This is a genomic window from Bradyrhizobium sp. MI1.10, assembly GCF_055811035.1.
The window spans coordinates 1-54,794 of the sequence record NZ_JBVVPN010000003.1 but is presented as its reverse complement, the minus strand read 5'-3'; the positions used below and the strand labels follow the sequence as shown (position 1 = coordinate 54,794).

Annotated in this window: 55 protein-coding genes and 2 pseudogenes (1 of these 57 running past the window's edge); 25 read left to right on the top strand and 32 right to left on the bottom strand. The window is 64.4% G+C overall.

Annotation, left to right across the window (positions count from 1 at the left end; genetic code table 11):
* Positions 1-1,078 carry the 3' portion of a serine hydrolase domain-containing protein gene (locus AC0L3K_RS04445; protein ID WP_354128080.1) on the top strand. It extends 185 nt beyond the left edge of the window, so only the last 1,078 of its 1,263 coding nucleotides appear in the window; its start codon lies off the left edge, out of view; the stop codon is at positions 1,076-1,078.
* Positions 1,079-1,170: 92 nt separating this feature from the next.
* On the opposite strand, the gene AC0L3K_RS04440 is transcribed toward AC0L3K_RS04445, so the two are convergent.
* The 6 genes from AC0L3K_RS04440 to murI form a co-directional block, all read right to left on the bottom strand.
* The gene (locus AC0L3K_RS04440) at positions 1,171-2,247 is read right to left on the bottom strand and encodes a threonine aldolase family protein (protein ID WP_473365491.1); all 1,077 of its coding nucleotides are present in this window, start codon (positions 2,245-2,247) and stop codon (positions 1,171-1,173) included.
* Between the two features lie 353 nt (positions 2,248-2,600).
* Entirely contained in the window at positions 2,601-3,218 is a 618-nt protein-coding gene (gene rpsD, locus AC0L3K_RS04435) for a 30S ribosomal protein S4 (protein WP_007602315.1), read from the bottom strand.
* 197 nt (positions 3,219-3,415) lie between these two features.
* Positions 3,416-4,183 (bottom strand): acyltransferase, encoded by a 768-nt coding sequence (locus tag AC0L3K_RS04430; protein ID WP_354128082.1) that lies wholly within the window; start codon positions 4,181-4,183, stop codon positions 3,416-3,418.
* 105 nt (positions 4,184-4,288) lie between these two features.
* Positions 4,289-4,654: a cupin domain-containing protein gene (locus AC0L3K_RS04425; protein ID WP_473365490.1), complete on the bottom strand. Its 366-nt coding sequence runs from the start codon at positions 4,652-4,654 to the stop codon at positions 4,289-4,291.
* A gap of 73 nt (positions 4,655-4,727) precedes the next feature.
* Positions 4,728-5,501: an HpcH/HpaI aldolase family protein gene (locus tag AC0L3K_RS04420; RefSeq protein ID WP_219684977.1), complete on the bottom strand. Its 774-nt coding sequence runs from the start codon at positions 5,499-5,501 to the stop codon at positions 4,728-4,730.
* 57 nt (positions 5,502-5,558) lie between these two features.
* Positions 5,559-6,356, bottom strand: a complete 798-nt coding sequence (murI, locus tag AC0L3K_RS04415; RefSeq protein ID WP_219684976.1) for a glutamate racemase — start codon at positions 6,354-6,356, stop codon at positions 5,559-5,561.
* Positions 6,357-6,529: 173 nt separating this feature from the next.
* Here murI and AC0L3K_RS04410 point away from each other — a divergent pair, with 173 nt between their 5' ends.
* Together AC0L3K_RS04410 and AC0L3K_RS04405 are read left to right on the top strand one after the other, a co-directional pair.
* Positions 6,530-7,081, top strand: coding sequence for a cytochrome b (locus tag AC0L3K_RS04410; protein ID WP_219684975.1), 552 nt, complete (start codon positions 6,530-6,532; stop codon positions 7,079-7,081).
* 299 nt (positions 7,082-7,380) lie between these two features.
* Positions 7,381-8,022 carry a glutathione S-transferase family protein gene (locus AC0L3K_RS04405; protein WP_473255776.1) on the top strand — a complete coding sequence of 214 codons (642 nt, stop codon included), beginning with the start codon at positions 7,381-7,383 and terminating at the stop codon, positions 8,020-8,022.
* Between the two features lie 16 nt (positions 8,023-8,038).
* On the opposite strand, the gene AC0L3K_RS04400 is transcribed toward AC0L3K_RS04405, so the two are convergent.
* Positions 8,039-8,845, bottom strand: coding sequence for a Crp/Fnr family transcriptional regulator (locus AC0L3K_RS04400; RefSeq protein WP_219684973.1), 807 nt, complete (start codon positions 8,843-8,845; stop codon positions 8,039-8,041).
* A 274-nt stretch (positions 8,846-9,119) separates the two neighbouring features.
* Complete coding sequence (locus tag AC0L3K_RS04395; protein ID WP_354128084.1) at positions 9,120-10,214, bottom strand: SecDF P1 head subdomain-containing protein; 1,095 nt, start codon at positions 10,212-10,214, stop codon at positions 9,120-9,122.
* A gap of 271 nt (positions 10,215-10,485) precedes the next feature.
* On the opposite strand from AC0L3K_RS04395, the gene AC0L3K_RS04390 reads away from it, so the two are divergent.
* The 3 genes from AC0L3K_RS04390 to AC0L3K_RS04380 all read left to right on the top strand — a co-directional run bounded on the left by AC0L3K_RS04390 (position 10,486) and on the right by AC0L3K_RS04380 (position 16,268).
* Entirely contained in the window at positions 10,486-12,390 is a 1,905-nt protein-coding gene (locus AC0L3K_RS04390; RefSeq protein ID WP_219684971.1) for an acyl-CoA synthetase, read from the top strand.
* A 193-nt stretch (positions 12,391-12,583) separates the two neighbouring features.
* Positions 12,584-14,407, top strand: a complete 1,824-nt coding sequence (locus AC0L3K_RS04385) for a caspase family protein (RefSeq protein WP_376707535.1) — start codon at positions 12,584-12,586, stop codon at positions 14,405-14,407.
* A gap of 25 nt (positions 14,408-14,432) precedes the next feature.
* On the top strand, positions 14,433-16,268 hold the full coding sequence (locus tag AC0L3K_RS04380) for a caspase family protein (protein ID WP_246649439.1): 1,836 nt from the start codon (positions 14,433-14,435) through the stop codon (positions 16,266-16,268).
* 154 nt (positions 16,269-16,422) lie between these two features.
* Here the strand turns inward: AC0L3K_RS04380 and AC0L3K_RS04375 are convergent, their stop codons facing one another.
* Together AC0L3K_RS04375 and purB are read right to left on the bottom strand one after the other, a co-directional pair.
* Entirely contained in the window at positions 16,423-17,595 is a 1,173-nt protein-coding gene (locus AC0L3K_RS04375; protein ID WP_354128086.1) for a M20 aminoacylase family protein, read from the bottom strand.
* Positions 17,596-17,702: 107 nt separating this feature from the next.
* Positions 17,703-19,010: an adenylosuccinate lyase gene (gene purB / locus AC0L3K_RS04370; protein WP_007602341.1), complete on the bottom strand. Its 1,308-nt coding sequence runs from the start codon at positions 19,008-19,010 to the stop codon at positions 17,703-17,705.
* Positions 19,011-19,588: 578 nt separating this feature from the next.
* Between purB and AC0L3K_RS04365 the strand changes: the two genes are divergently transcribed.
* The gene (locus tag AC0L3K_RS04365; RefSeq protein ID WP_007602348.1) at positions 19,589-20,176 is read left to right on the top strand and encodes a TetR/AcrR family transcriptional regulator; all 588 of its coding nucleotides are present in this window, start codon (positions 19,589-19,591) and stop codon (positions 20,174-20,176) included.
* A gap of 132 nt (positions 20,177-20,308) precedes the next feature.
* Here the strand turns inward: AC0L3K_RS04365 and AC0L3K_RS04360 are convergent, their stop codons facing one another.
* From AC0L3K_RS04360 to AC0L3K_RS04335, 6 genes and pseudogenes are all read right to left on the bottom strand, one after another.
* Positions 20,309-21,505 carry a calcium-binding protein gene (locus AC0L3K_RS04360; protein ID WP_219684968.1) on the bottom strand — a complete coding sequence of 399 codons (1,197 nt, stop codon included), beginning with the start codon at positions 21,503-21,505 and terminating at the stop codon, positions 20,309-20,311.
* A gap of 182 nt (positions 21,506-21,687) precedes the next feature.
* Positions 21,688-21,804 (bottom strand): annotated as a pseudogene (locus AC0L3K_RS04355) (DNA-binding response regulator); the annotation flags it as partial.
* A gap of 86 nt (positions 21,805-21,890) precedes the next feature.
* Complete coding sequence (locus tag AC0L3K_RS04350) at positions 21,891-22,187, bottom strand: hypothetical protein (RefSeq protein ID WP_007602351.1); 297 nt, start codon at positions 22,185-22,187, stop codon at positions 21,891-21,893.
* Between the two features lie 102 nt (positions 22,188-22,289).
* Positions 22,290-23,327 carry an MBL fold metallo-hydrolase gene (locus AC0L3K_RS04345; RefSeq protein ID WP_007602353.1) on the bottom strand — a complete coding sequence of 346 codons (1,038 nt, stop codon included), beginning with the start codon at positions 23,325-23,327 and terminating at the stop codon, positions 22,290-22,292.
* 239 nt (positions 23,328-23,566) lie between these two features.
* A complete protein-coding gene (locus tag AC0L3K_RS04340; RefSeq protein ID WP_007602355.1) occupies positions 23,567-24,217 on the bottom strand; it encodes a response regulator in 651 nt (216 codons plus the stop codon).
* Positions 24,218-24,224: 7 nt separating this feature from the next.
* Positions 24,225-25,595, bottom strand: coding sequence for a sensor histidine kinase (locus AC0L3K_RS04335; protein ID WP_354128087.1), 1,371 nt, complete (start codon positions 25,593-25,595; stop codon positions 24,225-24,227).
* A 179-nt stretch (positions 25,596-25,774) separates the two neighbouring features.
* On the opposite strand from AC0L3K_RS04335, the gene AC0L3K_RS04330 reads away from it, so the two are divergent.
* The 5 genes from AC0L3K_RS04330 to AC0L3K_RS04310 all read left to right on the top strand — a co-directional run bounded on the left by AC0L3K_RS04330 (position 25,775) and on the right by AC0L3K_RS04310 (position 30,132).
* Positions 25,775-26,563 (top strand): MotA/TolQ/ExbB proton channel family protein, encoded by a 789-nt coding sequence (locus AC0L3K_RS04330; protein WP_473255764.1) that lies wholly within the window; start codon positions 25,775-25,777, stop codon positions 26,561-26,563.
* The gene (locus AC0L3K_RS04325; RefSeq protein ID WP_354128088.1) at positions 26,560-27,246 is read left to right on the top strand and encodes a hypothetical protein; all 687 of its coding nucleotides are present in this window, start codon (positions 26,560-26,562) and stop codon (positions 27,244-27,246) included. The genes AC0L3K_RS04330 and AC0L3K_RS04325 overlap by 4 nt, the downstream gene beginning before the upstream one ends.
* Positions 27,239-27,844 carry a hypothetical protein gene (locus AC0L3K_RS04320; RefSeq protein ID WP_354128089.1) on the top strand — a complete coding sequence of 202 codons (606 nt, stop codon included), beginning with the start codon at positions 27,239-27,241 and terminating at the stop codon, positions 27,842-27,844. Before AC0L3K_RS04325 ends, AC0L3K_RS04320 begins: the two co-directional genes overlap by 8 nt.
* Before the next feature lie 116 nt (positions 27,845-27,960).
* Complete coding sequence (locus tag AC0L3K_RS04315) at positions 27,961-28,701, top strand: metallophosphoesterase family protein (protein WP_354128090.1); 741 nt, start codon at positions 27,961-27,963, stop codon at positions 28,699-28,701.
* Between the two features lie 6 nt (positions 28,702-28,707).
* Complete coding sequence (locus AC0L3K_RS04310; protein WP_219684963.1) at positions 28,708-30,132, top strand: bifunctional serine/threonine-protein kinase/universal stress protein; 1,425 nt, start codon at positions 28,708-28,710, stop codon at positions 30,130-30,132.
* 24 nt (positions 30,133-30,156) lie between these two features.
* Here the strand turns inward: AC0L3K_RS04310 and AC0L3K_RS04305 are convergent, their stop codons facing one another.
* From AC0L3K_RS04305 to rpe, 4 genes are all read right to left on the bottom strand, one after another.
* On the bottom strand, positions 30,157-30,348 hold the full coding sequence (locus AC0L3K_RS04305) for a hypothetical protein (RefSeq protein ID WP_007602380.1): 192 nt from the start codon (positions 30,346-30,348) through the stop codon (positions 30,157-30,159).
* A 21-nt stretch (positions 30,349-30,369) separates the two neighbouring features.
* Complete coding sequence (locus tag AC0L3K_RS04300; protein WP_219684962.1) at positions 30,370-30,546, bottom strand: hypothetical protein; 177 nt, start codon at positions 30,544-30,546, stop codon at positions 30,370-30,372.
* Positions 30,547-30,550: 4 nt separating this feature from the next.
* Positions 30,551-30,691: a hypothetical protein gene (locus AC0L3K_RS04295; RefSeq protein WP_354128091.1), complete on the bottom strand. Its 141-nt coding sequence runs from the start codon at positions 30,689-30,691 to the stop codon at positions 30,551-30,553.
* Positions 30,692-30,841: 150 nt separating this feature from the next.
* Positions 30,842-31,543, bottom strand: a complete 702-nt coding sequence (rpe, locus tag AC0L3K_RS04290; RefSeq protein ID WP_354128092.1) for a ribulose-phosphate 3-epimerase — start codon at positions 31,541-31,543, stop codon at positions 30,842-30,844.
* Positions 31,544-31,793: 250 nt separating this feature from the next.
* Here rpe and AC0L3K_RS04285 point away from each other — a divergent pair, with 250 nt between their 5' ends.
* Entirely contained in the window at positions 31,794-32,588 is a 795-nt protein-coding gene (locus AC0L3K_RS04285) for an EF-hand domain-containing protein (RefSeq protein ID WP_354128093.1), read from the top strand.
* A 12-nt stretch (positions 32,589-32,600) separates the two neighbouring features.
* On the opposite strand, the gene AC0L3K_RS04280 is transcribed toward AC0L3K_RS04285, so the two are convergent.
* From AC0L3K_RS04280 to AC0L3K_RS04270, 3 genes are read right to left on the bottom strand one after another with little or no spacing between them, the layout of a single operon-like run.
* A complete protein-coding gene (locus AC0L3K_RS04280) occupies positions 32,601-32,813 on the bottom strand; it encodes a KTSC domain-containing protein (protein ID WP_354128094.1) in 213 nt (70 codons plus the stop codon).
* Between the two features lie 49 nt (positions 32,814-32,862).
* Positions 32,863-33,858: a P1 family peptidase gene (locus AC0L3K_RS04275; RefSeq protein ID WP_354128095.1), complete on the bottom strand. Its 996-nt coding sequence runs from the start codon at positions 33,856-33,858 to the stop codon at positions 32,863-32,865.
* A gap of 58 nt (positions 33,859-33,916) precedes the next feature.
* On the bottom strand, positions 33,917-36,727 hold the full coding sequence (locus tag AC0L3K_RS04270; protein ID WP_007602391.1) for a PAS domain S-box protein: 2,811 nt from the start codon (positions 36,725-36,727) through the stop codon (positions 33,917-33,919).
* A 239-nt stretch (positions 36,728-36,966) separates the two neighbouring features.
* On the opposite strand from AC0L3K_RS04270, the gene AC0L3K_RS04265 reads away from it, so the two are divergent.
* Entirely contained in the window at positions 36,967-37,359 is a 393-nt protein-coding gene (locus tag AC0L3K_RS04265) for a response regulator (RefSeq protein ID WP_219684959.1), read from the top strand.
* Between the two features lie 76 nt (positions 37,360-37,435).
* Here the strand turns inward: AC0L3K_RS04265 and AC0L3K_RS04260 are convergent, their stop codons facing one another.
* The 5 genes from AC0L3K_RS04260 to AC0L3K_RS04240 all read right to left on the bottom strand — a co-directional run bounded on the left by AC0L3K_RS04260 (position 37,436) and on the right by AC0L3K_RS04240 (position 42,529).
* Positions 37,436-38,554, bottom strand: a complete 1,119-nt coding sequence (locus tag AC0L3K_RS04260; RefSeq protein WP_007602405.1) for a branched-chain amino acid ABC transporter substrate-binding protein — start codon at positions 38,552-38,554, stop codon at positions 37,436-37,438.
* Between the two features lie 159 nt (positions 38,555-38,713).
* The gene (locus tag AC0L3K_RS04255) at positions 38,714-39,454 is read right to left on the bottom strand and encodes an ABC transporter ATP-binding protein (RefSeq protein ID WP_007602407.1); all 741 of its coding nucleotides are present in this window, start codon (positions 39,452-39,454) and stop codon (positions 38,714-38,716) included.
* Complete coding sequence (locus AC0L3K_RS04250; protein WP_007602409.1) at positions 39,451-40,284, bottom strand: ABC transporter ATP-binding protein; 834 nt, start codon at positions 40,282-40,284, stop codon at positions 39,451-39,453. The genes AC0L3K_RS04255 and AC0L3K_RS04250 overlap by 4 nt, the downstream gene beginning before the upstream one ends.
* Positions 40,281-41,600: a high-affinity branched-chain amino acid ABC transporter permease LivM gene (gene livM / locus AC0L3K_RS04245; protein WP_219684958.1), complete on the bottom strand. Its 1,320-nt coding sequence runs from the start codon at positions 41,598-41,600 to the stop codon at positions 40,281-40,283. The genes AC0L3K_RS04250 and livM overlap by 4 nt, the downstream gene beginning before the upstream one ends.
* An 11-nt stretch (positions 41,601-41,611) precedes the next feature.
* On the bottom strand, positions 41,612-42,529 hold the full coding sequence (locus tag AC0L3K_RS04240) for an ABC transporter permease subunit (RefSeq protein WP_007602412.1): 918 nt from the start codon (positions 42,527-42,529) through the stop codon (positions 41,612-41,614).
* Between the two features lie 344 nt (positions 42,530-42,873).
* Between AC0L3K_RS04240 and AC0L3K_RS04235 the strand changes: the two genes are divergently transcribed.
* Entirely contained in the window at positions 42,874-43,410 is a 537-nt protein-coding gene (locus AC0L3K_RS04235) for a hypothetical protein (protein ID WP_007602413.1), read from the top strand.
* On the opposite strand, the gene AC0L3K_RS04230 is transcribed toward AC0L3K_RS04235, so the two are convergent.
* From AC0L3K_RS04230 to AC0L3K_RS04220, 3 genes and pseudogenes are all read right to left on the bottom strand, one after another.
* Complete coding sequence (locus tag AC0L3K_RS04230) at positions 43,372-43,764, bottom strand: carboxymuconolactone decarboxylase family protein (protein WP_007602414.1); 393 nt, start codon at positions 43,762-43,764, stop codon at positions 43,372-43,374. The two genes, AC0L3K_RS04235 and AC0L3K_RS04230, sit on opposite strands and share 39 nt — an antisense overlap.
* A 103-nt stretch (positions 43,765-43,867) precedes the next feature.
* Positions 43,868-44,649 (bottom strand): annotated as a pseudogene (pcaD, locus tag AC0L3K_RS04225) (3-oxoadipate enol-lactonase).
* A gap of 35 nt (positions 44,650-44,684) precedes the next feature.
* Complete coding sequence (locus AC0L3K_RS04220; RefSeq protein ID WP_007602416.1) at positions 44,685-46,040, bottom strand: 3-carboxy-cis,cis-muconate cycloisomerase; 1,356 nt, start codon at positions 46,038-46,040, stop codon at positions 44,685-44,687.
* A gap of 179 nt (positions 46,041-46,219) precedes the next feature.
* Here AC0L3K_RS04220 and AC0L3K_RS04215 point away from each other — a divergent pair, with 179 nt between their 5' ends.
* The 8 genes from AC0L3K_RS04215 to AC0L3K_RS04180 all read left to right on the top strand — a co-directional run bounded on the left by AC0L3K_RS04215 (position 46,220) and on the right by AC0L3K_RS04180 (position 53,101).
* On the top strand, positions 46,220-46,666 hold the full coding sequence (locus tag AC0L3K_RS04215; protein ID WP_007602417.1) for an SRPBCC family protein: 447 nt from the start codon (positions 46,220-46,222) through the stop codon (positions 46,664-46,666).
* 164 nt (positions 46,667-46,830) lie between these two features.
* Positions 46,831-47,316 (top strand): (2Fe-2S)-binding protein, encoded by a 486-nt coding sequence (locus tag AC0L3K_RS04210; protein ID WP_007602418.1) that lies wholly within the window; start codon positions 46,831-46,833, stop codon positions 47,314-47,316.
* Between the two features lie 33 nt (positions 47,317-47,349).
* Positions 47,350-48,156, top strand: a complete 807-nt coding sequence (locus AC0L3K_RS04205; protein ID WP_007602419.1) for an FAD binding domain-containing protein — start codon at positions 47,350-47,352, stop codon at positions 48,154-48,156.
* A gap of 61 nt (positions 48,157-48,217) precedes the next feature.
* Positions 48,218-49,138, top strand: a complete 921-nt coding sequence (locus tag AC0L3K_RS04200) for an AAA family ATPase (protein ID WP_219684944.1) — start codon at positions 48,218-48,220, stop codon at positions 49,136-49,138.
* A 122-nt stretch (positions 49,139-49,260) separates the two neighbouring features.
* Complete coding sequence (locus AC0L3K_RS04195; RefSeq protein ID WP_007602421.1) at positions 49,261-50,463, top strand: vWA domain-containing protein; 1,203 nt, start codon at positions 49,261-49,263, stop codon at positions 50,461-50,463.
* Between the two features lie 9 nt (positions 50,464-50,472).
* Positions 50,473-50,796, top strand: coding sequence for an XdhC family protein (locus AC0L3K_RS04190; protein ID WP_007602422.1), 324 nt, complete (start codon positions 50,473-50,475; stop codon positions 50,794-50,796).
* Between the two features lie 2 nt (positions 50,797-50,798).
* Entirely contained in the window at positions 50,799-51,500 is a 702-nt protein-coding gene (locus AC0L3K_RS04185) for an XdhC family protein (RefSeq protein WP_219684945.1), read from the top strand.
* Positions 51,497-53,101: an NTP transferase domain-containing protein gene (locus AC0L3K_RS04180; RefSeq protein ID WP_219684946.1), complete on the top strand. Its 1,605-nt coding sequence runs from the start codon at positions 51,497-51,499 to the stop codon at positions 53,099-53,101. The genes AC0L3K_RS04185 and AC0L3K_RS04180 overlap by 4 nt, the downstream gene beginning before the upstream one ends.
* A gap of 51 nt (positions 53,102-53,152) precedes the next feature.
* Here the strand turns inward: AC0L3K_RS04180 and AC0L3K_RS04175 are convergent, their stop codons facing one another.
* On the bottom strand, positions 53,153-53,644 hold the full coding sequence (locus tag AC0L3K_RS04175; RefSeq protein WP_007602433.1) for an avidin/streptavidin family protein: 492 nt from the start codon (positions 53,642-53,644) through the stop codon (positions 53,153-53,155).
* A gap of 177 nt (positions 53,645-53,821) precedes the next feature.
* On the opposite strand from AC0L3K_RS04175, the gene AC0L3K_RS04170 reads away from it, so the two are divergent.
* Both AC0L3K_RS04170 and AC0L3K_RS04165 read left to right on the top strand, forming a co-directional pair.
* A complete protein-coding gene (locus AC0L3K_RS04170; protein ID WP_007602435.1) occupies positions 53,822-54,211 on the top strand; it encodes a DUF4189 domain-containing protein in 390 nt (129 codons plus the stop codon).
* A 63-nt stretch (positions 54,212-54,274) separates the two neighbouring features.
* Positions 54,275-54,685 carry a DUF2000 family protein gene (locus AC0L3K_RS04165; RefSeq protein ID WP_007602437.1) on the top strand — a complete coding sequence of 137 codons (411 nt, stop codon included), beginning with the start codon at positions 54,275-54,277 and terminating at the stop codon, positions 54,683-54,685.
* Positions 54,686-54,794 lie beyond the last annotated feature (109 nt).

Genomic DNA, 54,794 nt, shown 5'->3' with positions numbered 1-54,794 from the left:
GCACGGCAAGCCGGTGTATTACCAGAATTTCGGCGTCCGCGACTTCGCGACCGAACTCTCGATGAGCGCGGACACGATCTTCCGCCTCTACTCGATGTCGAAGCCGGTCACCTCAGTCATGGCGATGATGCTGGTTGAGGAGGGCAAGCTGTCGCTCGACGATCCCGTCTCGAAATACATTCCGGCCTTCGCCGGCATGAAGGTCGGTATCGAGAAGAAGGCCGAGGACGGCAAAGTCGCCCTGGCGATGGAGCCGCTGGAGCGACCCATCACAATCACGGATCTGCTGCGCCACACCTCAGGGCTGCCTTACGGCTATTACGGCGGCGGTATGGTGCGCGAGCTCTACGCGGACGCCAATCTCTTCAACAGCAATCTGACCAACGCCGAATTCGCCGCCAAGGTCGCCACGCTGCCGCTGGTCGAGCAGCCCGGCACGGTGTGGGATTATGGCTATTCCACCGACGTGCTCGGCCGCGTCGTCGAAATCATTGCCGGAAAGTCGCTGCTGCAGTTCGAGAAGGAGCGGCTGCTCGATCCGCTCGGCATGACCGAGACGGCTTTCTTCGTCGCCGATCCCGCCAAATTCCCGCGCATCGCCGAGCCGATGCCGGAGGATCGCAATATCAATCCGACGACGCAGGTCCGCGACATCAGGCGCCCCGCGACCTGGGAATCGGGCGGCGGCGGCATGGTCGGCACGGTAGGCGACTACGCCCGCTTCGCACAGATGCTGCTGAATGGCGGAATTTATGAGGGCCGACGCTATCTCAAGCCGGAGACCATCGCGCTGATGGCCTCGGATCATATCGGGCCGGAGACGAAGATCGCGCGCGACCAGAACTATTATCCAGGTGGATCTTCCGGCTTTGGTCTCGGCTTCGCCGTGCGCACCTCGGTGCCCCCTGGGACGGCGTGGCCGCTCGGCGAATATCGCTGGGACGGCGTCGGCGGCACGTTCTTCTTCATCGATCCCGAGGACGATCTGTTCGGGATCTTCATGGTGCAGACCCCGACGCAGCGTGGCCGGATTCAACTGGCGCTGAAGACGTTGATCTACCAGGCGATGGGGCGGTAGAGTCTTTTTGCGGTTTGCGTAGCCCGGATGAGCGCGCAGCGACATCCGGGACCCTGCGAGTGAAGTCCCGGGTATCGCTGCGCTCACCCGGGCTACGGGGCCCACGCTCCGCGCACGATCTCTCGGACGTAGCCGATCGTTTCCTCGACCTGGGCCGCATTGACGTCGAGATGGGTGCAGGCGCGGATGCGGCCGTCCATCATCGCAAGCGTGACGCCGCGCTGGCGCAGCGCCGCGACCATCTTGTCGCCGGGAATGCCGGCACCATCGGGCTTGAAGAACACCAGGTTGGTCTCGGGCTCCTGCACCTCGACGCCTGCGATCTGCGACAATCCGCGGGCGAGCGCGCGCGCATTGGCGTGATCGTCGGCAAGCCGCTCGACGTGATGGTCGAGCGCGTAGATGCAAGCCGCCGCGCAGATTCCGGCCTGTCGCATCGAGCCGCCGAGCCGCTGCTTCCATTGCCAGACCGCATCAATGAAAGCGCGCGAGCCCGCCAGCACGCCGCCGATCGGCGCGCCCAAGCCCTTCGAGAAGTCGATCCAGGCCGAATCCCAGCCCGCGGTCATGTCGCGCGGCGAGATGCCGCTCGCGACAGTGGCGTTGAGCAGGCGCGCGCCGTCCATGTGGGTGACGAGGCCATGTTGTTTCGCGATCGCGACGATCTCGTCGAGCGCGGCCTTCTTCCAGATCGTGCCGCCGCCGATATTGGCGGTCTGCTCGACGCTGACCACGGTCTGCGGCGGTTGGTAGCGGGTGCGCGGATGCAGCGCTTTGCGGAACGTCTCCGGCGTGAACTGGCCGTCGGGTCCCTTCAATTGCGTGACCTGGAAGCCGCCGATCGCGGCATGGGCCCCGCCTTCGCGCGCGATGATGTGCGCGCTTTCATGCGCGAGGATCTCGTCGCCGGGGCGGCAATGCACCAGCGTCGCGGTGACGTTGCACATCGTGCCTGACGGCATGTACACCGCGGCTTCCTTGCCGAGCAGCTCGGCGACGCGCGCGCACAGGGCGTTCACGGTCGGATCGTCGCCGACCTGCTCGTCGCCGACCTCCGCCCGCGCCATCGCCTCGCGCATCGCAGGTGTCGGCTTTGTCTGCGTGTCCGAGAGCAGATTGATGCGCACCGGCGGCGCCTTGGGATCGATCGGGGAAGGGGTGTAGAGCATGGCTGGTCTCGTCATTTCACCTAGTCGAATCGTTGCGACGTATTGCGTGCGTTTCTCAAGGACCTGAACTAGCCACGAGAACGTTGAGTGACGCGCTGCCGCGCGGCGAGAAGGATTTCGTCTGGCGTGTCGGCCGTAAAGATATTGCAATCAGGCAGAGCGAGCAGCCCCTGATATCGGCAGATCTGCTCGTCGCGGGAGAGGGCCTCCCATGCTCGAAGCGCCGCTTTAGTCGGCGCTGCCGAAGGCAGAGTGTTGGCGAACTGGTCGGCCGTGCGAGACATCGAAGGCATGCTATCAAACAAAAAGGCCCCGGAGAACCAGGGCCTTTGAGCGATTGATTTGCCGAACTATCAGCGCGAATAGAATTCGACGACCAGATGCGGCTCCATCTGCACCGGGAACGGCACGTCCGAGAGGTGCGGGATGCGAATGTATTTCGCGGTCATCTTGCCGTGGTCGACTTCGAGATAGTCGGGGGTGTCACGCTCGGAGAGCTGGCTGGCTTCGAGAACGTGAGCGAGCTGCTTGGAGGATTCCTTGACCTCGATCACATCGCCGAGCTTGACCAGATAGCTCGAGATGTTGACCTTGCGGCCGTTCACCTTGACGTGGCCGTGATTGATGAACTGGCGCGCGGCGAAGATCGTCGAGACGAACTTGGCGCGGTACACGACCGCGTCGAGACGGCGCTCGAGCAGGCCGATCAGGTTCTCGCCGGTATCACCCTTGAGGCGGCTGGCTTCGACATAGATGCTGTGGAACTGACGCTCGGAGATGTTGGCGTAGTAACCCTTCAGCTTCTGCTTGGCGCGCAGCTGCACGCCGAAGTCGGAGAGCTTGCCCTTGCGCCGCTGGCCGTGCTGGCCGGGGCCGTATTCGCGGCGGTTCACGGGGCTCTTCGGGCGGCCCCAGATGTTCTGGCCCATACGGCGATCGAGTTTGTACTTCGCCTCACTGCGCTTAGTCATCGCGTCCTCTTCAGGTACTTGGTTTGAGGAAACGCGCCCTCCTGTGTGACGGGCTAGCCCGGCACTGACAGGTCCGATCCCCAAAGCTTAAGGGACAGGACCACGGGTCGCGAAACGCTTCGCGGGCCGAAATCGGCCCGCGAGCAAGCGGCTTTTAGGGGGATTTGGGGCTCGCTGTCAATGCGAATGGCCTGGAATCACGTTCCGACCGCCCGGATCGGCTTCGACCCGGCCGCCCGCAATTCGGCAGCGATTTCAGTGTTCAGCACCTGTTCCAGCCGCGTCAGGACCCGGGCGATGGGGGCGGCGTCGGTGACCCGGTGATCCCAACGAATCACGACATGGATGGTCTGGTCAGGCCCGACCACCCCATAGCTGACGATGAAGGGTCCGGGCGTGATGGGGTGAAGCTCGCCACCGCCATAGGCGGCCACCGAGCTCACCGCGAAGCTGCCGAACCAGTTGCCGCGCTGCCGGCCGAAATTCAGTCCTATCGCCCAGGACAGCCGCCGCAGCGGCAGCGGCAGGCGGGTCGCCCGCATGATCTTGCGGAACATGGGAATTTCGTCGATCGGGGCGGTCTTGGCGTGCCGGATCTCGGCATCGACCGCAGCCAGCGTCATGGCCTCGGGAGCGACGATTCGCTGCGGGATCACGCATTCCTCGCCGCCCTCGACCCGGGCAATGGCCACCGACGCCACGCTCTTCGGCAGTTCGTAAAGCGACGGCCAGGGCCATTTGGCATAGACGGTACGCAGGACCGGCTCGTCCCTGGCGACCAGGGCAAAAGCCTTGACGAACATAGCGGCCCAGCCGGCTAGCGCCATCGCGCCCGTGCGGGCCTCCAGCAGAGGGCCGATATCGAGCGAACGGGACAGGGACACGAAGGGCACGCCCATCGAGGCGTGCATGAGGTCGACAATCAGGCGACGCGGCAGCGAAATGGTCTTGGGCGTCCCGCGCATCGCTCTTTGGTTTCCCCTGATTAAAGTTTGTGCAGCGAGCGGGGTTCCCGCTCGCCGCCTGCTCTAGCACGAACCAACCCGCGTGGGGCCGGTCGGTTCGCCGCATCAGGGTGCCGGCGAGGCCAGCGGCTTGGTCTTATCGACGATGTAAACCCCAAGCACTTTCATAGCCTTATCGCCGTGGGCTTTGGCGTCATGCACGACGCCTGCCGGGATCTGGTAGGAATCGCCAGCTTTCACGTCGATAAGGAGATTGAGTTCGCCTTCGAGCACGTAACCGGTCTCGATGCCCGGATGGGTATGGCGACCGGCCGCGCCGCCCGCCGGGACCTCCGCGATGGCCGTGATGGTGTTGTAGCCATCCGGAAATTCGACCTTCTGGAGCGGGGTGCGTTTGATGCCGGGCTGCTGGGCGAAGGCCGCAACAGCGAGGCCGGTGAAGGCGAGAGCGAGCAAAGTCTTTTTGAACATGGTTTTTTCCTCCCTGGAACGACTGAGCCTAGCAGCGCAGCAGTTCCCGGCAAGGTGGCAATCGGCTTTGCCGTCAGCGCTTGATCCCCTCGAACGCCGCAATGATGCCGCGCTGGAATAGCGACCAGTCGAAGCCGAGCGCGATCGCGCGGTAGCCGCGGTCGACCAAGGCGTTGGCCTGGTCTGCGGTCCGCGCCACGCCGCCGATCGGCACGCCGCTTCTGAGGATGCCGGCCTCGGCCCGCGCCACCAGCTCCAGCAATTCCGGATCGTCCATCTGGCCGCGCTTGTTGATGGAGGTGGCGAGATCGCCGGGGCCGATTACGGCGACGTCGATGCCGGGCGTGGCCATGATCTCGTCGATGCGGTTGACGGCGTCGACGTGCTCGATCGTGATCATGCAGATCATCTCGTCGTCGGCGCTGGCCATGTAGTCCGGCATCGACTGGCCCCAGCGGAATGGCGCATGGAACGGACCCCAGAGCCGATCGCCGCGTGGCGGATAGCGCACGCTGCGCACCGCTTTCTCGGCTTCAGTGCGATTGGTAATCATCGGGAAATTGATGCCGAAGGCGCCGATGTCCATCGGTGCCTTCGCAAGCCATGGCTCGTTCGCCGCGATCCGCACCAGCGGTGTGCACGGTGTGCCGGTGGTGGCCGCGATCATCGCATGTGCTTCGGTCAATCCAATCGGCCCATGCTCGAGATCGACGATGATCCAGTCGAGTGAGCGCGCCATGATCTGCACGGTCTGCACGCTCGGGATCGTCGCGATCGCGCCGAAGGCGGGACGACCCTCGCGCCAGAGCTGGCGGAGACGGTTGAGCGGAGTTGCGGGGACCGACATGTTATGCCTGCGAAGGGATGACGACGGAGCCTAGCAGCGCGTCGCCGAGGCGCAAGGTCAGGCCGGAATGCGGCCGCCGAAGAACGGCGTCAGCACGGCCGAAAGGCCATGCACGCGATTCGAGGTGAAGATCATCTCGGCGCCGGATTGCGCGATGCCGCCGGTGTGCGGGCCGAGCAGATCCGAGACGCGGCGGGCGATCGCGGGCGCCGGATCGATCCAGTCGACCGGCCAGGGCGCGAGCTGTTTCAGCCGGTCGAGCAGCAGCGGGTAATGCGTGCAGGCGAGCACCACGGTGTCAGTGCGTGCGCCTGCGTCCCCGGCATCGCCGACGAAACACGGGGCGAGCTCGGCGAGGATGGCGTCGTCGCTGACGGGAGAGCCGCTGAGCTCGGCTTCAGCCAGCGCGGCCAGCTCGGGCGAGCCGACCAGCGTCACCTCGCAGCCTTGCGCGAAATCGCGGATCAGCGCCTTGGTGTATTCGCGCTTCACCGTGCCTTTGGTGCCGAGCACCGACACGCGCCGGCTCCTCGACTGCGCGCAGGCCGGCTTGATCGCCGGCACCGTGCCGACGAAGGGCAAGGAATAAGCGGCGCGTAAGTGCGATAGGACCAGGGTAGACGCCGTGTTGCAGGCGATGACGACGAGGTCAGGATCGTGCGTGCCGATCAGTTCCCCCATCAACGGCACCACGCGGGCGATGATCGCGTCCTCGCTGTGGTGGCCATAGGGGAAGAAGGCGTCGTCCGCGACGTAGACGTAATGCGCGTCGGAGCGCGCGGCCACGACCTCACGCAGGACCGTGAGCCCGCCAAGGCCGGAATCGAACACCAGAATCGTCGGAGAATTGGTCACGTGATCACTCTAGCCGGACATGGTTACCATTCGGTTTTTGGGGCGGTTTTGCGGCAGGGGCGCTGAGGGCCAATTTGGATGGATTCAATTTCGCGATTGCCGCATGGTCCCGGTATCAGCTGCCGTACTGCGGTGCGGATAGGGACAGGCCCGCAAAACTCCGGAGAGCCGACATGATCAGAAATACCAGCAACGGCTGGGGCAGCATTTCCCGATGGCTGCACTGGAGTCTGGCGCTGACCATCATCGGCATGATTGGCTTCGGGTGGTGGATGAACCACATGCCGGCGCGTCCCGACCGCTTCTTCTACCGTTCGATCCACGCCGATATCGGCTATGTGATCCTGCTGCTCACCGTGCTGCGCCTGGTCTGGCGCCTCATCAACCCGACGCCCGCCATGCCGGCCGAGACCTCGCGCTGGCAGAAGATCGCGGCCCATGTCAGTCACGGCGCGCTCTACCTCGCCGTCATCGTCGTCACCATACTCGGTTGGGCGCATTCCGGTGCGCACGCACCTGATTATTCGGACTTCTTCGGCCTGTTTCACGTGCCGCAATTCACCGCTCCCGACCGCGCGGCAGCGGGCGTCTATGAAGACCGCCACATCCTCTTTGCCTATGTGCTGCTCGCCTTGATCGCGTTTCACGTGATCGCCGCCCTGTGGCACCATTTCATCCGCCGCGACCGCGTCGTGGCGCGGATGGTGACGGACGAGGCGGGGTAGGGCGGTCTCTCCACATCGTCATTGCGAGCGCAGCGACGTGTCCGCCACCCGCCCCCGCGCGCGAGTTTTTGGTTTTTTGGGGGGGGGGGGCCCGTCGGGGGGGGGGGGGTTGGGCGCGCGCGGGGGGGGGGTGGGGGGGCCCCCCCACCGCGTCTTGCCCCGCCCCGCAACCAAATCCAGAGTCCCGCCGCGGAAAGATCCTGGATTGCTTCGCTGCGCTCGCAATGACGGAGTATGATGCAGCATCACGACAAGCACATGCCGGCGCAATCGCCGAAATCATCTGTCCAGGAGGCCTCATGCTCACCGTCCATCATCTCGGCAAGTCGCAGTCCGAGCGAATCGTCTGGCTGTGCGAGGAGCTGGGGATTCCCTACGAGTTGAAGCGCTATGCGCGCGATCCCGTCACCATGCTGGCTCCGGCCGAGTACAAGGCACTGCATCCCGCTGGCACGGCGCCTGTGATCACCGACGGCGAGCTGGTGCTCGCGGAATCCGGCGCCGTCGTCGACTACATCGTTGCAAAATATGGCAATGGCCGACTCGTGCTCGGTCCCACTGATCCCGCCTTCGCGCAGTTTCTGTATTGGCTTCATTTCGCTAACGGCACCCTGCAACCCGGCATGGGGCGGATGATGATCCTGAGCCGGCTGGATCTCGCCAAGGACAATCCGACCCTGCTCGCGATGAAGGGGCGTCTCGATCGGGCCTACGATCTTCTCGACGCAAGGCTTCGCGAGGCCGAGTACCTTGCGGGCAGCGCCTTCACGACCGCCGACATCATGACAGTTTTCTCGCTCACCACGATGCGCTACTTCCAGCCCTATGACCTCCAGCGCTGTCCGAACGTGGTCGAATATCTCGGCCGCATCAGTGCGCGGGCGGGCTATCGGCGTGCGATGGAGAAGGGCGATCCGGGCATGGCGTTGCTCTTGAACTGAGCGGCCGCCCAATCGATCACGCGATCCTGTTCGTGGTGGCCGCCCGCTCCGTCGCCAGCTGATTCTGCAACCGATCGATGTTTTGCAGCAGGCGCTGGCTGGTCAGTACCAGGAAGTAATAGCCGAACTGTGGATCCTGGAAGTAGATCTCGAGCAACCGGTCATAGGTAATCGTCAGCACCTGCCCGTCTTCAATGCACTCGATCGTTCCGGTGCGCCGGTTGCCCGGCGTGAGGAAGCCGAGCTCGCCCATCAGCGCGCCCGGCATGATCTCGATATTGATCTCCTTGACCAGGAACTTGCCGGTGACTGTGAGGAGCATCTCCTTGGCTGGATCGCCGAGTTTGAACAGCGTGTCGCCGCGGCGATATTTGCGTTCGGTCATGAACGGCTTGAGCCATTCGATCGACATGTCGCCTTCGGCCGCATGGCGCGCCTTCTTGACGAGCTTGAGCATCTGCCGCAGGCGCAAGGCATTGATCGGTAGCAGCAGGAGATAGAGCAGGAAGGTCGAGACGTTGGCGGAGAGCGCGCCGAACACGGCGAAGAGCGCGCAGCCGACCATGTTGGCGACGCGCAGCGGCACCATCGTTCGCATCAGGAGGGTGGCGACGAAGAAGCCGGCGCCGACCGCGGCGAACATATTGGCCAGCGTGATGTTCTGGACGAAGATCTCCAGCATCCGATTGAAGATCGAGTCATAGGTCACGTTGTTCGGATCGAGGCCCATCTGGACCAGGATCTTCGCGATCCTGAGATTATCCGTTGCCGCCTCGAGAATGCGATCGAGGATCGACGAAATGTCTGCGCTGCCGGACGGCATGGTACTATCCCCGTGTAAGGCCTTCAGTCACGGTCGTATTCTCGACACCTATAGCCGAAATCGAACGACGACCGCTTGAATGAAGCTTTCGGCCGCCGTGCCGCAAGAGGCAAATTTTAGCCTGATCGGGCGTTTCGGCAATTGCCTGTTTGGCGGTGCGCATGGCCGTGGCGCGCCGCGATTCGGGTACCACCGGGTCCGAGCCTCGGCGTGGTGGACCTCGGCGTCCGACAGGCGGGGCGGGACCAGGCGTGGGCGTGGGGCGATCCCCGCCTTAGGGCTTGGCGGGCGGCACGACCTGCTGCTCGACCAGGCTGAGGTGCCCGGGCAGCGAACCAGCGCGCAGCAGCATTGCGACGCTGTTTGCTTCCTCCAGGGTGAAATTGCCGGAGATCTGGCCTGAGCCGCCGGTGATGGGCTCGCGGATCACGGGGGCGGAGATCACCTTGCCATCGAGCACGATGGCGAAGGGCTTTGCGATATTCTCCTCGGTGATGTGGGCAAAGCGCCGCGTGCCGCGGCCGTTGAAGCGGAACGAGGCGATCGGCTCTTTCGTGGCGCTCGCAAACCCCGGGCCCGCATAGCTGATGTCGTCGCCGTCGAGCACGTTGTCCTTGGCGACCAGATAAAGGGTCTTGTCCTTGAAGCCGGGCAGGACTTCCGTGCCTGTCGGCGGCGTGCCGGATTGCGCCTGCTCCGCCGGCATCGAGAGGTCGATCAGGCGGAAGCCGACCTTGACCCTTCGGGCGAAGACCGCGGTGACGCGCTCGGGCTCCATCACACCGGGCAGGAAGATTCGGATGCGGTCGGTGCCATCGGGCTGGACGCTGGCGAGCTGGACGCCGGCCTCCTTCAGGCGCTGCTCGATCATGGCGATGGCATCTTCGACGAGTTCGTGCAACCGCGCGGCGGATGCCGCATTGGTCGGCGCGAGCCTGACCAGTCCGTCGCCGGCGTCGGTCACGGCGAGTGCATGCGACGGCAATCCTTCCGCTGCCGACGCGAGCTTGCGTGCGAGTTGCTCGCGGCCCTTGACGTCGGCAATCTTCAACTCGACGCCGCCGTCGCGAATCGCGAGACTGGAGAAGGCGATCTTGCCCTCGCGCAGGGTCTTGTAGACGTCGTCGCGCAAATCCGTGACGACGCTCTCGCGCAGGCCATCGGTGTCCACCTTGTAGACGATGCGAGACCCGCCGAGCTTCTCCATCTTGTCGCCGATGAAGGCCGAGATCTTGGCTCGCATCTTGTCGAGCTGGCCGTCCTCGGCGAGTGCCGCGCGGGGCAGGGCGATCACCGAAGTCAATATCCCCGTTGTGACGGCGAACGCGATGAACAGCCGGGTGGCGCAATCCCGCGGGGGCGTAGTCATGATAACCTCGAGTCTTGCGGCAGGGCGCTGGCAAGGGCGCTGGCAAGGATGCTGCAATGTGAGTCCGATGCCAGTTCTTGGTCCCCGGATCGGGCGCGCAGGTTCAAAGGCCTGTGCCAGAGCCCATTGTCGCGGACGTCAGATCATGGACGAACGCCAAATCATCCATCATTCTGCCCATGCTCGGCCGGCCAATCGGTCGAGGCCCCGCCAGCCCCAAAAGTCAAAAGACAGGGCGCGGGGACATGCATCTGAGGGAGGACGGAATTCCATGGCGGGCATCCACGCGCTCGATCGGCTCATCGGCAGCGACTATCCGGACCTGGCGACGGACGCCGAAGTTCGGGCCTTCGAGCAGGTCCCTTACGCCGATCGCGTCGCGGCCGAGAGCACTTACGACGCCATCAGGCTCGGGGCGGCCCGTAATCCCGACGGGCCGGCGATCCAGTTCCTGCAAAATGCCGATCCCGCCGACACGCCGGTCGTGGTCACGTACCGCGACTTCATCGCGCGCGTCACGCAGGCCGCCAACATGTTTCACGCGCTGGGCGTGGAGAAGGGCGACGTCGTCAGCTTCATGCTGCCGCTGCTGCCGGACGCCTTCGTAACTCTGTTCGGCGCGGAGGCCGCCGGCATCGCCAATCCCGTCAACCCCCTGCTGGAGCCGCACCAGATCGCGGAGATTCTGGAAGCGGCGAACACAAAAGTCCTGGTGGCGCTCGGGCCGATGCCGGGCACAGACATCTGGCAGAAAGTCGAGCAGATCAGGCCGCAACTCAATCTCAAGGCGATCGTACAGGTGTTCGGTGGCGGTGACCCGGGGAAGGGAGTCTTTGCCTTCAGCGACCTGATCAAGCAGCAGCCTTCGGACCGCCTTGTCAGCGGACGCAAGATTTTAGGCAGCGACATCGCCGCCTATTTCCACACCGGCGGCACCACCGGCACGCCAAAGCTGGTGCGGCACACGCATGTCAACCAAGTCTATCAGGCCTGGGCGCTCAATCTGCTGCTGAAGTCGAAGCCGGGCGCCAACATGCTGTTCGGCATGCCGCTGTTTCACGTCGGGGGCTCGTTGACGCAGGTGCTGACGACGCTGTCGGCCGGCGGCTCGCTGGTCGTGCTGTCGCCGAGCGGATGGCGCAATCCGAATGCGGTCAAGAACATCTGGCAACTGGTCGAGCGCTTCAAGCCGGAGGCGCTGTCGAGCGTCCCGACGGTGCTCGCCGCAACGCTCGCGGTGCCGCCTGGCAATACCGACATCTCCAGCCTGAAATATGCAGCTGGTGGCGGCTCGGCGATCCCGGTCGCGGTGGGGTCTGCGATCCAGGACAAGCTCAAGCTGCCGGTCGTCGAGGTCTACGGCATGACCGAGACCTCGAGCGTGCACACGCTGGCCTATCGGTCGCGGCCGATCCGGCTCGGTTCGGTCGGCCTTCCCATGCCTTACGCGCGGGTCCGCATCGTCCAGCTCGATGCCGAGGGCAAGCTGATCCGCGACTGCGCGCCGGACGAGATCGGCGTCGTCATCATGGCCGGTCCAGGCGTGTTCGGCGGCTATCTCAACAACGAGCACAACAAGGGTGCCTTCGTCGATGAGGTCTGGGTCAATTCCGGCGATCTTGGCCGGCTCGATGCCGACGGCTATCTCTGGATCACCGGCCGCGCCAAGGATCTCGTGATCCGCGGCGGCCACAACATCGATCCGGCGCCGATCGAGGAGATCATGTTCCGCCATCCTGCCGTCGGCTTTGCCGCGGTGGTCGGCCAGCCCGACGCCTATGCCGGCGAACTGCCGGTGGGGTATGTGCAGCTGAAGCCGGGCGCGACCGTCGAACCGGGCGAGCTGGAGACATGGGTGCGCGAGCGCACGCCGGAGCGTGCCGCCGTGCCGGTGCAGGTCATAGCGATCGATCCGATGCCGGTGACGGGCGTCGGCAAAGTGTTCAAGCCGCAGCTGCGCTGGGACGCAGCCCAGCGCGTGTTCACGAAGGTGCTGACACCGCTCACTGAGCGCGGCATCGACTGCAAGGTCAGGGTCGGCGCTCACGGCAGCCACGGTTCGATCGCCACCGTGACGCTGGCGGGGCTGCCGGCGGATCAGCGCGAGGCGGTTGCGAGCGAGGTGCACGCACTGCTTGCACCGTTCGTGATGCGCCACGAGGTGGTGCAAATGTGACGGATTCAACAGACGGCTTTGACGTCAGCTCGAAAGCAGGGCGACGCTTCGCCGCATTATCCATACCCCCGACAGAGCCCCCTATGTGACAGATATCACATAGGAAGAATTGGCAATTGAGCGATGCTCCGAATAGTCTCGTGGAATTGCATCCGGGGGGACGCAAGTGATTCCGTTTCGGATTTTTGCTTTGCTGATTTTGGCCATTGGCCTCGCCTGCGGACCGGCCCATGCGGACCGGCGGGTGGCGCTTGTCATCGGCAATTCCGCCTACAAGAGCGCGCCCAAGCTCGGCAACCCCGTCAACGATGCCACTCTGGTCGGCGGCATGTTCAAGAAGGCGGGATTTGATTCCGTCGACGTCAGGCTGGATCTCAGTGCGAGCGAGATGCGGCGCATGTTGCGTGAGTTCGCCGGCAGGACCCGCGATGCCGATATGGCGGTGATCTATTACGCCGGCCATGGCATCGAGCTGGAAGGCACCAACTATCTCATACCGATCGACGCGACGCTGGAGACCGATGGCGACGTGCTCGACGAAACCATCCCGGTCGAGCGCGCGCTGTTCGCGGTTGAGCCGGCCAAGCAGCTGCGCCTGATCATCCTGGATGCCTGCCGCGACAATCCGTTTTCCAAGACCATGAAGCGGACGCTTGCCTCGCGCGCGATCGGACGCGGACTTGCCAAGGTCGAGCCGACCAGCCCGAACACAATGATCGCCTTCGCCGCGAAGGCAGGTTCGACCGCGTCCGATGGTGACTCCAGGAACAGCCCGTTCGCCCTCGCTTTGGTCGAGCACCTTCCGAAGCCGGGGCTCGATTTGCGCAAGGCGTTCGGCTTCGTGCGCGACGACGTGCTCAAGAATACCGGCTACAAGCAGGAGCCCTATGTTTACGGCTCGCTCGGCGGCGACGATGTGCCGCTGGTCGCGACCAAGCCGGCCGCGACCGGGCCGCAGGCCAACCCGCAGGATTCTATTCGCAGGGATTACGAGCTCGCGCTGCAGCTTGCCACGCGCGACGGTTGGGAAGCCTTCCTGGCGCAATATCCCGAAGGTTTCTATGCCAATCTGGCCAAGGGCCAGATGAACAAGATCGCCGCTGAAGAGACGCGCGCGTCGGCCGAGCAAAAAGCGAATGCGGCCGAGCAGCAGAAGGCAAGGCTTATTGCCGAACGCGCCCAGAAGGCCGAGCAGGACAAGGCGGCTGCGGCGGCCAAGGCGGCCGAAGAGGCAAGGATCGTGGCGGAGAGGCAGAAACAGATCGAGCAGGCAAGGGCGGACGCGGCGGAGCAGCAGCGCAAGGCGGCCGAGGCGGCAGCAGCAAAGGCGCAGGCCGAGAAACAGGCGGCGGAGAAGGCCAAAGCCGAGCTTGCCGCCAGGCACGCGGCCGAGAAGGCGGAGCAGGCAGCAAAGCCGGCTGCCGATCGGCAGACGTCTGAGGTCGAGCAAAAAGTTGCAGCCCTTGCGCCGGCGCCGGCACCCACATTGTCGGCGGCTGATCTGGCAAAATCACTGCAGAGCGAATTGCGCCGTGTCGGCTGCCTGTCCGCCACGGCCGACGGCGACTGGAGCGCCGCATCGCAGCGTTCGCTGACACTGTTCAACAAATATGCCGGCACCCAATTCGACGCCAAGCTTGCAAGCGTCGACGCGCTCGATGCGCTGAAGGCGAAGCCGGGACGGGTCTGCCCCCTGGTTTGCAATTTCGGCTTCAAGGCCGACAGCGATCAATGCGTCAAGATCACCTGCCGCGCCGCCTACCGCGTCGGTGACGACAACGAATGCGAGAAGGTGCCCGAGAAGAAGCCGGTCGCGACGCGAGACGATTCGAGGAAGCGGGACGCGGACCGGAAGGCCTCGGAATCGGCGCCCTCGAAGCCCGAAGCCAGTGGGCAGATTTTTTGCAGTTCATCCGGCTGTCGTCCGGTGCAGAAAGGATGCAGACTCGTGGCCGGGGCTACGCCCTCAAGATATAACGCCACCGTAGGAAGTGGCAATTATGAGGTCTGCAACTGATCGCGCAGTCGATCCAAAACCGCGGATGAATCGCGTGAACATCGCCCGATATCTCTTCCTGTTCATATTTGCGGCTCTTTGCACTTGCGAGCCGGCTCAGGCCGACAAGCGCGTCGCGCTCGTGATCGGCAATTCCGCTTACAAGAACGCGCCGCGGCTCGCGAACCCGGTGAACGACGCCGGACTCGTCGGCGGCATGCTCAGGAATGCGGGTTTCGATACGGTCGAGATCAAGCTGGACCTCAATGCCAGCGAAATGCGGCGATCGCTACGCGAGTTCGCGGCCAGGACGCGCGATGCCGACATGGCGGTGATCTATTATGCGGGCCACGGCATCGAGCTGGACGGCAGCAACTATCTCGTTCCGACCGATGCCATGCTGGAAACTGACGGCGACGTCCTCGACGAGACGATCGCACTCGATCGCGCGCTGTACGCGGTCGAGCCGGCCAAACAACTCCGTCTCGTCATCCTCGATGCCTGCCGCGACAATCCTTTCGCCAAGACGATGAAGCGCACTTTGGCCTCGCGCGCGATTGGTGGCGGGCTTGCCAAGGTCGAGCCGACCAGTCCGAACACGATGATCGCGTTTGCGGCCAAGGCAGGGTCGACCGCGTCTGATGGCGACTCCCGCAACAGCCCGTTCGCGGTCGCGCTGACCGATCATCTGCCGAAGCCCGGGCTCGACCTGCGCAAGGCGTTCGGGTTTGTCCGAGACGATGTCTTGAGGAAGACCGGCAACAAGCAGGAGCCGTATGTCTATGGCTCCCTGGGCGGCAGCGATGTGCCGCTGGTGCCGGCAAGGCCGGCCGCCGCAGCCGGTCCGCAGGCAAATCCGCAGGACAGTGTGCGCAAGGACTACGAGCTCGCCCTTCAGGCCGGCCTGCGTGAAGCCTGGGAAGCATTCCTCCAGACCTATCCGGACGGCTTTTACGCCAACCTCGCCCGCGTGCAGTTGAAGAAGATTGCCGCCGAGGAGGATCGCACGGCCGCGACCGAGAAGGCGCGTCTGGCCGAACAGGAGAAGGCGAGGCTCGCGACCGAACGCTCCCAGAAGGCCGAGCTGGAGAAAGCCGCCGCTGCTGCCAAAGCCGCGGAGGAGGCGAGGATCGCGGCCGAGAAGGCCAAGCAGATCGAGCAGGCCAAGGCGGAAGCGGCCGAACGAGATCGCAAGGCAGCGGAAGCTGCCGCGGCCAAGTCGCTGGCTGAGAAGCGGGCGCTCGACAAGGCGGCGGCCGAGGCCGCCGCGAAGCAGGCCGCGGACAAGCAGGCGGCTGATGCCGAAAGCAAGAAGGTCGCCGCGCTGTCGCCGCCGCCAAGCTCCCCGCCGCCCGGCGATCTCGCGAAATCGGTTCAGAGTGAACTGCGCCGCGTCGGCTGTCTTTCGGCCGCCCCGGACGGCGACTGGAACGCCGCAACGCAGCGCTCGCTGACGCTGTTCAACAAATATGCCGGCACTCAATTCGACGCGAAGTTCGCGAGCGTCGACGCGCTCGATGCGCTGAAGGCGAAGCCGGGACGCGTCTGCCCGCTGGTATGCAATTTCGGCTTCAAGGCCGATGGCGATCAATGCGCGAAGATCACCTGCCGCGCCGGCTATCACGTCGGTGACGAGAACGAGTGCGAGAAGGTGCCGGAGAAGAAGCCCGTCGCGACGCGCGAGGATTCCCGGAAGCAGGATGCCGAGCGCAAGCAGACCGAGGCTGCGCCATCAAAACCGCAGGCGTCGGGACAGATCATCTGCAACTCTGCCGGTTGTCGGCCGGTGCGGCCCGGATGCAAACTTGCGAGCGGGGTTACTTTTGGAAGGGGCAACGGCTCCCCAAATGGCGGCGGCGGCAACTACGAGACGTGCAATTGATTCCTGCCAAGTTAATCGGAGGGTAGCAAAGACGGGAAGCGCCGTGCCCACCATTTCCGGAGCGGGTCGCGGGTGGTGGGCACGCTTTCGCCTTCGCTCTTCGAGCTACGGCGGACAAGTCGCTTTGCCTACCCTACGGATCGCGAATGCGGCGCTAACCCGCCGGCATCCTTGTTTCGATCAGGCGCACCCAGAACGAGGCGCCGTGGCCGAGGATGTTGTCGTTGAAGACATAGGACGGGTGGTGGCATTCGTTGCCGTCGCCCATGCCGACCAGGACCATCGCGCCGGGACGCGCCTCCAGCATGAAGGAGAAATCCTCGGCGCCCATCATGGGAATGAACTTGTCGTTGACGCGCTCGGCACCGACGATGTCGCGGGCGACGTCGGCGGCAAGGCCGGCCTCGCGCGCATGGTTCATCGTCACCGGATACATGCGCGTGTACTTCGTCTCGGCCGAGCCGCCATAGGCGCGGGCGACGCTGTCGGCGACTTCGCCGATGCGGCGCTCGACCAGATCGCGCACCTCAGGGTCGAGCGTGCGCACGGTGCCGCCGAGCTCGGCGATCTCCGGAATAATGTTGAAGGCCGTGCCGGAGTGAAATTGCGTGATCGAGATGACGGCGGATTTCAGCGGATCGACATTGCGCGCGACGATCGATTGCAGCGCGTTGACGATCTGCGCGCCGATCAGCACGCTGTCGATCGACTTGTGCGGACCCGCGCCGGCGTGGCCGCCCTTGCCGTGGACCGTGATCTGGATGTTGTCGGAGGAGGCGAGCATCGCGCCGGGCGTGGTGGCGAAATGGCCTTCGGGCAGGCCCGGCATGTTGTGCATGCCATAGACCTCCTGGATGTTCCAGCGCGTCATCAGCCCGTCCTCGACCATCGCCTTGCCACCGCCGCCGCCTTCTTCCGCGGGCTGGAAGATCACCACGGCCGTGCCGTCGAAGTTGCGCGTCTCGGCGAGATATTTGGCGGCGCCGAGCAGCATGGCGGTGTGGCCGTCATGACCGCAGGCGTGCATCTTGCCGGGGACCTTGGAGGCATAGGCGACGCCCGACGTCTCCATGATCGGCAGCGCGTCCATGTCGGCGCGCAGGCCAATGGTCTTGCCGGAGGCGGATTTGCGGCCGCGGATCACACCGACGACGCCGGTGCGCCCGATGCCCGTCACCACCTCGTCGCAACCGAACTCGCGCAAGCGATCGGCGACGATGCCGGCAGTGCGGTGGACGTCGTATTGCAGTTCCGGGTTCTCGTGGAAGTCATGGCGCCAGGCGGCCATTTCGTCGGAGAGGGCGGCAACGCGGTTGACGATGGGCATGAGGAAGGTCCGCCTTGATTTGTAGCCCGGATGAGCGAAGCGAAATCCGGGATCTTTGTGGGAGAAGTCCCGGGTGTCGCTGCGCTCACCCGGGCCACCAATGACGCTCAGCTCTCGCCGAACACGCGCTTGAAGATCGTGTCGACGTGCTTGAAGTGATAGCCGAGGTCGAACTGCTCCTCGATCTCGGCGTCGGTGAGATACTTCTTCACGTCAGCGTCCTTCTTCAGGAGCTGGAGGAAGTCGCCTTCGCCGCGCCAGACCGGCATGGCGTTGCGCTGCACGAGCTTGTAGGCGTCCTCGCGGCTTGCGCCCTTCTGCGTCAGCGCCAGCAGAACGCGCTGCGAATGCACGAGGCCGCCGAGGCGGTCGAGGTTCTTCTGCATGTTGGCGGGGTACACCAGCAGCTTGTCGATCAGGCCGGCGAGGCGCACCAGCGCGAAGTCGAGCGTCACGGTCGCGTCGGGGCCCATCATGCGCTCGGCAGAGGAGTGAGAGATGTCGCGCTCGTGCCAGAGCACGACGTTCTCCAGCGCCGGCGTCACATAGGCGCGCACCATGCGCGACAGCCCGGTGAGGTTTTCCGAGAGCACCGGATTGCGCTTGTGCGGCATCGCGGACGAACCCTTCTGCCCTTCGGAGAAGAACTCCTCGGCTTCGAGCACTTCGGTGCGTTGCATGTGGCGGATCTCCACCGCGAAACGCTCGACCGAGGACGCGATCACGCCGAGCGTCGAGAAATACATCGCGTGGCGGTCGCGGGGGATCACCTGCGTCGAGATCGGCTCGGGTACGAGGCCCATGGCCTTGGCAACATGCTGTTCGACCCGCGGGTCGATCTGGGCAAAAGTGCCGACCGCGCCGGAGATGGCGCAGGTCGCGACTTCCTTCCGCGCCGCGATCAGGCGCTCCCTGGCGCGCGAGAATTCCGCATAGGCATAGGCGAGCTTGAGGCCGAAGGTCACGGGTTCGGCGTGGATGCCGTGGCTGCGGCCGATGGTTGGCGTCATCTTGTGCTCGAGGGCGCGCTTCTTCAGCGCCGCCAGCACCTTGTCGAGGTCGGCGAGCAGCAGGTCGGCGGCGCGGGTGAGCTGGACGTTGAGGCAGGTGTCGAGCACGTCGGAAGAGGTCATGCCCTGATGCACGAAGCGCGCTTCGGGGCCGACGATCTCGGCGAGGTGGGTGAGGAAGGCGATGACGTCGTGCTTGGTCTCGCGCTCGATCTCGTCGATGCGGGCGACGTCGAAAGTGGCGTCCTTGGCCTTGGCCCAGACCGTCTTGGCGGCCTCCTTGGGAATCGTGCCGAGCTCGGCAAGGGCGTCCGCCGCATGCGCCTCGATCTCGAACCAGATCTTGAACCGGGTCTGCGGCTCCCAGATCGAGGCCATTTCCGGGCGGGTATAGCGGGGGATCATTGGACTGCTCCAGGAAGGTGGGCGGGCGACCCAAAGGGCGACACCGGCCAGAATGTTTTTTACGCCGTGATCTAGCAGAGCGGGGAGGGCGAAACAAACGGCGCCGGCAAGGTAGCGGGGGATGATTGGGCTGGGCGAGGTTCATCGCCCCGGACGTGGCGGGCGACGGGCCAGCCCGGCGCCCCGGAGCTGCAGAAATTAACTGTCAATCACGAACCATTGACTGACAGATATTGAAATCTGTCAGCGAGACGTGTATATCCGTTCTCGGACGCTCCAATTGGGCGTCTGGCGGCATCCCGGGAGCCCGACGTCCCAAGCAAATGGGGGATTGAGGGCCGCAATTGAACAACGGGGACCGCCAATTGATTGGAGACTTACGACAATGACGACCGAAATCATCAATTTGACCGGGACGATTGGGCACTGGCTCAATTTACTGGTGGCGCGCCAAATCGCGGCGCAGGCTGCAAAACTGCCTCATTAGGGCGAGAGCTTTCCGAAACGACCGGCACGGGCGCTTCGGAAGCAGCTCCGTCGCCGGGTAACTGAGCCCTCAACGGGAACATGGTGCTGGCATGAACGAAGCCGTTATCTTGACGCCGGAGCGGATCCTCGAAGTCACCGAGGACGTGCTGCGGCGTTACGGACTCGCCAAGGCCACCGTGGTCGACGTCGCCCGCGCGCTTGATGTGAGCCACGGCAGCGTCTACCGCCATTTCCCGAGCAAGGCCTCGCTGCGCGAGGCTGTCGCCAAACGCTGGCTGGACCGCATCGACGCGCCCTTACGCCAACTCGCCGAAGAGCAGGGCCCGGCGCCGGCGCGGCTCGACCGCTGGCTGCGCACCCTGTTCGCCGCCAAGCGTTCGCGCGTGCTCGACGACCCCGAGATGTTCGAGACCTATCTGACTCTGGCGCGCGAGGCCTGTGCAGCCGTCAAGTGTCACAAGGACACCATGATCGACCAGATCGCGGCGATCCTGACCGACGGCGTGAAGCAGGGCGTGTTCGAGGTGGGCGACGTCAAGGCCACCGCACGCGCCATCTTCGATGCGACCGTCCGCTTCCACCATCCGGCCCACGCCGACGAGTGGAAGGACGCCGATCTTTCGGCGCGTGTCGATGCGACGCTGGCGCTGGTATTGCGCGGGCTGAAGGCGGCGTGAGGTTGCGGAGCCAACGCGTATCGCAGCTTGGCGCTTGATCCGCTCCTGCTCATGCCTTTGGCAGGATGACGGGCTTGGCCTCGACGATTCTCTCGTGACCACCATCCCATCATCCTGCTTGGCTGTGAGCCGTCAGATGACGAAGTCCGTTGGATGCAGGGCCGCCGTGTGCACGCCGTCCAACGTGATCGTATCGTTGGCGGTGAGGTGGATCACGGCATCGCCGGCGCTATTGTCGCCGATGAGGCTGGAGACGGCTGCCCAGTCTGCGAAGCCGTAGTCATGCAGGTTGATCAGGTCATGTTCGGTGGTGGTGCTGCCGACAGCCTGGTTGCCTTGATTGAAGTCGTTGATGATGTCCTGGCCGGAGCCCGTGTTGAAGACGAACGTGTCGTTGTTGGGCCCGCCCCACAGGAGATCATTGCCGGCGCCACCGTTGAGGGTATCCGTGCCTCCGGTGATCGAGCCGGGTGAGGAAGGAGCGTAGCTCATCGCATCGCCCGCCAGGCGATCGGGGCTCGATCCGCCGGTGAGGATGTCGTTCCCGCCGTGAGCATTGCCCGACATCGTGGGAGCGTCACCGTACAATGTCGTGCTGAAAGCAGCTCGCTCGCCATCGACGACGGCGGTGAGGATATCGTTCCCGCCCTGGGCATTGTCGGACATGGACGTTCCCGAATCCCCCGACAGGCTTCCTCCCCCGAGCTGGGCATCGCTGCTCGCCGCAAAGGTCAGGATGTCGTTTCCGCCAACCGCATTGTCGGTCATGGCGCCAATGGCATCGCCGCTGAGTGCGTCGCCGCCGCCATTTATCCCATAATCCGTCGCGCTCAGCGTATCATTTCCGCCGTGCGCATTGCCGCTCATGGCACCACCAGCGTCCCCGCTGAGCGACCCGAACGATCTCCAACCGGTCGACGCCGTCAGTGTGTCATTTCCGCCTCCCGCGTTGCCCGACATGTCGCCTTGGACATCGCCATAGAGATAAACATTGGTGTAGAGCGAGTTGTGGGCATCGACATTGAGGGTGTCGTTACCGCCCTGGCTGTTGTCCGCCATGGATTGGGCATCGCCAACGGCAACGGCACTATCCCAGCCGCCATCCACGCTCACCAGGAGACTGTCGTTTCCTCCGTGAGAATTGCCATGCATGGCCACCAGGTCTTCCCCAACGAGCGTCACGTTCGAGTTGAGACTCGATATGGCTGCCGTCAGCGCATCGTTTCCGCCCCAGTCATCGGTTGCCAACCCGGGATCTCCGAGCACGGTCATGGACTGCCCGAAGTCCGGCAGTGTGACTGCGATTGTGTCGTTTGGCAGTTGGTGCATGTCGCTTCACTCCGATTTCATTTCAGTCGCGGGGCCTGAAAGCAGCGGAGGTTCTTTGCGAGACGCGCTGTGGCCGCGCTTGACGTTGAATCTGCTCGGAGTTGATGGCGGAGATTTGCTTTGGGTTGGATTTCATTGCGACCGGAGGAACCTCGGCGCGGGGGTACGGAACTCGACCGACGTTAGAAATTCGTCAGCCCGCAAGCCGCTGCGAGCCGCACGAGCTGCGCATCCGTACGCGCGCCGGTCTTCGTCTTGATCAGATAGTGATAGTTCTGCACCGTCTTGACGCTCACGCTGGTATTGCGCGGGCTGAAGGCGTAGGCCAACTTCCTTCACGCGTTCCGAAGCCGTCACACCTGACGTGACCTGTCGCGGTTCTATCTCAGACCTTATGGGCAACGCCATTGCCGAGCGAGCGCGGATGATGAGTCTTTTTTCGCGCGCGTAGGGCGGCGTTGGCCGATGGCACGACCGACGGGCTTTCCGGATAGGTATTGACTTCGATTTCGACCACGTCCTTTGACCGCTTTCGAAGGCGGTAGAACGCAAGTTCCTGTTCGAGAATGGGGCAGTGGAATTGGATCGTCGCTGTGTCTGGCAGACGGCAGAGTTCATCGATGAGCTCGCCGACAGTGATGATCGGGGGATGATGGATGGCTTCGCGGATAGCCTTACTCATGGCGCAACTCCCTCACTCCGCTACTAACCACGGCGCGACGGCGTCAGTTCCAATTCTATCCGGCCACACGTGATCTAAAGGTGCGAGCCGCGCGCCAGCGCCCTAAAGCGCGGGTGCCAACCGCGAGCTGCGCAACCGCAATATGCCGAACGGGTCTTCACGCCCCGCGAGTTTGCGATAGGTCGCAAGGTCGTCAAGCGTCGGACCTTCCCCGCGTCTGACATTCACGCCCGCAACCGTTGCAACCGGAATCGACGTGCCGAGGCCTGCGTAGAGATAGTTGTCGCCGAACGCCGTCTTGAGCGCGGCAAAAGTCGGCTCACCGGTGCAATGTCCCGGGGCTACGCTGTCGACCTTGAATCTGTCCTTCAGGGCGGTAACGACTTTCGCGATAGCTTCGTCAGGTGCGACGACCAGATGAAATCCTCCCGCGATGAGATGAATCCTGGGATTGATACCCGTCGCCGCTTCGACGATGCGCTCGATCCCGGGGTGCGAGCAACCGACCAGAAGGACCAAGCCGTCGGTCGTGTTGACGGCCAAGGACAGCTCCTTGAGTTCTCTCGTCCCCGGTGCGTCGGAAATCAGCGAGATAAGTGTGATACCGGGAGCGATCTCGGTGGTCTGATCGATCAGTTCGAAGTTCGCGTGGGCCCATGCCGTGCCGAACTTCATCGTCGCGGGAGGTTTGCCGGCATAGTACCGCATCTCTGGCGGCAAGGCCTCGTCTTTGCGGTAGAAGCTGGACGGCAAGGACGAGCCGTAGATGCCAAATCCCTCCTTTGGCGCGTAGATCTTGACGGTTGGATTGATGCTCAGGAGGTAGGACAAGCCCGCCATGTGATCGGAGTGGCGGTGCGAAAGAACGACAAAGTCGAGGTCCGAGAGATCAACTCCCTTGGCCTTCACGTTCGCCGCGAATATTTCGGGATCGTTACCCGTATCGAACAGGATGCGTTTTCCCGCGATTTCGACAAGGGCGGAGAAACCCCAGTCCTTTGTCATCGCGTCATTGGTGCCGAAGGCGTCATAGAGAATGGTGATCTGGTCTTTCGCCTCAGCTGCCGCGCTTTCCGTAAGCCCGGTCGCGAAAACGCTGGAGGCGATCAGTGCTGCAAGAAGACTGTCCCTGATGTTCATGAAAGCGTCTCCTGTTGTCGTGCAAGACATACAACGGGAACGAGGGCGGCTTCGAGAGCCGTCCAAATTGGCTCCAGTCGAAAGATCGGAGCCGGACACACATCCACTGGCCGCTTGATGCTGGATGCCGTGCCTGTGGTGGAGCGTAGCACAATCTAAGAGAGACTTGGAGACCTTCGTTGGGGGTGGCCAGTCGGGACCAGATATTCTGGTCGCAGCGAACGGCACGCCGTCACCCTCTAGATCTTCGTCAGTCCGCAATTCGCCGCCAATCGTACGAGCTGCGCATCCGTGCGCGCGCCGGTCTTGGTCTTGATCAGATAGTGATAGTTCTGCACCGTCTTGACGCTGAGATTGAGATGCGTTGCGATCTGTTCGGTCGTGGCGCCGCCGGCGAATTGGCGCAGAATCTCGATCTCGCGTTCTCCCAGTTGATCCAGCGCAGAGCCCGCCGACAGGCTGTCCTCGGCCAGGATGTGCGCGATGTCGTCGCTCATGGCGCGTTCGCCGCGCGCCACGCTGCGGATCGCGGACACGACCGCGGACGGCTCGCTACTTTTGGTGACGAAGCCGCTGGCGCCGGCACTGAAGGCTGCCTTCACCAGCACGGCCTCGTTGTGCATGGTGAAAACGAGGATCCGCGCCCGCGGGCTGCGCGCGCGGATGTTGCGGATGGCTTCCAGCCCGCTCGCGCCGGGCATGGAGATATCCAGCAAGACCACATCGGGATCGCGCGCCTTGAAGGCGCTGTAGGCATCCGCGGCGTTGTCGGCTTCCGCCACGACATGCAGATCGCCCTGGCTCTCCAGCACGCGCCGATAGCCCTGCCGCACGATCGGATGGTCGTCGACCAACAGCACGGAGATGCCTGTTGCCATAATCTCGTTCATCCCGGCCTCACGCGGCGAGCGGGATGGTGGCGGCGATGCTGAGTCCGCCTCGGGCGGGCAGGATCGAGAATGATCCGCCGGCTCCTGCGACGCGCTCGCGGATGCCGGTGAGGCCGAAGCCCACCGACTGCGCAACGCGTGCCGCGTCGCCGCCGCCATCGTCATCGACACGGATCAGCAATGCATCGTCGTCGCCCGTGCGCCGCTCGACGTGCAGAGAAATCTCGCGTGCCGTGCCGTGGCGCAGCGCGTTGGTCAGGCATTCCTGCGCGACGCGATAGGCGGTGGTCGCGGCCGGGCCGCTGATGTCGGTGAGGTCGCCCCTGAGATCGAGCTGAATCGTCGGCCGCACCGAGCTCTGCGAGCGCCAGCTATCCACCAAATTCACGAGGCTCGCCTCCAGTCCAAGCTCGGCGGGCAGGGGATTGCGCAGGCGCTTCAGCGCGTCGCGCAGCGAGGCCATCAGATGATGCGTGGCCTGCGAGATCATCCGCGCGTCCTGCACGATGTCGTTGCGCTTGTCTGCCTTCGTGCTCGCCGTCTCGATGGTGTTGGCGAAGGCGAGGATGGCCGAGAGGTTTTGTCCGAACTCGTCGTGCAACTCGCGGGCGAGCGCGCGGCGTTCGTCGTCGCGGATCTCGATCAGGCGCCGCGTCAGCGCCGCGCGCTGTTCGGTCGCTTCCTCCAACCGGCCGCCGAGCTCGTCGACGGCGCTGCCGATCATCGCCAGCTCCATCGAGCGGAAGCGCGGCAGTTTCGTCCGATACTGACCGCGGGCCATGCGCTGCAAGGCGGTCACGATCGTGCGCGCCGGCGCCAGCGCATGCGCAATCGCGAGCGAAGCCAGGAGCGCGATCGCCGCCGCCATCAAAAGCGCCACGTCGATCACGTTGAGGATGTACTCCCAGGCGAGCGAGATGGCGGCCGCTTCATCCGGCGTCGCGACCACCGTTCCGGCGGTCGCCGCGCGGGGACTGACCGGCCGTATCACTTCGGCATGGCTGCCAAGGAAGGTCGGCACAATCGACGCGAACCAGCGCGGCGGCGCCTTGCCGAGCCCCTCACTCTGGCCGCAGAGCGGCTTTTCGAATGCGATGGCAGGTTGGAATTCGACGCAGACGCCAGGGGAGATCAGCTTCATCGTCTCCAGCGTGCGCCACTCCGGAACCGGCAGAAGCTGCTCGCGTGTTCTGCTGCTACGCAACAAGAATTCGTGCCAATACAGGGCCTGAAGCGCCTGGGCGACCCGCTGCGCCGAGGCCGCGGTGGCCCGGTCGACGCTGCGATAGGCGTCGAACGTGGCCCAGATGGTCGCCGCACCAAGGCAGAGCACGACGATGAGAAACAGACGGGCGACAAGCTGAAGCACAAGGCGCATGCGATCACCCCAAAGTTTGCTAAGGTCAGCCTAACAACGCCGCCGCGCCTTGCCAATTGCGGGGATCGGCAGGATGGCAGCTCGGGCAAATTTCCCAAGCCGGATTGGGCATGGCTCTTTGGACCGGGCGCGGCGGCTTTGATCTAATGGGCGGTATTCACGGCCAGGAGCGGTGCAGCATGAGTTCGATGACGATTGGGCCGATCGCGGGGCCTGCTGCCGACCCATCCGAGCGCAGTGCGCTCCTGTTCTGGATGATCTTCACCGGGCTTTCGATCTTCGCCGTCGTGCTGCTGTGGCGGTTCGGCCTGATCCGCCTGATGCTGACCTCGGACCGGACCTACATTTCCAGCTTGATCGCGCTGCTCTATGTCGTCACTTGCGGTCACTGCTTCCTGCGTACGCGGGCCATTGCCCGTGAGGGCGCGGCAGCCCGGCGCTGCCGCGCGGTGCTCGCGGCGCTCGAGGGCGGCAGGGCGCTCGAGGCCGGCGGCGCAGCCGCGCTGCCACGCGGGCTGGTGCGGGACCACATCGAGAGTCTCGTGACCAAGGCGGCGGCGCAGGACTACCGCCCCCTCGACCAGACGCTATTGCTGCGCACGCTCGCCGACCGGCTGCGCGGCTCCAACGGCTTCGGCGCCTTTGTCTCGGACACGCTGATGAAGCTCGGCCTGCTCGGCACCATCGTCGGCTTCATCATCATGCTGGCGCCGATCGCGGGGCTGGATGCCGCTGACAAGGTCGCGATGCGATCCTCGATGGGGTTGATGAGCGACGGCATGGCGGTCGCGATGTACACGACGCTGGCGGGTCTCGTCGGCTCGATTCTGGTCCGCATCCAGTATTACATGCTGGATGCCGCGACCCAGAAGGTGTTCTCGGATGCAGTGGTGCTGACCGAGACCTATGTGACGCCGGTGCTGGAGCGCAAGGGTTCTGGAATCAAGGGTGCTGGAATCGCGACATGATGGATGATTTCGGTCTCTATCCGCGCGAGGAGCCGTTCGATCCCTTGGGCGTGATGCTGTTCAAGGCGCTCCAGGTGATCGCTTTCCTGTTCTTCCTCGCGCTGCTCGCGGTCTCGCCGGACGCCAAGGACGGCAAGATCGATTCCAAGGCCGAGTTCATGATCACGCTGGACTGGCCGGACAGCCACCCCGACGATCTCGACCTGTTCGTGCAGGATCCCGCCGGCAACATCGCCTGGTATCGCCACCGCGAGGCCGGCTTCCTCACGCTCGATCGCGACGACCGGGGCGGAGCCAACGACTTCATCATGGTCAACGGCAAGAAGATTGCTTCGCCGATCCGCGAGGAGATCGTCACGGTGCGCGGCATCGTCGCCGGCGAATACACCGTCAATGTCTCACATTTCGTGGCCACCACCGGCGAGCCCGTGACGGCCAATGTGAAGGTGCAAAAACTCAATCCGACGGCGCAGGTGATCTTCGATAACAAGTTCACGGTCGATCACACCGGCGACGAGAAGACCGCGGTCCGGTTCCGGCTCGATGCCGAAGGCAAGGTCGTCAATGTGGACCAGCGGCCGAAATCGCTGCTGGAGACGTTCCGCAGCGGCTGGCGCAACGGCGCCGATCTCGACCCGAACACCGGTGTGAGCAAGAACGCTGTGAGAGTGCGCCGTGACTAGCTTGCAGACGGTCATCCTCACGCTATCGATAGCCTACGCCGTCATCGGCGCGCTGCTGCTGGTCGTGCTCGTCTATGCGCGGCTGCACTGGTCGGTCAAGGCCGTCGCGGTGGTCGTGACCAGCGCCTTCTATGTCGTCAGCTTCACGGAAATGCGCGGGCTGCTCGGCTGGGCCAGCGCCGACCGGCTGCCGGCCTCCTTCAAGCTGCTGAAGGCCCGCATCGTCGAGCCGCATTCGCTGGAGGGCGATCCCGGCTCGATCTATCTCTGGGTCGAGCAGCTCGACGAGGACAATCGGCCGAGCGGCATCCCGCGCGCCTTTCGTGTGCCCTACAATGACAGGCTGGCCGACAAGACCCACGCGGCGGAGAACGAGATCGCGCTGGGACATCCGCAAGGCGGCCGGGCCGCGGATTTCGGCGGCGGCGATGGCAGCCTCATCGACATGGTCAGGGAATATGTGACGCCCAAGACCATCATGGAGACGAGCGGAGGCGATTCCTCGACCGGCGAATTCCTGGCCCCTCCCGCCGGCGCGCAGGGCGCCGTGTTCACGCCGCTGCCGCCGCCCCGGATGCCGCCGAAGGACGAGCAATAGGCTCTTCACCATCGCAACAGGGCAGTGCTGGCAAACCGCGCGCCGCTGGCGCATGTTCTTGACCTCCCTCAATTTGGCCTTATCGGCTCCCAATAAGGTTCGAGGGTGGAGGGTGCGTGCTTCTCGCTGTCTTCTCGGATATCCACGGCAACCGGCAGGCGTTCGAGGCGTGCCTGAAAGTCGCGCGGGCGCGTGGCGCCGAGCGCTTCATCCTGCTTGGCGACTTCGTCGGCTATGGCGCCGATCCGGAATGGGTGGTGGATACCGCGATGGAGCTGGTCGCCCAGGGCGCCGTCGCCGTGCGCGGCAATCATGACCAGGCGGTGAATTCCTCGGCCGAGACCATGAATGCTGAGGCGCAAATCGCGATCGAATGGACCCGCGGCCGGCTCGACACCGCGCAGCGGCGGTTCCTGGCGGAATTGCCGATGCTGGTGGAGGACGGCGATCGCCTGTTCGTGCATTCGGAAGCCTCCAGCCCCCGAAGCTGGCACTATGTCCGATCGACCGCCGACGCCGCCAAAAGCCTGATCGCGACGCCAGCTCATGTCACGTTCTGCGGCCACATCCACCGCCCGGCGATCTATTCGATGTCGGTGACGGCGAAGATGTCGGGACTCGTGCCCAAGACCGACGTCTCCGTACCGCTGCTGCGCGGGCGGCAATGGCTTGCTGTGCTCGGCTCGGTCGGCCAGCCGCGCGATAGCGATCCATCCGCGGCTTTCGCGCTGTTCGACACGGTCTCGTGCCAGATCACCTATTGCCGCGCGCCCTACGACGTCGAGACGGCCGCGAACCGGATCCGTGAGAACGGCCTGCCGCATTGGCTCGCCGACCGGCTGTCGCAGGGGCGCTAGAGGCCGATGCCGAAACCCCTCGTCAAATCAGGCGCAGCGATCGACGGCTACACGATCGGCGAATGCGTCCATGCCGGCGGAATGGCGACGCTGTGGACCGTCACCCGTCCCGGCCTCGACGTGCCGCTGCTGATGAAAATTCCGCGGGTGTCGGAGGGCGAGGACCCTGCCGCGATCGTCTCCTTCGAGATGGAGATGATGATCCTGCCGCGGCTGGCCGGGCCGCACGTGCCCTCATGTTTCGGCACCGGCGATTTCGCCCACCAGGCCTATGTCGTGATCGAGCGCATCTCCGGGACCACGCTTTACAAGCGGTTGCCCGACCTGCCGCTGCCGTATGACGAGGCGCGGCAGCTCGTCGCCAGGATCGCGACGGGGCTCGCGGATTTGCACCGGCAGAACGTGATCCATCACGACATCAAGCCGAGCAGCATCATGTTCCGCGAGAGCGGCGAGGCGGTGCTGATCGACTATGGCCTGTCGCATCACAACCATCTGCCGGACCTGTTGCAGGAGGAATTCCGCCTTCCTTACGGCACCGCGCCCTATATGGCGCCGGAACGGCTGTCGGGGGTGCGCGACGATCCGCGCAGCGATCTGTTCTCGCTTGGCGTGCTGCTCTATTTCTTCACGACCGGCGAGCGGCCGTTCGGCGAGGGCGAGACGCTGCGTGCGATGCGGCGCCGGCTGTGGCGCGATCCGCACCCGCCGCGCGGCTTGCGCGCCGACTATCCGCCCTGGCTCCAGGAGGTGGCGCTGCGATGCCTCGAGATCGAGCCGGTGCGGCGCTATCCGACGGCGTCGCAACTCGCCTTCGATCTGACCCATCCGGACCAAATCAGGCTCACGATGCGCTCGGAGCGAATGAAGCGCGATCCGCTCAGCGTCGCATGGCGCCGCCGGTTCAACCAGGGTGTCATGGCGCCCCGCGCGAAATCGGATGTCGCAGCCCAAATCGCATCGAGCCCGATCGTTGCGGTCGCGCTCGATACGGCGGAAGGCGAGCCGGAGTTGAACGAGGCTCTGCGCATGACGACGGAACGCATTCTCGCCACGCTGCCGTCGGCGCGGCTCGCATGTCTCAACGTGCTGAAGCTCAACCGCATCGCGATTGACAGGACGCTGGATGAGCAGGGCTCCAACAAGCATATCGACCGGTTGGTGGCGCTCAGGCACTGGGCCACTCCGCTCAAGCTCGATGAGAGCCGGCTGTCGGCTCACGTGCTGGAAGCCGTCGATCCCGCGGCGGCCATCCTGGAGTTTTGCGAGGTCAACCACGTCGACCACGTCATCATCGGCGCGCGGCAGGGCTCGTTCCGGCGCACGCTGCTCGGCAGCGTCTCGGCCAAGGTGGCCTCGGAAGCGGCCTGCACCGTCACCGTGGTCCGGCCGCCGCGAATGGCTGCGGATGCGGGCGAGGAGGTCGGATAGGGCAGCGCTCTGGATCGTGGAGGTTCAGGCCGCGTGAGCGGTGTGGACGGAGCGCTTACGACGGATCGGCCAGGAGAATTGCGGGCCGGGCTCGCCGTGATCCGCGCTGCCGCCGAAGAACTGGATGATCTCGCGGCAGGGCTCGCAGTTGAACAGATTACGCGACGCGGATGCCTTGGTCATTTCCTTCAGGCAGTTCGGGCAATGCGGCTTCATGAGCTTGGTCCAGAAAAGAATTCATTGCCGGCGCGGTGACCGGAGCGGGTGATCCAGGCCCGTCTCGGGCCCGGTGTCGTCGCGCATCTCGCCTTCGGTGCGTTCGAGCCGACCGAAGAAGAAATCGAGGTCGGGATGTGGGCGCCGCGGGATGCGGCACCGACGCTTCGGCTGACGCTTCACGAGCGCGATCTGCATGGGGTCAGGCCCGATACCAGTCGCGACGGGCGATGCGGGTCGAGCGTACCGAGACCTTCACCGGTCCGGCCGATGGACCAAACACAACAAACGCACAAAAACCAAGCCACAACGCCACGCCAGTCCAAACCAGGGTCGTCGTCATGATGTGCTCCCGCGAAAACAGGCAAGAATCACTAGCGGTGATTTGCGCGAATCAGGGAAGCCCGGAGGAGTACGGATCAAGGTTGCAAATTTAGGCATTGCGCGCCGCAGCACCCGTAGAAGCCGCACGTCTGCGGAGCTGAGCGGGCCCTCAGATCGCCTCGCCGCGTGCACCCGCGGCGGCGTTGCGGATTGCGGCGATGTTGGTCTTGTAGGCGTCCTGCGTGCCGCCCCTGAACACGGACGTGCCGGCGACGAAGGCGTTGGCCCCGGCCGCGGCCAGGGGACCTGCGACGTCGGCGCCGACGCCGCCATCGACCTCGATGTCGATCGGGCGGCCCGCTGTCATTGCGCGGATGTCGCGGATCTTGCCGATCGCGGAGGGGATGAAGGCCTGGCCGCCGAAGCCGGGATTGACCGACATCACCAGCACGAGGTCGACCAGGTCCAGGACGTATTCGAGCGCGCTGATCGGCGTGCCCGGATTGAGCGAAACGCCGGCCTTCTTGCCGAGTGCGCGGATCGCCTGAAGCGAGCGGTGCAGATGAGGACCGGCCTCGGCATGCACGGTGATGTGGTCGCAGCCGGCTTTCGCGAAGGCCTCGAGATAGGGGTCGCAGGGCGAGATCATCAGATGCGCGTCGAAGATCTTCTTGGTGTGCGGACGCATCGCCTTGATGACGTCGGGGCCATACGAGATGTTGGGAACGAAGTGCCCGTCCATGACGTCGAGATGGATCCAGTCGGCTCCGGCGGCGTCCACGGCGCGCACCTCCTCGCCGAGCCTGGAGAAATCCGAAGCCAGGATCGAGGGCGCGATTGCCAGGGGGCGGGGAGCGAAGGCTTGGGTCATGGCGGTTTCCCGTGGCGGCCGTGAAAGATGGACTCGCCTAACATGGGCCTCTCAGCCGGGCAATGCAGGGGCGGCGTGCTTCCTGTGGGCGGAAATTTCTGCCGCGCCCGGCATGAATTGCCGGTGTTCCCGGCCGTGCAAAGTGCGGTGAAAGCGGATTTCATTGAGCTTTTTGCGCTGGCACGGCGCTTGCTGACTTCACCTGAACAGAACATTGGCCGCGGCATGCCGCATCGGTTGGAGTTGTGCAATGTTGTTCGCTCTTGGGGCCGTATCGAGCGCGCTCGACGCGATCCAGTCGCTGACAAATTCGAAATCGTCCACGTCGACGCAGAAGACGGGGTCCTCGCAAAAGCCTGCGACCAATCCGTTCGCGATCGACAGCGGCAGCAACAGCACGACCGGCGCGACCTCATCGGTCAATGCGGGCAAAACCCCGCAGATCTCGCCGGAGACGATGAACGCGCTGTTCGCCGCGCAGAGCCAATCCTCGGACAGCACCGGCAGCGCCGCCAGCTCGACCTCGTCGAGTTCGACGTCCTCGTCCTCGACGCGCCGCGACGCCGCCCTGAAGGATCTGTTCTCGCAGATCGATGGGGACGGCGACGGCAAGATCACCAAATCGGAATTCGAGAATGCGCTCGGTGCCGGCGGCACCAACCTCGCGCAGGCCGACGACGTTTTCTCGAAGCTGGATTCGAACACGGACGGCAGCGTCAGCCTCGATGAGATGTCGAAGGCGCTGAAGAGCGGCCATCGCGGCCACCATCACGCGCAAGGTGCGGGCGATGCGTCCGGCAGCGGCTCGGATTCCTCCTCGCAGGCCAAGGGCGGCTCGACCTCGACCTCGACGACCGGCGCCGACGGATCGACCACCACCACCGTCACCTACGCCGACGGCTTCAAGATGTCGACGACGGTCCCGGGCGCCTCCAGCTCTCGTAATTCGGCGTACGATCTGTTCGCGCAGTTGATGCAGCGGCAGGGCGGGCAGGGACAAGGCGCCTCAGCGACTGCAGGTTCATCGATGTCGATGAGCGTGTAACCCTGCTCACGGCTAGCCCGCATATTCGTGAGTGATGTCACGGTAGACATACCGATCGCGGATCTCTTGATTGAAGAACGTACCCTTCGAACGCACATCCTTGAACGCGGCGGCGACCTCGGGCGGAACGTCCGCGTAGACATAGAGGCGTCCGCTGACGAAAGTCACGGTCAGCTCACGCCTATCGGGGGCATAGCGGAAAAAGCGGATCACGGAAGACGGCATGGCTGTGCACCTTGTGCGCCAAGGTAACGCCGTGTCAGCCGTTTCGTTTCTATCCGAACCGATCCTTCCAGGCCGGCATCGCGCCGGCGAACGGCAGGGCCGTTGCGTTGTAGATGCCGCGGGCGATCGCGCGTGCGACCACGTTGGCGGCGACCGTGCCGAGCTCAGTAAGGCCGACCAGCGGCTCGATCGGCTTCTCGCCCGTTGCGGCGGCGAACAGCACGTCGCCGTCGGTCGGGGCGTGCACCGGATAGATCGCACGGGCGAAGCCGGTATGCGCGATCATCGCAAGCCGCTTGGCTTGGGCCTTGGTCAGCGTGGCATCGGTGACGACGAGGCCGATCGTGGTGTTCTCACGCGCGCTCGCGGCGGGTCCGCCCTTGATGCGCATCGCCAGCATGTCCGGCGTGAACGCGGACGGCAGGCCGCGCCCGCCGAACTCGCCGTTCTCCTCGAACGGCGCAGCCCAGAACCAAGGCCCTTCGCCAATGGTTGCGCTGCCGACCGCGTTGACGACCACGATCGCGGCGACCTTGATGCCATTGGCCAGGACCGCGGAGGCCGAGCCTAGTCCACCCTTGAAGGTCGCGGTGGTGGCACCGAGGCCGGCGCCGACGCTGCCCAGCGCGAAATCGTCGCCGGCGGCCAACGCTGCGGCGTAGCCGAGATCGCGATAGGGCGCGAAGCGTCCCCAGGCCTTGTCGCCACCGTTGAGCAGGTCGAAAACGATCGCGCCCGGCACGATCGGAATCACCGCTTCGCGAATCCGAAGGCCGCGGCCTTGTTCGGCGAGCCAGGCCTGGATGCCGCCGCCGGCGTCGATTCCAAAGGCGGAGCCGCCGGACAGCGCAATCGCGTCAACGCGATCGACGGTGCTGGCGAGGTCGAGCAACGCGTCTTCGCGCGTGCCGGGTCCGCCGCCGCGAACATCGATGGCCGCAACCGCGGGGGCGTCGAAGATGATTGCGGTCGTGCCAGTGGCGATTTTCGCATCCTCGGCATGGCCGACGCGGACGCCGGCGATATCGGTGAGAAGGTTTTTCAAGGCGGCTCCGCAGGCTGAAAGGCGCTCGCTTCAGCGATATCGCAGGGATGCCGCAGGCTCAACCCGCGAGCGCGGTCCGCAGCATCTTGGCGAGTTCGGACTTGCGGTAGGGCTTCGCCAGCAGCAGCACGCCGGAATCGAGCCGCCCGTGATGGACGATAGCGTTCTCGGTGTAGCCCGAGGTGAACAGCGTCTTCAGGTCGGGGCGGCGGCGAGCCGCCTCGTCGGCGAGCTGGCGGCCGTTCATGTTGCCGGGCATGATGACGTCCGTGAACAGCAGGTCGATGTTCTTGTCGGCGTCGATGATGACGAGGGCCTCGGCCGCGTTGGCGGCTTCGAGGGCGGTATAGCCGAGGCTCTTGATCTGAGTCACGACATATTGCCGTACCAGCGCGTCGTCCTCGACGATCAGGATCTTTTCGCGGCCGCCGGTGACGGGTGCGTTCTGGAGCGCCTCGAATTCGGTCTCCTGCACGCCGCTCGAGCGCGGCAGGTAGATCTTCACGCTCGTGCCGTGGCCTTCCTCGCTGTAGATCTTGATGTGTCCGCCGGACTGCTTGACGAAGCCGAACACCATGCTGAGCCCGAGGCCGGTGCCCTTGCCGACCTCCTTCGTGGTGAAGAAGGGATCGAACACCCGGTCCATCAACTCCGGCGGGATTCCGGAGCCGGTATCGCTGACGGCGATCATGACGTAATTGCCGGCCACCACGTCGGGATTCATGCTGGCATAGCCGTCGTCGAGGAAGATGTTGCGGGTCTCCAGCACCAGCGTGCCGCCGTCGGGCATGGCATCGCGCGCGTTCAGCGCGAGATTGAGGATCGCGGTGGAAAGCTGACCCGGGTCGATAAGTGCCGGCCACGCATCTTCGGTGAGCTGCGGCATGATGGTGATCTGCTCGCCAAGCGTGGGATGCAGGAGCTTTGCGGCCTCGAGCGTCAATGCGTTGACGTCGATTTCGCGCGGCTGGAGCGGCTGCTTGCGGGCGAAGGCGAGCAGATGCTTGGTCAGTTGCGCGCCGCGCTCGGCGGCGTCGTCGATCAGCTTGGTGATGGCGGCGAGCTCGGGACGGTCAGCGACCGCGTCCGCCAAAATTCCGATGGTGCCGGTGATGACGGTCAGCACATTGTTGAAGTCGTGCGCGACACCGCCGGTCAGTTGACCGATGGAATCCATCTTCTGGACGTGCCTGAACTGCGCCTCGGCTGCCTGCTTCTCGGTGAGGTCGCGGCCGATGAAGAAATGGCGCTTGACCGGCTCGGACCAGGTGCCCATCCAGTTCAGCGTGACCTCGTGACCGTCGTAATGGTAGTAGCGTGCCTCGAAGCTGCGCTTGACCGCGCCACGCCGCGCCGCGCGCATCTCGTCGCGCGTCTTCTGGAGGTCATCGGGATGAATGAACTCGGTGGCGCTGTGCCCGATCATGTCTTCCGGATTCAAGCCGAGAATGGTCTTCACGCTCGGGCTGACCTGGATGAAATTGCCAAAACCGTCGGTGACCAGGATCAGGTCCTGTGAGGTCTCGAAGATCCGCTCCCGCTCCTCGACCTCGCGGCGCAGTTTTTCTCGTGCCTGCTTCTCTTCCGTGATGTCGTGGGCGATCTTGGAGGCGCCGATGATCTCTCCGCTGGCTGTTTTGAGCGGAGAAACATTGAGGACGACATCGACGCGCCGGCCGTCCTTGCGGATGCGGACCGTCTCGTGCTGGGCGATCGTTTCGTTGCCGCCGACCCGGTTCAGGATACCCCTGACCTCGGCCTTGCGGTCCTCCGGCACGATGATGTCGATGGGCTGCCCGATGGCCTCCGCGGCGGCATAGCCGAACAGATGTTCGGCGGCCTTGTTCCAGCCCGTGATGACACCGTCGAGCGTCTTCGTGATGATGGCATCATTGGCGGATTCGACGACGGCGCCGTACAGGGCAAGGCGCTTGCCGTAGTAATCGCGATCCAATGCCGACTGCTGGCGCAGCCTGCCGACGAGGCCCAGCGTGTGCGCCTGGAGGCGGACATTTTCGATCAGGAGCACCGCAAGCACGAAGGTCGCCGCGCAAAGGCCGTAGACACGACCGGCGTAGAAGCCGAGATCGAAGCGCGCGACGTTGACGATCGCCGACAGCGCGATGTCGAACAGCCATGCGCACATCACCACCATGAGCCAGACATCGATGACCGAATGCGGACGGCGGAACCACAGCGAGACCAGCGCGGCGAAACTCAAGGACCAGACAAAGGACACCACGCCGATCATGATCTGCGTGTAACGGCCATCGCGCAGCAGGACCGGAAGCAGGTCGTGCTGGGCAATGACGGCCCAGGTCAAGACGATCATGACCGCGACGACGCCGACCACGCTGGCGTAGATCGCCTTGCTTGCCGAGCCCGCGATCCTGGCGCCGCCCTCGGCCTCCTTCAGCCAGGCATAGGCCAGCACACAGAGTGGGAAGCCGCCGTGCCAGATCATGTAGAGCCAGACCGTGGTCTGCTGGTTGGCCCCCAGCAACCCGGTCGGCGAAAAGAGTCCGGGGAAGGTGAGGGCGTGGACCACGGCGGCGGCGGCGGTGAACAGATAGCCGGCCGCGAGCACGAGCAGCGCGCGGGTCCTGAGCACCGCAAACTGCGACAACAGCAGGACCGCCGTCACGATGTCCGCGACGACGAGAGCGGATTGATAGCTCGCGACGAAGGCTGGCACAGGCAGCAGCGGGATACCTGCGAAGGGCACGGCCATTGCGAACAGGATCGAGGAGACGCCCACGATCGTCAATGCTGCGGTGCGGTCTTTCGGGGTCGCCGGCAGCGTCGAAAGGAATGTGTTCCGATCGGTCGGCGCGGACACGTGCAGCTCTCGCAGATCGGTCTTGAGCATTTTTGCCAATCTCATTTGGCTTAATCAGTTTCTGTCCATGGTAGCTAGTTCTGGGCACGCATCATGACAAAACCCACCGCGACTCAACCGAAGGTTACAGCTTACTTAATTTTAGGGGGAACGCGCACGGGGGATCGGGTAAGATGCGCTTTACTGGACGGTGCTATAATGCTCTCCCGCTGCTACGGGTTCCAGGTTTGAATCAGGCATTTTGATTTCACGATCCGGGAGTTGTTCCTATGCCCCGCGTTCTCATCATCGACGACCAGAAGGACGTCCGGGCGATGGTCGCGATCGTGCTGCGCGTCAACCGTTACGACGTCGTTGAGGCCGATAGCGGCGCAGCCGGGGTAAAAGCCTTCACCGACGCCCGCTTCGATGCGGCAATCGTGGACATTTTCCTCGGCGATACCAGCGGCGTCGAGGTCATCGCGACCCTGCGCGAGCTTGCACCGACCCTCCCGGTCGTTGCCGTGTCGGGGATGACGGCGCTGGATTTCATGGAACAATCGCCTCACCTTGCCAACGTGGTCTGCCTGCAAAAGCCGTTTCGGCCGAACGATCTTCTTCAAGCGCTAAGGAAGGCCCAAGTCGCGGCGGACGGCGCGCTGCCCGCAGCCGTCTGTTCCTGACGCAGGAAGAAACGCCCCGGGGCAAGCCGGGGCGCGATGATGATTTGATGAGGCCTTCAGGCCCCGGCAACCGTGCTTAGGTGCCGTTGCCGCTGATCGCGGCGTAGCCGCCCTTGGCGTCCCATTTGTAGACGACGTAGTCGAGCTGCTTGATGTCGCCCTTGGCGTCATACTCGATCGGCCCGATCACGGTGTCCCACTTGCCGGCCTTGATGGCCGCCATGACCTTCTTGGCATCTGTGGTGCCGGCCTTCTTGGCCGCCTGCGACCAGACCTGCATCGCCGCGTAGGTGTAGAGCGTGTAGCCCTCGGGATCGATGTTCTTGGCCTTGAAGGCCTCGACGATCTTCTTCGCGGTCGGCTTGTTGCGCGGATCGGGGCCGAAGGTGAACAGCGTGCCTTCGCCGGCCGGGCCGGTGATGGAGGCGTATTCCTTGTCAGCGAGCGCGTCGCCGGCCATCAGCACGGTCTTGAGGCCCTGGTCGCGCATCTGGCGCAAGATCAGGCCGCTCTCCTGATGGTAGCCCCCGACATAGACGAGATCGATGTTGTCGCGCTTCAGTCGCGAGACGATCGCGTTGAAGTCCTTGTCGCCCTTATTGTAGGACTCGTACATCTTCTCGGTGACGCCCGCCTTGTTGAGCGCCTTCTTGGTCTCGTCCGCAAGACCCTTGCCGTAGGTGGTCTTGTCGTTGAGGATGGCGATGTTCTTGCCCTTGTAGTTCTTGGCGATGTACTGGGCGGCGACCAGGCCCTGCTGGTCGTCGCGGCCGCAGACGCGCGCCACATTCCACAGTCCGCTATCGGTGAACTTCGGATTGGTGGAGGCGGGAGTAATCTGGAGCACGTTGCCGTCGGCATAGGCTTCCGACGCCGGGATCGACGACGACGAGCAATAATGCCCGGCCACGAAGGGGATCTTCGCGCCGGCGATCTTCTCGGCGATCGAGCGCGCCTGCTTCGGATCGCAGGCGTCGTCCTCGACGGACAGCGCGAGCTTCTTGCCATTGAGACCGCCGGCGGCGTTGATGTCGGCTACGGCCATCTCGGCGCCGTTCTTCATCTGGCGGCCGAAAGCGGACTCGCCGCCGGTCATCGGACCTGCGACTGCGACGGTGACATCCTGCGCGAATGCTGCGCTCGACAGCGCGATCGATGCGCCGAATGCCAGACCGATGAGCTTCAGTGATTTCATGAGATACCTCGAGGGTGGTCGCCTGTGGAAGTTACCGGGCATACCCGGTTCAAACCGGCGCCATTCTTGAATGAATTCGAGGAGAAGTCACCGGCAAAATACGGGCATGGGCAGAGATATCTCGCCACATTCGGCAGCACGGGTTCGCCTTGGGCGGCCTCAACCGTGCCGGCCGCCTTCCAGGTAGGCGGCGCGAATCTCGGGGCGCTGCAACAACTCGGCGCCGGTCCCGGCCAGCGTGATCAGGCCATTGACCATGACATAGCCGCGATGGGCGAGCTTGAGCGCATGGTTGGCGTTCTGCTCGACGATCAGCACGGTCAGGCCATCCTGCCGGTTCAGGGTGCGGATCGCATCGAAAATCTGGCGCGCGATCAGCGGCGCCAGACCGAGCGAGGGCTCGTCGAGCAGGAGCAGGCGAGGACGGCTCATCAAGGCGCGGCCGATGGCCAGCATCTGCTGCTCGCCGCCGGACAGGGTTCCGCCACGCTGGCCGTAGCGTTCCTTCAGCCGCGGAAACAGCGTGAACACGCGTTGTAGCGTCGTCTCGCGTTCCGCGTCGGTGCATTCGGTGGCGTCCGCCCCCATCTGGAGATTTTCCGCCACGCTCATGCGCGGGAAGATGCGGCGGCCTTCCGGCGATTGCGCGATGCGCAAATGCGCGATCTCGTGGGTGGGCACTTCGGTGATGTCACGGCCTTCGTACAGGATCTGGCCGGCGCGGGCGCGCGGCTTGCCGAAGATCGTCATCATTAGTGTCGATTTGCCGGCACCATTGGCGCCGATCAGCGCCACGATCTCGCCGGCATTGATATCGAGGTCGACGCCTTTCAGCGCCTCGATCTTGCCGTAGGAGGCGCGAAGGCCGTGGACCGCGAGCAGGGCAGTGGGCGATGTCACGACCCGCTCTCCATCACGGCCACCGCCTCTTCCTCATCGGTGCCGAGATAAGCGGCGATCACCTTTGGATCGTCGCGAACCTCGCGCGGGGAGCCTTCAGAGATCTTCACACCGTGGTCCATCACCACGATGTGGTCGGAGATCTCCATCACCACAGACATGTCGTGCTCGATCAGCAGGATCGAGGTGCCGAGCTCGTTGCGGATCGACAGCAGCAGTTCGCTCAGGGCGGCACTCTCGCGCGCATTGAGCCCGGCGGCGGGTTCGTCCAGGCACAAGAGCGCGGGTTCGGTGCACATCGCGCGTGCGATCTCGAGCCGTCGCTGGTCGCCATAGGCAAAATTACCGGCGGCATCGTCGGCGCGATCGAGCAAATTGACCCGCTTGAGCCAGTCGGTGGCGAGATCGATCGCGCGTTTCTCGGCGCCGCGGTAGACGGGCGCGCCAATGAGCCCGAGCAAGGTGAAGCCGGAGGCGCGCATCAGCGCGTTGTGCTGCGCCACCATCAGGTTTTCCAGCGCGGTCATGCCGGGAAACAGGCGGATATTCTGGAAGGTGCGGGCGACCTTGGCCTGCTTGGCGATGCGGAAATCGTTCAGCCGTTCCAGCGCGATCACCTTGCCGTCGTCATGGCTGAGGCGGATGGCGCCGCCGCTCGGCTTGTAGAACCCGGTGATGCAGTTGAAGACCGTCGTCTTACCGGCACCGTTGGGTCCGATCAGCGCGGTGATCTTGTTCCGCTCTGCAGCAAACGACAGGTCCTGGACTGCGACGATGCCGCCGAAGCGCATGGTGAGCCGGTCGACCTCGAGAATCTGGTCGCGGCTCATCCGTGCCCCTCCTTGACGAGGTCGGATGAGATCGCGTGGGCCTTGGTCAGGTACACGGTCGGTGCGCGATGGCCGATCAGGCCGCGCGGCCGCCAGATCATGATCAGCACCATGGCCATGCCGAACACCAGCATGCGGTAGCTCTCGAGGCTGCGGAACAGCTCGAAACCGCCGATCATGGCGAGTGCGGAGAGCGCCACGCCAAGCTGCGAGCCCATGCCGCCGAGCACGACGATGGCGAGCACCAGCGCCGATTCCTGGAAGGTGAAGGATTCGGGGCTGATGAAGCCCTGGCGGGTCGCGAAGAACGCGCCGGCAAAGCCGCCGAACATCGCACCGGTCGCGAATGCCGTGAGCTTGGTGGTCGTGGTGTTGATGCCGAGCGCACGGCAGGCGACCTCGTCCTCGCGCAGGGCTTCCCAGGCGCGGCCGATCGGCAGGCGGCGCAGCCGGATCGTCACCCAGTTGGTGAGCAGCGCGAGCGCCAGGATCAGGTAGAACAGGAAGACGATGCGGTGGGTCGGCGAATATTCGATGCCGAGCCTGGCGGCGAGCCCGTTGTCGCTGTTGTCGAGGGGGATACCGAAGAAGGAGGGGCGGGGAATGCTGGAGACGCCGTTGGGCCCGCCTGTCAGATCCTGCCAATTGATGATGACGAGGCGGATGATCTCGCCGAAGGCGAGCGTCACGATGGCGAGATAGTCGCCGCGCAGGCGCAGCACGGGGAAGCCGAGCAGCACGCCCCAGAATGCGGCGAGGACGCCCGCTAGAGGCAGGCAGATCCAGAATGACCAGCCGAAATTGGTCGCGAGCAGCGCGTAAGAATAGGCGCCGACCGCATAGAAGGCGACGTAGCCGAGATCGAGCAGGCCGGCCAGCCCGACCACGACGTTCAGCCCCCAGCCAAGCATCACATAGGTGAGCACGAGGATGGCGAGATCGAGGATGTAGCGCTGGTCATAGAAGATCACGGGCACCAGCAGCGTGAAGATCAGGAGCGCCGGTGCGAGATAGCGGCCGAGGAACGACATTCCGCTCTGCACCGCCGGCGGCACCAGCTTCTCGGCGCCCGTTGGACCGATCCATTGCTTGAGCAGCTCGAGCACGATCGAACCGCCGAATACCGCGGCAACGAGGGAGGCTACATCGCCGAAGCGCGTCCAATAGGTGAGCTGGCCGTCGGAACCAGCTTCGGTGCGGACGCCGACCATCAGCGAGAACAGCACCAGCGCGATCAGCGCGTTGACGCAGGCGGTCTTCAGGAGAGCGGGGATGCCCGATGCAGTTTTGGCCGTATTGATCGAGGGAGTTTTCACGCGCGCGACCGTCAGACTTTTTCGACTTCGGGGCGGCCGAGCAGGCCGGTCGGCATGAAGATCAGCACGACGATCAGGATCGAGAACGCGGCGACGTCCTTGTATTCGACCGAGAAATAGGCCGACCAGAACGTCTCGATCAGCCCGATCGCCAGCCCCCCGAGCATGGCGCCGGGCAGCGAGCCGATGCCGCCGAGTACGGCCGCGGTGAACGCCTTGATGCCGGCGACGAAGCCCATGAAGAAATCGACCAAGCCGTAATAGAGCAGGTACATCAGGCCGGCCACTGCGGCGAGCGCAGCGCCGATCACGAAAGTCATGGAGATGGTTCGGTCGACGTTGACGCCGAGCAGCGCCGCCATGGTCTGGTCCTGCTCGCAGGCGCGCATGTCGCGCCCGAGCCGGGTGCGCGACACCAGCCAGGTGAAGATCGCCAGCAGCACGATGGTGGTGATGACCACCACGATCTGGATGTTGGAGAGCTGGATGACGAAGCCATCGGCGCTCTCGTGCAGCGTATAGCCGCCGGTGATCACTGGCGGCACTGGCTTTACCCGCGCGCCTTGCGCCACCTGCGAATAGTTGGTCAGCACGAACGACATGCCGATCGCCGACAGCATCGGCGCGAGGCGGAAGGAGTGGCGCAGCGGACGGTAGGCGATGCGCTCGATGGTCCAGCCATACAGGGCGGTGACCGCCATCGAGACCAGAATCACGATCAAGAGGATCACCGGGACCGCAGTCAGGCCGGTCGAGACCAGGAGCAGGAAGGTGATCAGCGCGATGAAGCCGCCGATCATGAAGACATCGCCATGGGCGAAGTTGATCATGCCGACGATGCCGTAGACCATCGTGTAGCCGATCGCGATCAGCCCGTAGATCGAGCCGAGCACGAGGCCGTTGATGAGCTGCTGGGCGAAATAATCCATAGGCTGCCGTACCCAAATCTGACGCGGCTCAAAGGGAGCTCTTCGAGAGAGAGTGCTGGTTTCTTCTCGGGCCCCGGCAGCCCTTAAGCATTCTCGTTTTGTAACAGGAGGGAACTGGCGGCTGCAACCGGCCCCGCCTCTGCATCAAGGCTTTTACAGAGATCATTTGGCGCTCTGGTTCCCCCCGCAATGGGCGGAACCGGTTCCCCCGGTGCCCCAATTGCAAGCCTGTGGGTGCCAGTTAAGGTAAACAAAGGGTTTAAATTGCCACCACAGTCTGATGCGAGTTAGCTCCCGGCAAAGCCTTCCATCGAAGGCGCGGACCAAACGAAGCGGGAAGCGGCATGTTCGGAAACTGGCGGATCGGTTCGGTCAACGGCGCACTTCTGGCGGCCTATTTCATCCCGGCCTGGACCCTCGTCGCCTTCAACATCATGGTGGCGCCGGTGCACGGCCTCTATGAGCGGCCGAGCGTCGCAGTGGCGCTTTTCCTCAGCGACCATCTCCAGATGGCGGGGATGGACACGGTGCGCGCCGCCTGGCTGCTGGCACTGGGGCGACTGACGGTGGTGGCGTTCTTTGCGATCTACCTTGCGCTGCTCTGCATTCCCCGCATCCGCAAGAACGGGGGTAGCGACGAAGCGCTCGGCATTGCGCTTGCGATCGGCAGCCTGATCTCGTTTGCGAGCATGATCATGGCTTCGAAGGTCGGCGAGATGGCCGCGCTGCGGCTGCACGCCACCGAGCTCCTGCTCTTGCTCGGTGCCGCCATCGTGGTGGTGATCGAACGGCCCGAGGCGGCGCCCAAGATCGTTCAGAAGACCGTAGAGGCCACTCCGCCGCTAGGTCTTGAGCAGGCCGAGCTCCTGCACAATCGCTGAGGCTTCCTTGACGGCGTGGTTCGCCGCCGGCACGCCGCAATAGATCGCCTGCTGCAGCAGGATTTCCTTGATGTCGTCGGGCGTGAAGCCGCCCTCGGCGAGGGCCGCGCGCACATGCAGGCGGAATTCGTCCCATTGGCCAAGCGCAACCATGGTGCCGATCACCAGCACCCGCCGCGTGCGCTCGTCGAAATGCGGCCGCGTCCAGGTCTCGCCCCAGGCGTAGCGGGTGATCATGTCCTGGAAATCGGTGTTGAATGCATTGCGACCCGCGATCGACTTGTCGACCCAGGCATTGCCCAGCACTTTTCGGCGCACGTTCATGCCGGCATCGCGGCGTTTCTGGTCGTCCATTCTCTATCCTCCTCTCCGTCATTGCGAGGTAGCGAAGCAATCCAGTCTGTCACCGCGGAGGGATTTCTGGATTGCTTCGCTGCGCTCGCAATCACGGTTGTGACTAACGTTGCGTCAAAAAGCCCACCACCGCGTCGGTGAACGCGTGCGGCTGCTCGACATTGGAAATGTGGGCGGCGTCGATGATGGTCATGCTCGCGCCGGGAATGCTTGAGCGGATCAATTCACCCGCCGAAACGGCGTCGCCATGTCGTGGCGGCCGGCGATCACCAGTGTCGGGCTCTTGATCTTCGGCAGCAGCGCGCGCTGGTCGAGCGTCGACAGCGCCTCGCAGCAGGCGAGATAGCCTTCGACCGGCGAGGCCAGCAGCATCGCCTTCATCCTGGCGGTGATGTCGGGCGCGCGCTCGCGGAAATCCTGGGTGAGCCAGCCGGCGATAACGGCATCGGCGACGGAAGCGATGCCGCCCTTCTTCACGGCGTCGATGCGCTCGAGCCATTTGGTTGGCTCGGCATAGTAGCAGGAGGTGTTGGCGAGGATGAGCTTGCCGAAGCGCTCCGGCGCGTTCGCGCCCAGCCATTGCCCGACCATGCCGCCCATCGACAGGCCGCACCAGTGCACTTTCTCGATATTGAGGTCGTCGAGGATGGCCAGCACGTCGCGGCCGAAGCGCTCCATCGTATAGGGGCCAGGCGGAACGTTGGACTTGCCGTGGCCGCGGCGGTCGTAGCGGATGACGCGGAATATCTGCGTCAGTGCCTTCATCTGCGGCTCCCACATCTGCAGCGTGCAGCCGAGCGAGTTTGACAGCATCAGCGTCGGCCCGCCGTCGCGGCCCTCGACGGAGACGTTGATCAGGCAACCGTCGGCATCGATCATGGGCATGCGGGCGTCTCCGTTTATTTGCGCTCAGGACTGTTTTATTCGCGTTCGAGGCTGTCGAGCAGACGGTCGATCAGGGCTTGGGAAGCGCCTTGATAGGCCATCGGCTCGAACAACGCCGCAATTTTTTCCGGCGAAAGATGCGCAGTGACCTGCGAATCGGCTGCGAGCACCTCGCGCAGATGCTTCTTCTCGACGACCGCGCGCTTGCTCGCGGCTTCGACGAGATGATGCGCATCGCTCTTGCCGATCGTCTCGGCCAGGGCGAAGGTGACCGCTTCCGCCATGATCAGGCCGTGGGTCGCATCGAGATTGCTGCGCATGCGCGCTGCATCGACATCGAGTCCTTCCGCGATGTCGACTATGGCTGCGAGGGCACCGGAGGTGACCAGCATCAATTGCGGCAGCGTCGGCCATTCCGCGTGCCACGGGCCAGCGCTGCGCTCATGGTCCTGCACCTGGGCCGCGAAAATCGTCGCGGCGAGCTGCGGCGCCATGGTTGCGCAGCCGAGCGCACTTGCGGCCGCGACCGGGTTGCGCTTGTGCGGCATGGTCGAGGAGCCGCCGCGGCCTTCCCCTGCCGGCTCGAACGCCTCGGCAACGTCGGTCTGCATCAGCAGCGAGACGTCGCGCGCAATCTTGCCGCAGCTGCCGGCAAGAATCGCAAAGGCTGATGCGACTTCCGCGATGCGGTCGCGGTGGGTGTGCCAGGGGGCTTCGGGCAGCGGCAGGTTCAGCTCTTGCGCGAGCCGTTCGGAAACGACGAGCCCCTTGTCGCCAAGGGCTGCAAGCGTGCCGGCCGCACCGCCGAATTGCAGTGCGAGGCCCTCGCGGGAGAGCCGCCTGAGGCGGCAGCGGGCGCGGGCGAGGCTTGCGGCATATTCGGCGGCCTTCAGGCCGAACGGCATCGGCAGGGCGTGCTGGAGCCAGGTTCGCGCCACCATTGCCGTGTTGCGGTGGGCCCGCGCCAGTGCGGCAAAGCCCTTGATGGCGCGGCTGAGATCGGCGTCCAATGCATCGATGCCGGCGCGAAGCGTGAGCATGGTCGCGGTGTCGATGACGTCCTGGCTGGTCGCGCCCCAATGCACGTAGCGGGCGGCCTCTGCGTCGGCCCTGCCGACATTGGCGGTCAGAATCTTGACCAGGGGGATCGCGAGATTGCCGGATCGAGTGGCGGCCTCGGCCAGCGCGGCCATGTCAAAGACATCGGCCTTGCACGCGGTTTCGATCGGGCCCACCGCGGACGTGGGAATCACACCCGTGGCCGCCTCGGCTCGGGCCAGTGCTGCCTCGAAATCGAGCATGTTCTGGAGGGTCGACCGGTCGTCGCAGACCGTACGCATGGCCACGCTCGACAGCATCGGCGCGAGCAGGGGGGAGAGGGATGTGCTCATATTGTGCGGGACCTAACCACCATGGCCCGCCTGTGCCAATCCCAAACCGGCGGCGCAAGCTTTTTGCAGTTGCGAATATGCATTGCACGTGACCGAGGCCACCCTTTCTTTTGCCGCCTCCGTGCGGTACTTGAGCTGCCTTATAGTTTAGTTGCGCGATCCATCCCGGGAGGCACCCAATGGCCATGACGATGAACGGCGAAGTCCAGCTTGCGGCGCCGCGCGAGGCCGTGTGGGCCAAGCTCAACGATGCCGAGGTGCTAAAGGCCTGCATCCCCGGCTGCGAGGAGCTGGAGAAGACCGAGGATGGCGGCTTTCGTGCGACGGCGAAAATGAAGGTCGGCCCGGTGTCGGCGCGCTTCAAGGGCAAGGTCACGCTGTCCGATCTCGATCCGCCGAACGGCTACAAGATCTCCGGCGAAGGCGAGGGCGGGGTGGCTGGGTTCGCCAAGGGAGGCGCCGTGGTCAAGCTTGCGGAGAAGGACGGCGGTACGCTTTTGTCCTACGAGGTCGAGGCGCAGATCGGCGGCAAGTTGGCGCAGCTCGGCCAGCGCCTGATCAACGGCGCCGCCAAGAAACTGGCCGACGAATTTTTCGCGAACTTCGCCAAGGCGGTACAGGGCTGAGGGCCGATGCCTCAAGCATTGCGCCTTCCGGCATATCGCGTTTTGTCATGGCGCCTTGCATTCCCGGTGATGTTGCCCCGGGGCATAATGGCCCATATGATGGGTCGGAATAATTATAAGAACCGCTTCGACGGGACCCGTCGGGGCGCTGATAGAGAGTGCTTATGGCAAAAATCTCCCTCATCGTGAACGGCAATCCTGTCACGGCCAACGTCGATCCCCGCACCCTGCTGGTGCAGTTCCTGCGCGAGAATCTGCGGCTCACCGGCACCCATGTCGGCTGCGACACCTCGCAGTGCGGCGCCTGCGTCGTGCATCTGGACGGCAAGGCCGTGAAGTCCTGCACCACGCTCGCCGTGATGGCCGATGGCCACGAGGTCAAGACGATCGAGGGGTTGGCCGCCGACGGCGCGCCGCTGCATCCGATGCAGGAGGCCTTCCGCGAACACCATGGACTGCAGTGCGGCTTCTGCACGCCCGGCATGATCATGACCGCGATCGACATCGTCCATCGCAAGGGCAACGAGCTCGACGACCACACCATCCGCGAGGAGCTGGAAGGCAATCTCTGCCGCTGCACCGGCTACCAGAACATCGTCACCTCGATCTCCGCCGGCGCCAAGGCGATGGCGAAATCCGATCTCGCGTAAACCGCGCGCGCACTCTGCGATCAGGACATTCAGATGTACGACTTCAAATACCATCGCCCCGGGACAGTTCGGCAGGCCGCCAACCTCCTGGTGAAGAACGAAGACGCCAAGGTGATCGCCGGCGGCCACACGCTGATTCCCGTCATGAAGCAGCGCCTCGCCAGCCCGCCGCATCTGGTCGACCTCTCCCATATCGATGGGCTCAACACGATCGAGATGAAGGGCCGCGCGCTCGTGATCGGTGCCACCGCCAGGCATGCCGAGGTCGCAACCTCGGCTATCGTCGGCGAGGCGATCCCGGCGCTCGCGAACCTTGCCGGCCAGATCGGCGATCCCGCCGTGCGCCACAAGGGCACGATCGGCGGCTCGCTCGCCAACAACGATCCGACTGCCGACTATCCGGCTGCCGTGTTGGCGCTGGGCGCCACCATCGTCACCAACAAGCGCCGCCTCAAGGCAGAGGAGTATTTCCAAGGCCTGTTCACGACGGCGCTCGAAGCCGACGAGATCATCACCAAGGTGATGTTCCCGCTGCCGAAGAAGGCGGCCTATATCAAGTTCCGCAACCAGGCCTCGCGTTACGCGCTGGTCGGCGTGTTCGTGGCGCGGCGTCCCTCCGACGTGCGCGTCGCGGTCACCGGCGCCGGCTCCGAAGGCGTGTTCCGTGTCACCGCGTTCGAGGAAGCCCTGAAAAAGCGCTTCGCCGCGAAAGCGCTTGACGGCATCGAGGTGCCGGCGGACGGCCTCAACAGCGACATCCATGGCAGCGCCGAATACCGCGCGCACCTCATCGGCGTGCTGACGCGGCGTGCCCTCGACGCCGCCAACGCCAAGGAGTGAGTGATCCTCACGCCTCGGCCCAAACTTGTCCCGGTGAGGGCGTAGCGAGACTGGCTTTTTCATGACCTCAGTGGCCAACACGTCCGGTGCCTTGCCGGCATCGGTCGATTCGATGCTCGAACTCCTGACGTCGCGCGGCTATCTCGCCGAGCGATCGCTGGCCACGGTGACCTATCTGTCGCTGCGCATGGGTCGGCCGCTGTTTCTGGAAGGCGAGGCCGGCGTCGGCAAGACCGAGATCGCAAAAGTGCTGTCGGCGGCACTGGGGCGGAAGCTGATCCGCCTGCAGTGTTACGAAGGCCTCGACGTCTCCTCGGCGGTCTACGAGTGGAATAGCGCCGCGCAGATGATCGCGATCCGGATGGCCGAGGCCGCCGGCGACACCGATCGCGATCAATTGTCGTCCGACATCTTCGCCGATCGCTACATGATCAAGCGACCGCTGCTCCAGGCGCTTGAGCCTGACGTCGCCGGGCCGCCGGTCCTTCTGATCGACGAGCTCGACCGCGCCGACGAGGCGTTCGAGGCGTATCTGCTCGAAATCCTCAGCGACTTCCAGGTGACGATTCCCGAATTCGGCACCGTGAAGGCGCCGAGCCCGCCGATTGTCATCATCACCTCCAACCGCACCCGCGAGATCCACGACGCGCTGAAGCGGCGCTGTCTCTATCACTGGGTCGATTATCCCGACGCCGATCGCGAGCTCGCGATCGTCAAGTCGCGCGTGCCGGGCATCTCCGCAAAATTGTCGCAGCAGGTCGTGCGCTTCGTCCAGGCACTACGCAATCAGGATTTCTACAAATCGCCGGGCGTCGCCGAGACCATCGACTGGGCCACCGCACTGTCGGAGCTCGACGCCCGCTCGCTGACCCCGCAAGTGGTCGGCGACACGCTGGGCGCGCTGCTCAAATACCAGGACGACATCACGCGGATGCAGGGCGACACCTTGCAGAAGGTGCTGAAGGAAGCGACGAGCGACTAACTTGTCATTCCGGGTGCGACGAAGTCGCGAGCCCGGAATCCATTGTGCGGCGGGGATTATGGATAAATGGATTCCGGGTTCACGCTTCGCGTGCCCCGGAATGACGGCAGAGACAGCAGACTATGGCCATCAATCACCTGGCGCCTGAGCAGACCGAGCAGTTCGCCGACAACATCGTGGGCTTCGCCCGCGCGCTGCGTTCGGCCGGCATGCCGGTCGGGCCGGGTGCGGTCATCGATGCCATGAGCGCGCTTGAGGTGATCGACATCGGCAACCGCGCCGACGTCTTCACCACGCTTGAGGCGATCTTCGTCAAGCGCCACGAGCATGCGCTGATTTTCAAGCAGGCCTTCAACCTATTCTTCCGCGCCTCGGAAGAGTGGAAGCACATGCTGGATTCGGTGCCGTTGCCGGAGCAGGCCAAGAAGAAGCCGCAGGCAGGCTCGCGCCGTGTGCAGGAAGCGATGTCGCAGCCGCGCATGACGGAGACGCCACAGCACCAGGAGCAGGATTTGCGCCTGTCGGTTTCGGACAAGGAAATCCTTCAGAAAAAGGATTTTGCGCAGATGAGCGCGGCCGAGATCACCGAAGCGCTCCGCGCCGTCGAGCGAATGCGGTTGCCGCAGGCCGAGCTTCTGACGCGTCGGCACCGGCCCGATCCCCGCGGCCTGCGCCTCGATCTCCGCCGCACGCTGCGTGCCTCGTTGCGCACTGGCGGCGACATCATCGACATCCATCGCCTCGGGCGGATCGAGAAACCGGCGCCGATCGTGGCGCTGCTCGACATCTCGGGCTCGATGAGCGAGTACACCCGACTGTTCCTGCATTTCCTGCATGCCATAGGGGACGCGCGAAAACGTGTCTCGGTGTTCCTGTTCGGCACTCGCCTCACCAACGTGACCCGGGCGCTGCGCCAGCGCGACCCCGACGAGGCGCTGGCGAGCTGCTCGGCCTCCGTCGAGGACTGGGCCGGCGGCACCCGGATCTCGGCGTCCCTGCACAATTTCAACAAATTGTGGGCCCGGCGCGTGCTGAGCCAGGGCGCCATCGTGCTGCTGATCTCCGACGGGCTCGAGCGGGAGGCCGATTCCAAGCTGGCCTTCGAGATGGACCGGCTGCACCGCTCCTGCCGGCGGCTGATCTGGCTCAACCCGCTGCTGCGGTTCGGCGGCTTCGAGGCCAAGGCGCAGGGCATCAAAATGATGCTCCCGCACGTTGACGAATTCCGTCCGGTACATAATTTGAGCTCGATCCAGGAGCTGATCATCACACTCTCCGGGCCGCTGCCGCCGCATCACCGCAGCCTGATCCGCTCCGCAGCCTGAGAGGTAGCCATGCTCGATCGCGACGAGGATATTCTGAAGGCGGCGGAGGACTGGCAGAAGGCCGGTCGTGGCGTCGCGCTCGCCACCGTGGTGGAGACCTGGGGCTCGGCACCGCGTCCGGCGGGCTCGAGCCTCGTCATCAATGACGAGGGCACGTTCCTGGGGTCCGTCTCCGGCGGCTGCGTCGAGGGCGCCGTGGTCACCGAGGCCATGGATGTGATCCAGAGCGGCAAGCCCAGGATGCTGGAGTTTGGCGTTGCCGACGAGACTGCCTGGAATGTCGGGCTGTCCTGCGGCGGCACCATCCGCGTCTTCGTCGAGAAAGTCGGCTAGCCGTGAAGCTCGCAATCCTGCACGAACTCAATGCCGAGCGCGCCGCCCGCCGCCCGGTGATCCTGGTGACCGACACCGAAAGCGGCGAGCAGCGCCTGGTGAAGGCCGAGGACTTCAGTAAGGATCCCCTGCGCGCCGAACTCGACAAGCAGCTTCGCATGGGCAAAAGCGCCAGCGTCGAAGCCGGCGGCAAGAAGCTCTTCCTCAACGTCTATGCCCCGACCGCGAAGCTCGTCATCGTCGGCGCCGTCCATATCAGCCAGGCCCTGGCACCGCTGGCGCGCTCGCTCGGCTACGACGTCACCGTGGTCGATCCGCGCACGGCCTTTGCGAGCCCCGAGCGCTTCCCCGACGTTCCACTGGTCGCGGAATGGCCCGACACGGCGCTGCCGCCGCTCAATGTGGATGCCTACACGGCATTCGTCGCGGTGACGCACGATCCCAAGATCGACGACCCCGCGTTGCTGCACGCCTTCGAGCGCAACTGCTTCTATATCGGCGCACTCGGCTCGCGAAAGACGCACGCCAAGCGCGGCGACCGGCTGCGGGCGCAGGGCGCCAAGGAGAGCGACATCGCGCGCATCCACGCGCCGATCGGGCTTGCGATCGGCGCGGTCTCGCCGTCCGAGATCGCGGTGTCGATCATGGCCGAGATCACGGCGGTGCTTCGGCTGCCGCCCAAGGAAAAAGAAGAAGCCGCATGAAGTTCGGCCCAGCGAGCCCCAGGGATGCGATCGGCGGGGTGACCGTCCACACCCTGCGCCAGGGACCGCTGGTGCTGAAGAAGGGCACGACGATCGGGCCCACCGAGGTCGAGGCGCTGGAGCGCGCCGGCATCCAGGAAATCGTGGTGGTGCGGATGGAGGAGGGCGATGTCTCCGAGGACATCGCGGCTGCCAGCATCGCGCTCGCCGTCGGTGGTGATGGCATTCATGTCGAGCGGGCCTTCACCGGTCGCGCCAATCTGTTCGCCGCGCGCCCGGGCGTGCTGGTGATCGATCGCGCCGCGGTGGATCGCATCAACAATATCGACGAGGCCATTACCTTTGCCACGCTCTCGGCCTTCAAGCCGGTGGTCGAGGGCGAGATGGTCGGCACCGTCAAGATCATCCCGTTCGGCGTCGAAGGAAACTTGCGTGATGCCGCGGTAAAGGCCGCGGGTCGCGACGTTCTGAAGATCGCGCCTTACGTCATCAAGCGTGTCGGCGTGGTCTCGACGCTGCTGCCCGGCCTGTCCTCCAAGGTGATCGACAAGACGTTGCGCGTCACCGCCGAGCGGCTGGCGCCGGCCGGCGCCGGCATCATCGCCGAGCGGCGGGTCCCGCATGAGGAGCAGGCGCTTTCGGCTGCGATCAAGGAATTACTGGGACTTGGCGCCGAGCTCGTGATCGTGTTCGGGGCATCTGCGATCGCCGACCGCCGCGACGTGATCCCTGCGGCCGTGACCGAAATCGGCGGCGAGATCGAGCATTTCGGCATGCCGGTCGATCCCGGCAATCTGCTGCTGATTGCCCGGGCCGGCACCGTGCCGGTGCTGGGCGCGCCCGGCTGCGCGCGCTCGCCGGTCGAGAACGGGTTCGATTGGGTACTGATGCGGCTGCTGGCCGGCATCAAGGTGACGCGGTCCGAGCTGATGGGCATGGGCGTCGGTGGCCTCCTCATGGAGATCGTCACGCGCCCGCAGCCGCGCGCAAAACCGGAGATCGAGGGCAACAACCACGTCGCGGTCATCGTGCTCGCAGCGGGCCGTTCGACCCGGATGGGTGGGCCGAACAAGCTACTGGCCGAGCTCGACGGCAAGAAGCTGGTGCGGATTGCGACCGAGCAGGCGCTGGCCTCGAAAGCATCGGAGGTCATCGTCGTCACCGGCCATCAGACCGAGCTGATCGAGCAAGCCTTGCAAGGTCTGAAGGTGCGTATCGTCAAGAATCCGGATTTCGCCGGCGGCATCGCAAGCTCGGTCAAGGCGGGCATCGCGGCCGTTCCCGAAGCTTGCCACGGCGCTGTGGTCTGCCTCGGCGACATGCCGCTGATCGATGCCGGTCTGATCGACCGTCTCATCGACGCGTTCGCACCCGATCGCGGCAATCTCATCGTCGTGCCCGTCAGCGAGGGCCGCCGCGGCAATCCCGTGCTGTGGTCGCGCCGCTTCTTCAAGGAGTTGATGACGCTCGACGGCGATGTCGGCGCGCGTCACCTGATCGCGAAGCACACCGAGGCGGTCGCCGAAGTGCCGGTCGACGGCGAGAGCGCCTTTCTCGACATCGACACGCCGCAGGCATTGGAAGCGGCACGGCGGGGCTGACGCTGCCGTAGAAGTGGGCAAAGGCGCACAGCGCCGATGTCCGCGGCTCGCCTACTTCTTCGTATTCGATAGCTTCTCGACCCCGGCCTTCAGCTCGACACCGCTCTTCGTCAACAGGGTCTTGTCGCCGGTGTTGAACGTAAACGTGTCGGCGCCCGCGCTGATGCCGTTCCACGCGACGGCTTCTGCGATGGACAGATACCACAATCCCTGGAATCCCGATGAATTGTTCAATTGTCCGGTCCACACGGTGGTCGATCCGCAGCCAAGGAAGTTCACCGAGAAACTGATCGCGGTGCCAGTGCTACCGTAGGCCAGCCAACCCGTCACGCCTTGCGGCTTGCCTTCGTCGCAGCTGTTCGCAGCATTGTTGGTATAGGTCCCCGTGATGGCACCTGTCGTCGTGTTGACGTTGGTGATGGCCAGGGTCGAGCCATACTGGTTGGTCCAGGTCCAGTTCACCGACTGCGCATATGCGGGCAAGGGTCCGACGAGACAGGCCGACGCGAGCATTCCGAACAGCATTGCATTGATGTGGCGCATGGTCGCTTCCTCCGGCTCTCTGAGCTTCACGACCTTAAATAACGCGATTGAAAAACACAACTATAAAGTGCATATTCATGCCGCTATTCCGGCGCGGCTTTTCAACCACGCGTTCACCAAGTGGAAACGACCGACGCTTAGAGTCGCCTTCGCCTGCCTTGGGGGGAGGGGTTTTTCATGGCTTCGAACGTCGTCGCGCGCCGTTGCGCGATGTTTTTCTTTGCGCTGTCCGTCTGCGTCGCGGGCGCTCGCCATATCACGGATGCGCACGCCGCCGGAGCATTTGCGGTCGGCAAGTGCGGCGCCTATGGCCAGGCCTTTGATTATGGCGCCGAGCACGATGCGCGTGCGGCGGCGCAGAAGCAGTGCAAGGGCGATTGCACGACCGTGACGATGAAGCGCGCCTGCGCCGCGATGTCGGTCGATCTTTCCAATCCCTGCGGCGCCTATGGCTATGCCGTCAAGCCGAAGATCTCGGCCACGCTCAATGCCGCCACGCGCGAATGCTACAAATACGGCGGCAAGGAATGCGTGATCCGCGCCTGGGCCTGCGACGCGAAGGGTTGATTCCTGTTGCCGTCATTCCGATGTTGCGTAGCGTCGAATCCGGAATGACAGTCGAGGAGTTGCATGCAGTTCGATACCAAGATCGCCGTCGTGATCCGCACCGATCTTCAGGCCTGGCAGAAGCTCAACGTCGCGGCCTTCCTTACCAGCGGCATTGCCGCGGCCTTTCCGGAATGCATCGGCGAGCCCTATGAGGACGCGTCGGGTACGAAATATCACGCGCTGATCGGTCAGCCGATCCTGATCTATGGCGCCGACGGTCCCGCATTGACGCGTGCGCTCGATCGGGCGCTGACGCGCAGCGTCAAGCCGGCGGTCTATACCGAGGACATGTTTAAGACCACGCACGATGCTGCCAACCGCGAAGCGGTGAGGGCGGTGGCGCGGACCGATCTCAACCTCGTCGGTCTCGCCGTGCGCGCCGAGCGCAAGGTGATCGACAAGATCGTCGATGGGCTGAGGTTTCATAGTTGAGGCGGGTGCTTGTTGTTTCACCTCTCCCGCTTGCGAGGGCTTTGCGTAAATCGCGAATCTGCGATTCTCTAAGAGACATCTGAAGAGGATCTGGGGATGGCATATCGGC

Coding starts and splice junctions, on each gene's coding strand:
- AC0L3K_RS04440 (WP_473365491.1), bottom strand. CDS start 2,247: ATGCTCTACACCCCTTCCCCGATCGATCCCAAGGCGCCGCCGGTGCGC.
- rpsD (WP_007602315.1), bottom strand. CDS start 3,218: ATGACTAAGCGCAGTGAGGCGAAGTACAAACTCGATCGCCGTATGGGC.
- AC0L3K_RS04430 (WP_354128082.1), bottom strand. CDS start 4,183: ATGCGCGGGACGCCCAAGACCATTTCGCTGCCGCGTCGCCTGATTGTC.
- AC0L3K_RS04425 (WP_473365490.1), bottom strand. CDS start 4,654: ATGTTCAAAAAGACTTTGCTCGCTCTCGCCTTCACCGGCCTCGCTGTT.
- AC0L3K_RS04420 (WP_219684977.1), bottom strand. CDS start 5,501: ATGTCGGTCCCCGCAACTCCGCTCAACCGTCTCCGCCAGCTCTGGCGC.
- AC0L3K_RS04410 (WP_219684975.1), top strand. CDS start 6,530: ATGATCAGAAATACCAGCAACGGCTGGGGCAGCATTTCCCGATGGCTG.
- AC0L3K_RS04405 (WP_473255776.1), top strand. CDS start 7,381: ATGCTCACCGTCCATCATCTCGGCAAGTCGCAGTCCGAGCGAATCGTC.
- AC0L3K_RS04400 (WP_219684973.1), bottom strand. CDS start 8,845: ATGCCGTCCGGCAGCGCAGACATTTCGTCGATCCTCGATCGCATTCTC.
- AC0L3K_RS04395 (WP_354128084.1), bottom strand. CDS start 10,214: ATGACTACGCCCCCGCGGGATTGCGCCACCCGGCTGTTCATCGCGTTC.
- AC0L3K_RS04390 (WP_219684971.1), top strand. CDS start 10,486: ATGGCGGGCATCCACGCGCTCGATCGGCTCATCGGCAGCGACTATCCG.
- AC0L3K_RS04380 (WP_246649439.1), top strand. CDS start 14,433: ATGAATCGCGTGAACATCGCCCGATATCTCTTCCTGTTCATATTTGCG.
- AC0L3K_RS04375 (WP_354128086.1), bottom strand. CDS start 17,595: ATGCCCATCGTCAACCGCGTTGCCGCCCTCTCCGACGAAATGGCCGCC.
- purB (WP_007602341.1), bottom strand. CDS start 19,010: ATGATCCCCCGCTATACCCGCCCGGAAATGGCCTCGATCTGGGAGCCG.
- AC0L3K_RS04365 (WP_007602348.1), top strand. CDS start 19,589: ATGAACGAAGCCGTTATCTTGACGCCGGAGCGGATCCTCGAAGTCACC.
- AC0L3K_RS04360 (WP_219684968.1), bottom strand. CDS start 21,505: ATGCACCAACTGCCAAACGACACAATCGCAGTCACACTGCCGGACTTC.
- AC0L3K_RS04350 (WP_007602351.1), bottom strand. CDS start 22,187: ATGAGTAAGGCTATCCGCGAAGCCATCCATCATCCCCCGATCATCACT.
- AC0L3K_RS04345 (WP_007602353.1), bottom strand. CDS start 23,327: ATGAACATCAGGGACAGTCTTCTTGCAGCACTGATCGCCTCCAGCGTT.
- AC0L3K_RS04340 (WP_007602355.1), bottom strand. CDS start 24,217: ATGAACGAGATTATGGCAACAGGCATCTCCGTGCTGTTGGTCGACGAC.
- AC0L3K_RS04335 (WP_354128087.1), bottom strand. CDS start 25,595: ATGCGCCTTGTGCTTCAGCTTGTCGCCCGTCTGTTTCTCATCGTCGTG.
- AC0L3K_RS04330 (WP_473255764.1), top strand. CDS start 25,775: ATGAGTTCGATGACGATTGGGCCGATCGCGGGGCCTGCTGCCGACCCA.
- AC0L3K_RS04325 (WP_354128088.1), top strand. CDS start 26,560: ATGATGGATGATTTCGGTCTCTATCCGCGCGAGGAGCCGTTCGATCCC.
- AC0L3K_RS04310 (WP_219684963.1), top strand. CDS start 28,708: ATGCCGAAACCCCTCGTCAAATCAGGCGCAGCGATCGACGGCTACACG.
- AC0L3K_RS04305 (WP_007602380.1), bottom strand. CDS start 30,348: ATGAAGCCGCATTGCCCGAACTGCCTGAAGGAAATGACCAAGGCATCC.
- AC0L3K_RS04300 (WP_219684962.1), bottom strand. CDS start 30,546: ATGCAGATCGCGCTCGTGAAGCGTCAGCCGAAGCGTCGGTGCCGCATC.
- AC0L3K_RS04295 (WP_354128091.1), bottom strand. CDS start 30,691: ATGACGACGACCCTGGTTTGGACTGGCGTGGCGTTGTGGCTTGGTTTT.
- rpe (WP_354128092.1), bottom strand. CDS start 31,543: ATGACCCAAGCCTTCGCTCCCCGCCCCCTGGCAATCGCGCCCTCGATC.
- AC0L3K_RS04285 (WP_354128093.1), top strand. CDS start 31,794: ATGTTGTTCGCTCTTGGGGCCGTATCGAGCGCGCTCGACGCGATCCAG.
- AC0L3K_RS04280 (WP_354128094.1), bottom strand. CDS start 32,813: ATGCCGTCTTCCGTGATCCGCTTTTTCCGCTATGCCCCCGATAGGCGT.
- AC0L3K_RS04270 (WP_007602391.1), bottom strand. CDS start 36,727: ATGCTCAAGACCGATCTGCGAGAGCTGCACGTGTCCGCGCCGACCGAT.
- AC0L3K_RS04265 (WP_219684959.1), top strand. CDS start 36,967: ATGCCCCGCGTTCTCATCATCGACGACCAGAAGGACGTCCGGGCGATG.
- AC0L3K_RS04260 (WP_007602405.1), bottom strand. CDS start 38,554: ATGAAATCACTGAAGCTCATCGGTCTGGCATTCGGCGCATCGATCGCG.
- AC0L3K_RS04250 (WP_007602409.1), bottom strand. CDS start 40,284: ATGAGCCGCGACCAGATTCTCGAGGTCGACCGGCTCACCATGCGCTTC.
- AC0L3K_RS04240 (WP_007602412.1), bottom strand. CDS start 42,529: ATGGATTATTTCGCCCAGCAGCTCATCAACGGCCTCGTGCTCGGCTCG.
- AC0L3K_RS04235 (WP_007602413.1), top strand. CDS start 42,874: ATGTTCGGAAACTGGCGGATCGGTTCGGTCAACGGCGCACTTCTGGCG.
- AC0L3K_RS04230 (WP_007602414.1), bottom strand. CDS start 43,764: ATGGACGACCAGAAACGCCGCGATGCCGGCATGAACGTGCGCCGAAAA.
- AC0L3K_RS04220 (WP_007602416.1), bottom strand. CDS start 46,040: ATGAGCACATCCCTCTCCCCCCTGCTCGCGCCGATGCTGTCGAGCGTG.
- AC0L3K_RS04215 (WP_007602417.1), top strand. CDS start 46,220: ATGGCCATGACGATGAACGGCGAAGTCCAGCTTGCGGCGCCGCGCGAG.
- AC0L3K_RS04210 (WP_007602418.1), top strand. CDS start 46,831: ATGGCAAAAATCTCCCTCATCGTGAACGGCAATCCTGTCACGGCCAAC.
- AC0L3K_RS04205 (WP_007602419.1), top strand. CDS start 47,350: ATGTACGACTTCAAATACCATCGCCCCGGGACAGTTCGGCAGGCCGCC.
- AC0L3K_RS04200 (WP_219684944.1), top strand. CDS start 48,218: ATGACCTCAGTGGCCAACACGTCCGGTGCCTTGCCGGCATCGGTCGAT.
- AC0L3K_RS04195 (WP_007602421.1), top strand. CDS start 49,261: ATGGCCATCAATCACCTGGCGCCTGAGCAGACCGAGCAGTTCGCCGAC.
- AC0L3K_RS04190 (WP_007602422.1), top strand. CDS start 50,473: ATGCTCGATCGCGACGAGGATATTCTGAAGGCGGCGGAGGACTGGCAG.
- AC0L3K_RS04180 (WP_219684946.1), top strand. CDS start 51,497: ATGAAGTTCGGCCCAGCGAGCCCCAGGGATGCGATCGGCGGGGTGACC.
- AC0L3K_RS04175 (WP_007602433.1), bottom strand. CDS start 53,644: ATGCGCCACATCAATGCAATGCTGTTCGGAATGCTCGCGTCGGCCTGT.
- AC0L3K_RS04170 (WP_007602435.1), top strand. CDS start 53,822: ATGGCTTCGAACGTCGTCGCGCGCCGTTGCGCGATGTTTTTCTTTGCG.
- AC0L3K_RS04165 (WP_007602437.1), top strand. CDS start 54,275: ATGCAGTTCGATACCAAGATCGCCGTCGTGATCCGCACCGATCTTCAG.